Consider the following 55,240-nt stretch of genomic DNA (forward strand, 5'->3'; position numbering starts at 1 on the left):
GCCTCACCTTGTGTAATCTGACTTTGGCGTCCCGCATCAGACACGAGCTCGATCACGGTCCGGTCGGCACCCGCTTGGATACGCAGCGCAGCTTCATTACCACGTGCGATTTCATCGGCCGCTTCACGTTCCCGCTCCGCCTTCATCCGTTCGTAGGTCGCGTTGAGGTTTTCCGGTGGCAAATCTGTGCGCTTGAGACGCACGTCAATCAGTTCGAGCCCCAGCCCCCGTGCTTCTGGGATCGCATCATTACGGATACGCAACATCAGTGCCGCGCGGTCCGTTGATAGGATGTCGTTGCTCGCAACCGTCCCAAGTACATTGCGGGTTTTGTCTCGCAAAATACCATCAAGACGTTCAGCAGCGCGTGCTTCGGCACCGTCACCAACAGCACGACGGAACTGTTCAACGTCCGAAATCCGATATCTTGCGAACGCATCGACCACGAGGCGGCGATCATCCGAAGGGGTTACTTCAAGTGGATCGAGATCGCGGCTCAGGATACGATCGTCATAGCGAACAACATCTTGGAACACCGGAATTTTCATATAGAGGCCCGGCTCTGTTTTAACGGAAACGATCTGACCAAATTGTAGAACGAGAGCTTTTTGACGCTCATCAACGATGAACAGTGACGACATCACACCGATGATAGCCACTGCTATGGCGGGCAGAATAAATGCTGACTTCTTCATTAGTTCGAGCCTCCAGTTTTGTTACTGCGCAGTTCATTCAACGGTAGGTACGGAACGACCCCCGACCCTCCCTGGGCACCCTCATCCAATAAAATGATATCAGTCCCCCCCAAAACACGTTCCATTGTTTCAAGGTATAGGCGCTTACGCGTCACTTCCGGTGCGCGTTCATATTCCGCTAAGACAGCGGAGAAACGGCTGGCTTCACCTTCCGCCTCATTAACCACTCGGGCCCGGTAACCTTCAGCTTGCTCAAGAATTTGAGCCGCTTCACCACGAGCTTCGGCGACCACCCGGTTCGCATATGCGTCAGCTACGTTTTGAACCCTATCCCGTTCCTGCTCTGCGTCCTGCACCTTACGAAAAGACGCGATCACGGGTTCAGGCGGATCAGCTTTGTTAAAGTTCACACGCACGATTTTGACACCTGAGTTATATGAATCCAGTGTCAGTTGAATCTCATCAGTCAAGCGTTCGGCAATAGACCCACGGTCACGGTTCAAGATTGGTGCAAGCTGGCTCTGCGCAATAATTTCACGCATTGCGGACTCTGCGACAGCTGCAATAGTTTGCGGCGGATCAGCGAGGTTAAAGAGATAAAGTTCGAGATCTGAAATATTCCAAACCACTTGGAAGTCGATATCGACAATATTTTCATCGCCAGTCAACATCAGACCAGCATCAAGACCAGATCGGCTGGTACCGATATCGATACTGCGTTCAGTTGTGACAGCTTGAATTTCATGGCTCACCAGCGGCCATGGCGCAAAGTTCAAACCTTCTCCATTGGTTTCAAGGTGTTTGCCGAACAGAAGCTCAACCGCTTGTTCTTCGGGCTTCACAGTATAGACAGAGGCAAGTACCCATAACGCAACGGCTCCAAACACGCCCAGACCAACCATGCCACGTGTGATTTCGGGTCCTCCATCGCTTCCGCCACCGCTTGTGGGACGATTACCACGATTGTCATTGCGACCGCCCATCAGAACGCGCAGTTGTTCGCGGCCTTTGTTTACCAGCTCATCGATTTCGGGGATGCCAGCACCGTCGTTACTTGGCTTGCGTCCGCCACCACGGTTGCGATCATCATCACCGCCCCCGCCATTGTTACCGCCGCCGCCCCACGGGCCACCTGAATTTCCTGCCATGTTCTGTCTCAGCTTCCCTTATTCTTCACCCATCACGATGGGTTTTCATAATGCCATGTGTGCCCCAAACCTGCAAAATCAAGCAGTCCGGACAGGTTCCTTCATCGTAACAAGCTCTTCTGCCATCGTTGGATGGACCGCTACTGTACGATCAAAATCTTCTTTCGTCGCCCCCATCTTTACGGCAATGCCGACAAGTTGGATCAATTCGCCAGCGTGATCTGACACGATGTGACAGCCAAGCACCTTACGGGTGTCGGCGCAGACGATCAGTTTCATCAATACGCGATCTTCACGCCCTGCGAACGAATGGTTCATCGGTTTAAACGACGAACAGTATACTTCGATCGGGCCTTGCTCGGCTGCTTGTTCTTCGGTTAGGCCAACTGTGCCCAATTCAGGCTGCGTGAAGACAGCAGATGGGATCAAGTCATGATCAACTGGTGTCGGATTACCTTTAAACACGGTTTCGACAAAGGCCATGCCTTCGCGAATAGCGACTGGTGTCAGTTGAACCCGATCAGTCACATCACCGATTGCGTAAATCGACGGCACCTTGGTCTGGCTATATTCATCGACGATGATCTCGCCTTTACGACCAAGCGCCACGCCAAGGTTTTCCAAACCCATACCATCAGTATTTGGCGCGCGGCCGGTCGCAAACATCACCTGATCATAGACTTGTTCGTTACCATTTGTGGCCTTCACCCAAATCCCATGACCAGCGGCCTTGCCCGGCATCGGCGCAGGTTTGCCTCCATCCATCAGCGTACCACCGTCAATACCTTTCAGGTCGTTTTCGGTCGCTGCCCGCATTTCGACAACATTTGTGCCCAGATGCAAATCAACGCCCTTGGCGCGCATCCCTTCCGCGACTAGCCCACGGGCCTCATCATCGAAACCGCGAAGGATCTGTGCACCGCGGTAGAACTGCGTTACCTTAACGCCCAAGCCGTTCAAAATACCCGCAAATTCAGATGCGATATAACCACCGCCCACGATCAAGATCGATTTTGGCAGCTCTTCAAGATTGAAAATCTCGTTCGAGGTAATGCCAAGTTCGGCGCCGGGCATGTCAGGCACAACCGGACGTCCACCTGTCGCAACCAAGATTTGCTTTGCTGTGATTTCCTGACCTGTGGAGAGGGTCACGGTATGTGCATCTTTAACCGTTGCACGGGCGTCGAAAATTTCGACATTCGATCCCTTCAACAGCTTGCGGTAAATGCCCTCAAGCCGTTCAAGTTCCGCATCCAATTTGCCACGGAAGCGGGACCAATCAAAATCACCGTCATCCAAGTCCCAGCCGTATGAACGCGCGTCTTCAAACATCTCGGAATAACCGGATGCGAAGACCATCAATTTCTTGGGAACACAGCCACGGATGACACAAGTGCCCCCCATGCGGAATTCCTCTGCCAGTGCGACTTTGGCACCGTTTGCTGCGGCCACGCGGCCTGCGCGCACCCCGCCCGAGCCACCACCAATGACAAAAAGGTCATAGTCAAAAGTCATCTATAGGCTCCATCCGTGTCAGCGCTGATCAAAGACTTACTCGTCCAAGTCAGTGAAAATATTGTCATCGTCGCGCAGATCAAACCGCACGACCTCGTCAGTGTCATTGCTAATGTCACGCACATCAACGCGCCCGTCACCGTGTCCAACAATCACAACGTCACAGATATCTATGAACAGCCCGTTTTCAACCAAGCCCGGAATTTGATTAAGCGCGAGGCTAAGCTGATACGGGTTACCGATGCGTTTCAGGTGCAGGTCAAAGATAAAATTACCCTCGTCCGAGATGAACGGTTTGTCGCCATCCATCCGTTGGGTCACTTCGCGGCCCAGCACATCCATACCGATCAAAGTCTCTTCAATCAGTTTTTTGGTGATCTTCGCACCAAAGGGGATCACCTCGACGGGCAGAGGGAACGCGCCCAATGTGTCGACTTTTTTGCTGGCATCAGCGATAACAATCATCCGGTCACTTGCTGTTGCAACCACTTTTTCTTGAAGATGCGCACCACCGCCGCCTTTGATCAGGGTAAGATCTTTGTCGTATTCGTCAGTGCCATCGATGGTTAGATCCAACCATTTGGCATCATCCAAAGTGATGACTTCGATCCCAACCTTACGGGCAAGGTTCGCTGTGCGGGTCGATGTCGGAACACCTTTGATCCGGAGCCCTTCCTCACGGACCATTTCACCCAAGCACTGTACCAACCAAGCAGCAGTAGATCCGGTTCCCAAACCGACCTTCATGCCGGATTCGACGTATTCCGTCGCTTGCTTTGCCGCAAGAAATTTCGCCCTGTCGATCGGTGACAATTCACTAGCCATCTAAACATTCCCCCAAAAGTCCTGCGAACTTATAGGCAAGATATGAACAGGGTGCGAGACCCCAATTGCTGTTATTATTCTTGGGCTTGATACGTTTTTCGAAAGAAGACGTCGTATTTGGGCAGTCCAGAACAATGTCATCAGCTAAGCTTTGGACATGGAAAACGCATTACGCCTTCACTACGCCCCCGACAACGCATCACTCTGTGTTCGCCTTGTTTTGGAAGAAATGGCCCTGCCGTTCGAAACGGTATTGGTTGACCGTAGCACATCAGCACAAAAGTCTGCGCAATATTTGGCAATGAATCCAAATGGTTTGATCCCGGTTCTTGAAACGCCGCATGGCCCGATGTTTGAAACTGCGGCAATTTTGCTCTGGCTTGCCGACCGCGAAAAAATGATGGTCCCCGCGCCGGACACCCCTGAACGCTCGCATGCATTGCAATGGCTATTCTGGCTCTCAAACACATTTCATGCGTCGCTGCGGATGTTGTTCTATCCGGACAAATACACGCGCAAAGCTTCTGACACACTGCGCGAAATGACGCGTGAACGGCTTGTCGCGCAGCTTGATATGCTTGAAGCCGCGCAATCCGTGCCGTGGCGCGACAGCCAAGACGTAACGATTCACGCCTGTTATCTTGCGCCGCTTTTGAGGTGGTGCGCACTTTATGGTGGATCAACCGAATGGTTCGATCTTAGCCGCTGGCCCAAACTCCATGCCTTCGCCCAACGGTTTGAGACCCGCCCAGCCGTTGTTCGCGCAGCAAAGGCCGAAGGTCTAGGACCAACGCCAATCTCGGCCCCATCACCTTGCTGCCCACCCGAAGGGACCGCGCTGTAATGTTTTTGTCCGTGTTTGATATGTTCAAAGTGGGTGTTGGCCCTTCATCATCACATACAATTGGCCCCATGGTTGCCGCAGCGCGGTTTCTGGACCACCTGCGCGCACAGCCGTTCAAAGTGGTGGGCCTGCGGGCGTCACTACACGGCAGTTTGGCTTTTACCGGGGTCGGCCATGCAACGGATCGCGCGGTAATCCTTGGGCTCGCGGGGCTCCGCTCTGACGACTACGACGCGGACAAGGCCGAGGCTGAGCTTAGTCGGATCAAAGCCGAAAGAACCGTTACACCAGAAGGTCTTGGCAGCCTGCGTTTTAGTCCCCCGGAAGATTTGCTGTTTGACTATGGCCCGGCGCTGCCTGGGCATTCCAACGGCCTCATTTTGGCAGGAACAGATGCGCAGGGCGATATACTTACCCAAGTGACTTACTATTCGATTGGCGGTGGTTTTGTCTTGACCGAGGCAGAGCTAAACGCGGGCAAGGACACCGATGACGGCCCGACCGTCCCCTTTCCGTTCCACAGCGCGGACGAAATGATGCGCATGGCGGCGACATCGGGAAAATCAATCGCGGCAATGAAGCGCGCGAACGAACTATCGCGGATGCCGAACGCTGACCTTGATCGTGGTCTTGCGCGGATATGGGAGGTGATGAACACCTGCATTGATCGCGGACTGACCACCGACGGCACGCTGCCCGGCGGGTTAAACGTACGGCGTCGCGCCAAAGGTATCTATGATGCCTTGATGGCCGAACGCGGCATGAACCTAACCGCGCCACATACGATCAACGACTACATGTCGACCTACGCCATGGCCGTGAACGAAGAAAACGCAGCCGGAGGTCAGGTCGTGACTGCCCCAACAAATGGGGCAGCAGGCGTTGTACCTGCGACAATCCGCTATTGGCTAGATCACGTGCCCGGCGCAACCAGCGCTCGCGTGCCCGAATTTCTGCTGACCGCTGCAGCTGTTGGTGGTCTGATCAAATTCAACGCCTCTATTTCCGGTGCCGAATGCGGATGCCAAGCCGAAGTCGGCAGTGCGGCCGCAATGGCTGCCGCAGGTCTGGCTGCTGTTTTGGGTGGCACACCTGAACAAGTCGAAAACGCTGCCGAAATCGCGTTAGAGCACCATCTTGGAATGACCTGCGACCCGGTCAAAGGGTTGGTCCAAGTCCCATGCATCGAACGTAATGGATTGGGCGCGATCAAGGCAGTGTCAGCCGCGTCCCTTGCCTTGCGTGGGGACGGACAACACCTTGTGTCACTAGATGTGGCTGTGGAAACGATGCGCCAAACCGGTGTTGATATGTCAGAGAAATACAAGGAAACCGCGCTTGGCGGTTTGGCGGTGAATGTCCCTAACTGCTGATCGACCATTTCTTGGCATCATGCTGATGCTTGCGTTTTGCGTCTTGGCCCCCTTAGGCGATAGCCTCGCCAAACTATTAGGTGGGACTGTGTCGCTAGGCGTGCTGGTTTTTGCGCGATTTGCGGTGCAAGCCATAATACTGTTGCCGCTGGTTTGGCATAGCAAATCAGGGTTAGCACTGCCCAAAGGCACAATAGGCTGGACATTACTGCGCACCCTTTTGCACATCGCTGGCATCGGACTAATGTTTAGCGCACTTCGATACCTGCCTCTTGCCGATGCGCTGGCCATTGCGTTCGTGATGCCGTTCATCATGCTTTTGCTAGGTTATTTCGTGATGGGCGAAGATGTAGGCGCGCATCGCATGGCGGCCTGTGCGGTGGGTTTCATCGGCACTCTTTTAGTAATCCAACCCAACTTTGTGGCGGTCGGGTTCCCTGCGCTACTCCCCCTCGGCGTCGCGATCATATTTGCGCTTTTCATGATGGTTACGCGACGACTGGCGCAAAGAATCGATCCAATCAAGCTTCAGGCAATTAGCGGCGTACAGGCTTGCATCATGCTCTTGCCTGTTTTGGCGCTATCGGCATTAAACCATAAACTCGCGATGACACCGGGTACTTGGTCGATGCTGTTGTTGTTGGGGATCGTCGGCACATCAGCACATCTATTCATGACTTGGAGCTTACGGTTCGCGCCTGCGTCGACGCTCGCGCCAATGCAGTATCTAGAAATCCCATTTGGCACGATGATCGGCTGGGTGATCTTTGCTGATCTACCCAACGGATTGGCTGGTCTCGGCATATGTATCACCGTGGCAGCAGGGCTTTACATCATCGCGCGCGAACGGCGGCTTTCATTGCAGACGCCAAAAACTCCACCGGCAGTGTAATCAACAGCGGACCATCCGCGTGGATTGTCACATCGCCCGCCACCTCGTTCGAAGAGCTAATGAAACCTGTCGGGTGCATCTGTTTGTCCTCAAATGGCCAACGCAATCCGGTCGCTGTTACCCTGCATTCCGCCAGTGGCATCAATGACATACGCGTTCCAATTGGCGAACTTAGCCTCGTCATCCCTTGCGTTGCGACAAAGCAAATGTCGGTATCGTCCAGCAAGACGACCGCGCGGTCCGAATAACGGGCAAGCACATTCAAAACTGCCAAGGTATGATCCATGCGTCCGCCCGTAAAACCAACGGCCAGTACGACTGGGGCCTCAACACGACTAAGCGCCTTTTCAAAGTCCGTCGTATCCTGTTCCGGTATGTGATGGGTCAGATCAGCAAATGTGGCACGCGCGGTCAAAGAGATACTATCAAGATCACCAATGACTGCAGCAGGTGAAATACCCGCTGCTAACAAATGATTAGCCCCGCCATCCACGGCCACAAATTGATCAACCAACGGTAAAATGGACGTAATCGTATCGTCATGCACCCTTGCACCACCGACCAAGCAGATCGTATGGTTACTCGAAACAATCCTATTCAGAGACAATGATTCAACCCTCATTCACAAACATTCCCCCAAAAGGTCACAAAATGATCCTGAATGTAACCTCATCCTCATCGTGAATAGGTACAATCGTCAATCGAGCAGACGGCCACGAAAAACCGAAGAAAGCGCATCATCTATGACCAAGAGCAACCAGATTTTAGATGTCTCCTATGGAACCTTTTCCTGCCGACTAGAAGGGTTCGAGGATTCGGTTGAAACGATGAAGACCGTCGTATCCTACTTCCACGAACTCGCCGGCCATGATCGCTTCATGGATGTTGAGCCGCAAGCACCAGACATGGAAACGCTTGCGCTGCTAACCGCAGAGCAGGCTGGAACGGACGTCGAAATCGCTGGCGAAGGTCAGAACGTAAGCCTGCGCGCAGCGCCCGAAGAGGACGAACTTGCAGCTGATGACGAAGTAGAGGCTTTTGCAGAAGACGAAGAATTTGTCGCTGAAGACGAAATCCTTAGCGACGACGACGCTGACCTAGACGCTGAAAACATCGTAGCTGCCGATGACGAAGCCGATATCGAGGATGACGAAGACCCCATTTCGCTGACTGCCGAAGATGACGACAGCGACGATGAGGCATTTGACGACGATGATTTCACCAACATCACCGACGAAGAAGAATACGTTGAAGACCTAGAAGACGAAGAAGAACCACTTCAGGCTGAAACACTGGCTGAATCTGATGACATCGACGAAGTAGACGAAGAAGAAAGCATTGCCGCCAAACTGCAGCGCATTCGCGCAGTTGTTGGTCGTGGCCATGTTCAGGCACCAGCTGCTGAGCCTTCCGCCGAAGCTGACGATGCAGATGGCGCCATCGAAGAAGATGACGAAGAAGTACCTGTAAACCCGCTCGCCCAGCGATTGGCCGACCTTGCAAAACGCAACGTAGAACTGGCCGCCGCTGACGCCGCGGCTGAAGAGGCAGCAGCGGCCGAAGCTGAAGAAGCTGCAGAGGAAGAACTCGGCGACGACTTTGAAGAATTCGAAGATGAGGTTGTCGCAGACGAAGACGAGATTGAGGCGGTAGCCGAAGCCGAGCCTGAAGAAGATGACGCTGGTCCGCTTGTGTTGACTGCCGCTCCTGCAGCCGATGAAGACGACGAAGAAGAAGATCACTTCGAGCTTCAAGGCGAAGAAGTTGCTGAAGAGGCTGAAGACCACGAAGAACATCGCTCAAAGCGCGACGACCTTGCTGGCACGCCTGAGTCTGCGATGAGCCGCATTCTGATGCAGACTGATGAGCGCCTGAACGAACCGGAAGGCCGCCGTCACCGCGATGCGTTTGCACAGCTCAAGGCAGCAGTTGCCGCAACCGAAGCAGCCCGCCAACTGGGTGACGAAGGTCCAACCGATGAAAAAGGCGATGCATTCCGCGAAGACTTAGGGGCGCATGAAGCAGAAATCCAAAGCGAAGCACGTGAATCCGCGCCACTGCGCCTTGTTCCTTCGCAACGTGCTGCGGAAGAGGATAAGCCTGTCGACGCAGCGGCCGAACGCCTGCGCCGGATCGCATCTAAAAAGGACTCTGGTGGTGGATCATCCGCTGGTGGCTTTGCCGAGTTCGCACAGCAACAAGGTGCGACTGAGTTGGGTGACCTGCTAGAAGCAGCAGCAGCCTATATCGCATTTGTCGAAGGTGACGACGATTTCTCGCGCCCACAGGTCATGAAGAAGGTCCAAAGCGCAACAGCACAGGAGATCAGCCGCGAAGACGGGCTGCGTTCATTTGGTCGCCTGCTACGCCAAAGCAAGATCGTGAAGCTGAACAACGGCCGTTTCCAAGTTGCCGAAAACACTCGGTTCCGGCCAAACGGTACTTCGGCATAAGCTGACAGCATAACGAAAAAAGGCGAGGATTAATCCTCGCCTTTTTTGTTTTAGACACTTGGGGTTAGTCGTTTTGATCGGGGTCGGCTTGGCCTATCCCCTTGAACACCCATTTCAGCGGAAAAATCCAACCAACGCCAAGCAGTACGTAGATCAACAGCTCAACGGGTTTCGCAAAGCCCGGCGCGATGTTCATCATGGTGACAGCCAGCACGATGTAAGCCGGCAAGCCAATCACCAGAATGAAAAGCGCAAGACGCTTGCGGGCTTTGTATCCCATTGCCATCAGTCCGAGAATGGATCGGTAACGAGGATCGTATCTTCGCGCTCAGGCGAGGTTGATACCAGAGCCACTGGGCATTCGATCAGCTCCTCGATCCGACGAACGTATTTGATCGCCTGCGCTGGCAGATCAGCCCAAGACCGTGCGCCTTCGGTAGATTCGGACCAGCCTTCGATTTCTTCATAGACCGGTGTGCAGCGCGCCTGTTCGTCAGCAGCTGTCGGAAGGTAATCAAGTGATTTGCCGTCCAGTTCATAGCCCACACAGATTTTCAGTGTTTCAAAACCATCAAGAACGTCCAGTTTGGTCAATGAAATACCTGACACGCCAGATGTCGCACAGGTTTGACGTACAAGGCAGGCATCAAACCAACCACAACGGCGCTTGCGGCCTGTTGTAGTACCAAATTCATGGCCGCGTTCACCAAGACGCTGACCATCAGCGTCGTCCAGTTCAGTTGGGAACGGGCCTTCGCCGACGCGTGTGGTGTAGGCCTTTACGATACCCAGCACATAGTCAATCGCGTTCGGGCCAACACCGACACCTGTCGCGGCTTGCCCTGCAATAACGTTTGAAGACGTCACGAATGGGTAAGTGCCAAAGTCGATGTCAAGCAAAGCACCTTGTGCGCCTTCAAATAGGATTCGCTTGCCAGCTTTGCGCTTTTCATTCAGCACTTTCCACACAGGTGCTGCATAAGGCAGAATGTGTTGAGCAACCTCTTTGAGATCTGCGATCAAACTGTCGCGGTCGACTGGTGCAATGCCTAGCCCCTTGCGCAGTGGGTCATGGTGCTGCAACGCACGATCAACGCGCGCCTCAAGCGTCGCCATATCGGCTAGATCAGCGACGCGGACAGAGCGGCGACCAACCTTATCTTCGTATGCAGGGCCAATACCACGGCCAGTCGTGCCGATTTTGGTTCCCTTCGAAGATGCCTCTTCGCGGGCACGGTCCAATTCACCGTGGATCGGAAGGATAAGTGGTGTATTTTCCGCAATCATCAGTGTTTCAGGTGTAATCGACACACCTTGCGCACGGATGGTTTCGATTTCTTTCAGCAGGTGCCAAGGATCCAGCACAACGCCGTTACCGATGACAGACAGCTTACCACCCCGCACAACACCGGACGGAAGCGCGTGCAGTTTGTAAACTTCACCGTCTACAACCAGCGTATGGCCTGCGTTGTGTCCGCCTTGAAAACGCGCAATGACGTCCGCACGTTCTGAAAGCCAATCAACGATTTTGCCTTTGCCTTCGTCGCCCCATTGGGCACCAACGACCACCACATTTGCCATAAGAATACTGTCCTTTTTGAACTTCGTGCCCCCTATATCGTTGCGCGGCTGCTGGGGGAACCGCAAATTTGCGCCCATTGGCTGGACAGCCCCTATTCAGGTCGGCATTGTCAGCGTCGAAATACAAAAAGAGGCACCTATGGGTTTCATTATACGCTGGATATTCGCATTTGGCCTGCTTGCAGCAACCTATAACCCATCCGAATGGAACTTTGTTCGCTGGAGCATGGCGAACTATGAAACAAGCCTTTCGCTGACTGTTCTGTTCGGTCTCGTGCTGTTTGTTGGCTACATTATCTATTTACGCGCGACTCTGCGGTCGATTGGCATATTCGGCATGATACTGATTCTTGCTGTGGTCGCGACTTTGCTTTGGGTGATGTATGACCAAGGTCTGATCAATTTGGACAATCCGACCATCAATACTTGGATCGCAATTGTCGCACTTTCTATCGTTTTATCGGTAGGGCTTAGCTGGTCGATTGTCCGCAGACGCCTTACTGGGCAGACTGATGTGGATGATCTTGACGATTAACCCGATTTTCAGGGGTTGCAGCAATCGCTCGCAGCTTTTAGATACCGCGTGTTCACGCACGCCCGAAAGGCACCTCGATGGAAAATGTTGTCCTAGTCATTCACCTCATTCTGGCTCTGAGCCTGATTGGCACCGTTCTACTGCAACGGTCTGAAGGTGGCGGTCTTGGAATGGGCGGCGGTGCCGGCGGAGCAACAGGCGGGCGCCCTGCCCCCACAGCAATGAGCAAGTTCACTTGGATCCTTGCTGTTGCGTTTATCTGCACCTCGATTGCACTGACATTGATTGCTGCCAGCAAATCATCGAATTCATCAGTCGTTGATCGCGTGGACATCACGAACGAAGCGTCCGATGACGTCACTCTCCCAGACCTTGGCGAAAGCTTGCTGCCGCCGTCTAGCGATGACGCACCATTGGTTCCATCTGCCGACTAACCACTACTGATTGCCGAACGGCAACGTTCGGCAACACCATATTGCGTCAGCGGTTGCGCAACTCATCCGAATCCGGTATGAGTTAAATCCCGTGATGGTGCGAATTTCGGCGTTCGTTTTCCAACAATATCTGTAAGTTTTCACGGGGGATCCCTGCTCATGGCGCGTTTCATTTTCATTACAGGTGGCGTGGTTTCGTCACTTGGCAAAGGGCTCGCATCGGCAGCGCTGGGATCGCTGCTGCAAGCACGCGGATTTTCCGTGCGTTTGCGCAAACTTGACCCCTATCTCAACGTTGATCCGGGCACGATGTCCCCGTTTGAACACGGTGAGGTATTTGTCACAGACGACGGTGCCGAAACTGACCTAGACCTTGGCCACTACGAACGTTTCACGGGTGTCCCCGCCCGCAAAACAGATTCGGTTAGCTCTGGCCGAATCTATTCCAACGTTCTCGAGAAAGAACGTCGTGGTGATTACCTAGGCAAAACCATTCAGGTGGTCCCTCACGTCACCAACGAGATCAAAGATTTCATCAGCATTGGCGAAGACGAAGTCGACTTTATGCTTTGTGAAATCGGCGGCACAGTCGGCGACATCGAAGGCCTACCCTTCTTTGAAGCGATCCGTCAGTTTAGCCACGACAAACCGCGCGGCCAGTGCATCTTTATGCACCTGACCCTTCTGCCCTACTTGGCGGCAAGTGGTGAGCTGAAAACAAAGCCGACACAGCACAGTGTAAAAGAACTTCAGTCCATCGGTATCGCGCCTGATGTTCTGGTTTGCCGTTCCGAACAGCCAATCCCAGAAAAAGAGCGCGAGAAAATCGCCCTTTTCTGTAACGTGCGCAAAGAATGCGTAGTTGCAGCCTATGACCTGAAATCGATCTATGAAGCGCCGCTTGCCTATCACAAGCAGGGTCTTGATCAGGCTGTGCTGGATGCGTTCGACATTTCACCGGCTCCATCTCCGAAACTGGACGTATGGCACGATGTGTATGACCGCATTCACAACCCCGAAGGCGAAGTCAAAGTTGCCATCGTTGGTAAGTACACCCAGCTAGAAGACGCATATAAATCCATTGCCGAGGCCCTGACCCACGGTGGCATGGCGAACCGCGTGAAGGTCAAAATCGAATGGGTCGACGCAGAACTGTTCGACGACAAAGATGCGACCCCATATCTAGAAGGTTTCCACGCGATCCTTGTTCCTGGTGGATTTGGCGAACGCGGCACCGAAGGTAAGATCAAAGCGGCCCAATTCGCCCGTGAAAAGAAGATCCCATACCTCGGGATTTGCCTAGGCATGCAGATGGCCGTCATCGAGGCCGCGCGCAATGTCGCAGGCATGGAAAAAGCTGGTTCCGAAGAATTCGACCACGAAGCAGGCAAGAAACGTTTCGAACCTGTTGTCTACCACCTGAAAGAATGGGTCCAAGGCAACCACAAGGTCGCCCGTAAGGCCGATGACGACAAAGGTGGCACAATGCGTCTAGGTGCCTACAGCGCGACATTGACTGAAGGGTCTAAAGTTGCGGAAATCTACGGTAGTACCTCTATCGAAGAACGCCACCGCCACCGTTACGAAGTCGACACGAAATACCGTGACGCGTTGGAAAAAGTCGGGCTGAACTTCTCAGGCATGTCACCAGATGGCAAACTGCCTGAAATCGTCGAATGGAAGGACCACCCTTGGTTCATCGGCGTGCAGTTCCACCCAGAACTGAAATCCAAGCCATTCGCACCGCATCCGCTGTTCGCTGACTTTGTCCGCGCCGCAGTCGAAACATCGCGTCTTGTTTGAGCTCAATGAGCGGGCATTGCCCGCACATTATTCTGATCGAAAGAGCGCCTGATGCTATCGTATCAACATGGTTACCACGCCGGAAACATGGCAGACGTGCACAAGCACGCGCTGCTGGCGTGGTCGCTGGCGTATATGATCCGTAAGGATAAACCGCTTAGTTATCTGGAAACCCATGCCGGACGCGGTCTGTATGACATGACGGACGAAGCAGCGGTCAAGACTGGTGAAGCTGCCAAAGGCATCGCACTTGCTGCAGACTGGTTCGCCTCTGATCACCCTTATGTGCAGGTCTTGGATCGCATTCGTGCAAAACACGGGGCTACCGCTTATCCCGGGTCGCCACTAGTCGCTGCCGAAAGCCTGCGCCCGATGGACAATATCCATCTTTCTGAGCTTCATCCACAAGAATTCGCCGCTCTTCAGGCCAATATGGCCCCATATGGCGGTATCTATCGTCAGCGTGACGGTTGGGAAATGGCGATGTCGCTGTGCCCGCCAGAGCCGCGCCGCGGGCTGTTGCTGATTGACCCTTCGTTTGAAGTCAAATCAGATTACGACACTATCCCCGACACGATTGCCAAGCTTCACCGCAAATGGGGCGTTGGCGTTATCATGCTGTGGTACCCGATCCTAACCGATGCCCCGCACAAGCCAATGATTGACGCCCTGCGCACAGCCATTCCTGATGGCGTTGTGTCAGAGGTATCATTTCCGCCAGCCCGTCCGGGTCACCGTATGGTGGGATCTGGGCTTTTCGTCGTGAACGCACCATACGGTTTTGAACAAGAGTCCGCGCGCCTTGCAAAGCTGTTTCACAATAACCTGAAGCCTGTTTGACTTTGCAGGCCCCATTCACGGAACTATGTAACCAATATGTTTAGTGATTTCCTTCGGCGTTTGACCGCCCCCGCTCCTGCCCCTCTTTCTGATCCTGATGCCCGCCTTGCGATTGGTGCGCTGCTGGTGCGCCTTGCGCGGGCAGACGGGGATTATGCCGAAGAAGAGATTGTGCAAATCGACCAAGCGCTGTCCAAACGCTACGGCCTCAGCGACGCCGAAACCGCGGCACTGCGCCAAGATTGCGAAGCACTTGAAGCAGAAGCCCCAGACACTGTGCGCTTTACACGTGCCATCAAAGACGCTGTTGATCACGATCACCGCGTCTCGGTGATCGAGGCGATGTGGGCAGTGGTTATGGCCGATGGTGTGCGTGACGAAGCCGAAGACAGCAACATGCGTATGATATCGTCTTTGTTGGGTGTTTCGGACCAAGACAGCAATGCAGCGCGTCTAAGGGTCAGCACAGTATCATAGGCCTGCCGCAAAGCGCCCACGATCCGCCGCATCCGCCCAAGCCATAATCGTTTGCCCCTGTAATCACCCGTTGACGCGATGCTATCGTTGCAAAAGCTGAAAAAATAAGCCCTAATCGCCAGCACAAACAAAAAAAGCGACCAAACGTGACAGACCAAGCCCCCGTTATCGAAATCCGCAACCTTCACAAAGCCTATGGCGAATTGGAGGTGTTGAAAGGCGTCGACATTACGGCCCCCGCTGGTCATGTCGTATCTTTGATTGGGTCGTCAGGGTCTGGAAAATCAACGCTTTTACGCTGTGCGAACCTGTTAGAAGACAGCCAGCAAGGTGATGTCTTGTTTTGTGGCGAACCCGTAATTTGGAAAGGGACCGGTGCAAACCGCCGCCCCGGTGACCGCGATCAACTGATCCGCATACGTACGAACCTGTCGATGGTGTTTCAGCAGTTTAACCTTTGGGCCCATATGACGATTCTGCAAAATGTCATGGAGGCACCGGTAACCGTGCTTAAACGTGACAAGGCCGAAGTCGAGGAAGCCGCACGCAAGTATCTTGCTAAGGTCGGCATCGGCGATAAATGTGATGCATATCCTGCCCAACTGTCTGGCGGACAACAACAGCGTGCCGCAATCGCGCGTGCCCTGTGCATGGAGCCAAAGGCCCTGTTGTTTGACGAACCGACAAGTGCGCTTGATCCTGAACTGGAACAAGAAGTGGTCAAAGTGATCAAAGATCTGGCAAACGAAGGCCGGACAATGCTGATTGTGACGCACGACATGCGGATGGCCGCTGACGTCAGCGACCATGTGGTGTTCTTGCACCAAGGTAAGATCGAAGAAGAGGGCGCACCAGACGTTCTATTCGGACAACCAAAAACCGACCGACTTCGCGGGTTTCTATCCGCGACGGTTTCATAATCATCAATTGGGAGAAAACTGATGAAAAACCTGATCCTAAGCACTGCAGTGCTAGCCCTTACCGGCAGCATGGCGATGGCCGAAAGCCACTCTGTTGTCCGTCTGGGCACCGAGGGCGCCTACCCTCCATATAACTTCATCAACGACGCTGGCGAAGTTGATGGTTTTGAGCGCGAACTGGGCGACGAACTGTGCGCACGTGCTGAACTGACTTGTGAGTGGGTCACCAACGAATGGGACAGCATCATTCCGAACCTTGTGTCCGGCAACTACGATGCGATCATCGCTGGCATGTCCATCACGGACGAGCGCAAAGAAGTCATCGACTTCTCTGAAAACTATACACAGCCTGATCCATCTGCATTCCTTGCAATGGGTGACGTTGACGTGACGACTGCTGTTGTTGCAGCACAAGCAAGCACAATCCAAGCTGCATATGTTGCTGGCATGGAAGGCGCGACCCTTCTTGAGTTCGCGACACCTGACGAAACTGTTGCTGCTGTCAAAAACGGCGAAGCAGACGCAGTTCTTGCTGACAAAGCATTCTTGCTGCCAATCGCAGAATCCGACGCTGAAGTGTCTATCATCGGTGAAGACGTTCTGATCGGTGGCGGTATCGGCCTTGGCGTGCGCCAAAGCGACACCGAACTGCGTGACAAATTCACTGCTGCTATTCAGTCTATGAAAGCTGACGGCACATTGAACGAACTGATCGTTAAGTGGCTGCCAGACTCCGCTACTTTCTAAGACACTTGAGGGGGCGTCATGCCCCCTCATCCCACCCGACTGGTGAACTTCATTTTTAGTTACTGTACAGACCCCGCCAGCCTTGAAGGTCTTCAATGGCTTAGCTGCTACCTGACCACAGGCAAGCACATGTCGATGTATTATGCATTCGGCACTGTTCTGCTTTTGTTGGCGATCACCGCGCCTGTCGCCTTGGCCTTTGGCTTTGGTGGCGCTTCTGCCGCCCGTAGCCACTTTGCCCCGCTTCGCTGGTTCGGCAAAGCCTATATCGCAATCGTCCGTGGCATCCCCGACATCGCGTTCTTCTTGTTCTTTGTGATTGCACTGGATCAAGGTTTCGAATTCATCCGACACAAGATCAAATGCCCCGACTGGCAAGAACCAGTCCGGCAAGGCAATGATTTTGTTGTCTGTACCGCTGCCAAACTGCCCTTGGGCAACGCCCCGCAATGGGTGCATGAAACCTATGGGTTTGCTTTGGCTGTTCTAACATTTGCAATCGTCTTTGGTGCATTCGCCGCCAACGTTCTGTTTGGTGCGATGCGCGCAGTGCCCCATGGCCAACTAGAAACAGCCGAAGCCTACGGCATGTCGCGCCGCCAGACGTTCTGGCGTATCCTTGTTCCGCAAATGTGGGTCTATGCCCTGCCCGGCCTGTCTAACCTGTGGATGGTCCTAATCAAAGCAACGCCACTACTGTTCCTGCTGGGTGTCGAAGACATCGTTTATTGGGCGCGTGAACTTGGCGGGTCTAAGCAACCCCAGTTCACGGACTACCCGCACCCCGACTGGCGGATGTGGTATTTCCTAGCGCTGTTGGTGTTCTACCTCGCGTTCACCAAAGTATCTGAAGTCGTTCTTGACCGCATCATGGCGCGTCTCACACACGGCCAAGCGACCGCCGCAGGCGAAGCACAGCGAAAGGCGGCGGCATGAGCTGTTGGGAAACGATTATCGATTACGGTCTGCGCAGCCAAGGTATTGGCGAACGGCTATTGCCGCGCAATGATTTCACGCTGTGCCAGCAGTTCACGCTGATCGGCTCAGGGATGATCTGGAATGTGTATTTCGGGCTGATCGCGCTTTGCACCGGATTTTTTATGGCGACGGCGGTCGCATTGGGCAAAGCCGCGCAATCAGCTTGGATACGTAAACCAGCCGAATGGTTCATCTTTATCTTCCGTGGGTCACCGCTGTTTATTCAGTTCTTCTTTGCCTACTTCCTGTTCCTTAGCCTTAAGGCTCAGTATCCGGTGTTCAGCCCCCTGACCTCTGCATGGGCCGGGGCGTTGGTTGTATTGTTCTTGAACACTGCCGCCTATTCCGCTGAGATCTTTTACGGTGCGCTTCAGTCCATCCCGAAGGGAGAGATCGAAGCCGCTGACGCATATGGGCTTTCAGGCTGGTCGCGTTTTCGTCGTGTGATCTGGCCAACGATGCTGCGCCTTGCATGGCCCGCGTATACGAACGAAGCTATCTTTTTATTCCATGCAACAACGCTTGTGTTCTTCTCTGGCTTTCCAGCGCTTCAGCAACGCGGTGACGCACTTTATTACGCAAACTACTTTGCCGATAAGACGTTCAACCCATTCATTCCCTACCCAATACTCGCTGGGTATTTTATTCTGCTGACTTTGGTTGTGATTGGTGTTTTTGGGCTGGTGAATACCCGACTTAATCGCCATCTTCCCCAAGAGCGGCGCAAGCGGCTGAAAATCAAACCGCAGGTCATTAGATGAGTTGGTTGGACGACAACCCGGACGTAAAAAACGTAAGATGTGGTGCGGCCGACCTAAACGGTCAGGCGCGTGGTAAACGCGTTCCGCGCCGTTTTGCGGCTAAGTTAGAACAAGAAGGAACGCGGTTTCCCCTATCCGTTCTGAACCTTGATATCTGGGGCGAAGATATCGATGATAGCCCGCTTGTATTGGAAAGCGGCGACGCCGATGGCGTTTTACTCCCGACCGAGCGCGGGTATGTACCGATGCCTTGGCTTTCGTCTCCCTCTGCTATCCTCCCCCTTTGGGCGTTTCACGAAGACGGAACAGCGTTTGCAGGCGATCCACGCCACGCGCTTGCGGAAGTCGTCGACCGCTATAAGGCGCTAGGGCTAACGCCAGTCGTCGCAACCGAAATGGAATTCTATCTGGTTGATGATTCCGGGCGCGGCATTCGTCAGCCAAAGTCGCCCAAATCAGGAAAACGTCGCGCTGGTGCCGAGGTATTATCCCTTCGTGCGCTGGATGCATTCGATCAGTTCTTCAACGAACTCTACGACGCCTGCGATGCGATGGACATTCCCGCAGAGGCCGCGATTTCCGAAGGTGGTCTTGGCCAATTCGAAGTGAACCTTGAACATGTGCCTGACGCGTTAAAGGCAGCAGACGACGCTTGGCTGTTTAAGATGCTGGTACGTGGCTTGGCCCGAAACCACGGGATGGCCGCCAGCTTTATGGCCAAACCATATGAAGATTACGCAGGCAACGGGCTTCATACGCATTTCTCGGTGATTGATGCCGAGGGTAACAACGTCTTTGCCAATGACACACACGAAGGTACGCCATTGCTGCAGCACGCGATTGCGGGTTGCCTGAAAGGCATCCCTGATCTTGCGCTGATATTTGCGCCACATGGCAACAGCTATGAACGGCTTGTTCCGGGCAACCACGCTCCGACAAGTATTTGTTGGGCCTACGACAACCGGACCGCATCCATTCGCGTACCCGGTGGAAGCCTCAAAGCGCGCCGTATCGAGCATCGTGTCGCGGGTGGCGATGTGAACCCCTATTTGTTCTTGGCAGCGGTCCTAGGCTCCGCCTTGGTTGGTATCGAAGACAAGCTCGTCCCGCCTGCTCCGATCACTGGGAATGCCTATATCCAAAAACTGCCCCAAGTACCGGGCGATTGGAAAGAAGCGATCGACGCCTTTGAAAAAAGTGCGCTCGCGCGCCGCGTGTTTGACGGGCAGTTGGTCGACAACCTACTGCGCACCAAACGACAAGAAATGCGCCACTTCCAAGAACTCAGCCCCGAAGAACAACTCGACCTTTATCTCGATACGGTTTGAAGGCGGTAAATTTCTAGAAATTTACCGTGTAGAAGGATTTTAGCTAAAATCCTTCGCGCTTGCGGCAGCGCCCGCGCCGATGTAGTTTGGGACGAAACCCAAACTACGGTGACCTCATGAAAATCGGCATTTTGCAAACGGGCCACGCGCCGGATGAATTGCGACCTCAGGTTGGCGATTTTGCCGATCTATTTAAACGTCTGCTCGACGGCAATGATTTCGAGTTTCATACTTACAGCGTAGTGGACATGGAGTTCCCGACCTCTATCAGCGATTGCGATGGATGGCTGATCACAGGATCCAAACATGGCGCCTACGAGGATCACCCATTCATTCCACCGCTCGAAAACCTTATCCGCGAAATCTATGACGCTGAAATTCCATTGGTCGGCATTTGTTTTGGGCATCAGATCATTGCGCAGGCATTGGGTGGCAAAGTGGCGAAATTCGATGGTGGCTGGGCCGTGGGCCGCCAAACTTACGATCTGAACGGTGAACAGATCGCGCTTAATGCGTGGCACCAAGATCAGGTCATCAGCGCCCCCGCCGACGCCACGGTGATTGGCAGTAACGACTTTTGCACAAATGCCGCGTTACTTTATGGCAAACGCGCCTTTACCGTTCAGCCACATCCGGAATTCGATACTGCTGTCATTGATGGCCTTGCGACTTATCGTGGTCCGGGCAATGTGCCGGATCAGCAGCTTGCCGAGGTCCGAGATAACTTGAACAAACCGGTCGATAGCGACCGTCTTGCTGCGCAGATCGCGCAGTTTTTTAAAGAAAGACAACTGGCATGAGCTGGACCGACAAAATCCCAGAGGCCGCCCGTACATATCTAGAAAACAATCGCTTGGACGAGGTCGAGTGCGTTATCGCTGACCTACCCGGTATCGCCCGCGGTAAGGCCGTTCCAGCAGGAAAATGGGAAAAGCAGGCGCATTTCCATCTTCCCAACTCAATCTTCTTTCAAACGATTACCGGCGATTGGGGTGAAGCATCGGGTCCGGATGGTTTTCTAGAACCCGACATGATCCTAAAGCCAGACATGTCCACAGCGACCGCCGCCCCTTGGGCTGAAGACGGCACGCTTCAAGTCATTCATGACGCGTTTGACCAAAAGGGAAAACCAGTTCCGTTTTCACCGCGCAACGTCTTGCGCCGTGTCGTCGATCTTTACAAAGCTGAAGGTTGGACACCAGTCGTCGCACCGGAAATGGAATTCTATCTCGTTGCCCGCAACATCGACCCAGCAAAACCGATTGAGCCAATGATGGGGCGTACCGGCCGCCCTGCTGCTGGCCGTCAGGCCTATTCAATGACTGCGGTAGATGACTATGGCCCGGTGATTGACGACATCTATGAATACGCTGAAATCCAAGGATTTGAAATCGACGGTATCGCGCAAGAAGGCGGCGCTGGTCAGCTTGAGATCAACCTACGCCACGGCAACCCGATCAAACTCGCCGATGAGGTATTCTATTTCAAACGCCTGATCCGCGAAGCAGCGCTTAAACATGATTGCTTTGCCACCTTCATGGCGAAGCCGATCGAAGGCGAACCGGGCAGCGCGATGCATATCCACCACTCCGTGATCGATGCAGACGGCCGGAATATATTTACCGGCCCACAGGGCGGCGAAACCGATGCGTTCTTCCACTTTATCGGTGGTCTTCAGGAATATATGCCCAGCGCAATCGCGTTGATCGCGCCCTATGTGAACAGCTACCGTCGCTATGTGCCGGACAGCGCCGCGCCTGTTAACCTTGAATGGGGGCGCGACAACCGGACGACTGGAATTCGTATCCCAATCAGCGATCCATCCGCGCGCCGGATCGAAAACCGCCTGCCCGGTATGGACTGCAACCCCTACCTTTGCATCGCGGCATCACTTGCTTGTGGGTATCTGGGCCTGAAGAACGAAATCCGCCCTGACAAGCGCTGGCGCGGTGAAGCATATGAATCAGAGGCTGAAATCTCTGGTTCGCTCAGTGAAGCGCTGGATCTTTTTGAGGAATGCAAAGACCTGCACAACGTCCTTGGCCCTGATTTTGCGCGGGTCTACTCCATCGTGAAACGGCTAGAGTACAAAGAGTTCCTCCAGGTCATCAGCCCATGGGAACGCGAACACCTACTGCTGAACGTCTAAGCCTTAATAAACCGCAGCACCCCGGCGACAGTTGGCGCGCTAGGGTCATCGTTGGGATGTTGCACACCGTTGTTCACAATGACCTCGGCGAAATCAAACGGGCTGATCCCTTCGAGACATGCGGCGTTCACGCCAAATTCATTCGGGTTTGAGCGCCGTTTATGGTGTGTGTAAATCCCGCAGGTCGGGCAAAAATAATGTTCAGCAGATTTTGTGTTGAATTGATACAGCGTCAGCAGGTCCTTGCCTTTCGTAAAGTTCAGGCCATCCAACGCAGCTGTCACCGCCACTGCCCCGCGCATTGAGCAATATGAACAGGTACAGCGCCGCGCGCTTTCTAACCCGCCTTTTAGTGTGACTTTGAACTGGACCGCGCCGCAATGGCAGGCGCCGTTGTAGGTATCGCTTGATGGCATTCCGTATCCCTTTCGGTTTAGATTGCGGGTTTTCACCAGCATGCATATCAATAACTCAATAACGCAAGCTTTGGACCCGCCCTATGAACCCGCTTTATCGCAACGACGAACCCGGAAAATTCCCAAACAGCTGGTATGTGGCCAGTACGGATTTACCAACGGAACGCCCATCTTTGGATGGTGATCTGTCGGTTGATGTTTGCATTATCGGTGCGGGGTTCACAGGGCTGTCCGCCGCACGGCATCTCGCTGCAAAGGGGCTTGATGTGGTCGTGCTTGATGCCCATCGTGCGGGCTTTGGCGCGTCAGGACGCAACGGAGGTCAGGTTGGTAGTGGCTACAATAGCGACCAAGCAACCTTGACTAAAAAGCTGGGCGCTGACGCTGCCACCGCGCTTTGGGCTTTAGCCGAAGAAGCCAAACAAGACGTCCGCGACCTGTGTAAAAGCGACATCCCAGAGGCCCGTTATCGCCCCGGTGTGGCACATGGGTTCTATAATGCGAAAGAGGCAGACAGCTATGCCGCTGATGCCGCCTATCTCGCCGATAACTATGGCTATGACCAGATTGAGGTGCTTGGCCCTGACGCCATGCGCGACGTGGTCAAATCGCCGCTATATCAAGGCGGCCTGTTAGATATGGGCGCGGGTCACATCCACCCGCTGCGCTATGTACTTGGGCTTGCCCGACTGGCCGAGGCCGCAGGCGCGCGTATCTTTGAACGAACCGAAGTCACTCAGATCGAGCATGGCGACCCGGCCACGTTGCACACCCCCAAGGGAACCGTCAAAGCCCGCCACGTGATTATCGCTGGCAACGGCTACCTGCCCAACATCGACCGCAAGACATCGGCCAAGGTCATGCCGATCAACAGCTTCATCTGCGCGACAGAGCCTTTGGGGGATCGTGCCGCATCCGTATTGGCCCGCGATATCGCAGTAGCAGATAGCAAATTCGTCGTGAACTATTATCGCATGTCCGAAGATAATCGGTTCTTGTTTGGCGGGCGCGAAAGCTACTCCATTGGTTTTCCCAAGGACATCAACACCGCCCTCATCCAACGTATGACCAACCTCTTTCCCCAACTATCAGACGTGAAGGTCGATTACGTTTGGGGCGGCACATTGGGCATCACTATGACCCGCCTGCCCGCCGTTCAGCGCGTTGCGCCGAATATCCTTTCTGGTGCTGGTTTCTCTGGGCATGGCGTTGCGCTGTCGGGGCTGGCAGGCAAGGTCATGGCCGAAGCAATCGCTGGACAAGCAAGCCGGTTTGATACGCTTTCGAGCCTAAAAGTTCCCAACTTTCCTGGCGGCCCAACATTCCGTGCCCCTTTACTGACACTGGCGATGACATGGTACGCTTTGCGCGACAGGCTGGGCGTCTAACTGTCATAGATTTGTGACCTCGCTTATGTTAGGTTTTGCCGAAATCTAGTTTCGGGAATGCTGAAAATATGACTCAAGTCCCCAATGTTTACGATGCAGAGCCTATTCCAGAATCTGCCATGGCCGAGGTCACGCGCATTTTGCAGTCAGGCGATCTATTCCGCTACACATCTGACAGCTCGCCTGTCGCGTTGCTTGAAGCAGAGTTCGCCGCAGCGCTGGGAAGCAAATACGCGCTAGCGGTGTCATCATGTTCGGCGGCGCTATTCTTGTCACTGAAGGCACTTGGTCTGCCACGTGACGCGCGCGTTATGATCCCTGCGTTTACGTTTGGCGCGGTTCCTTCGGCAGTCGTGCATGCGGATTACCTGCCTGTGCTTTGCGAATGTGGTGACAACTACCGCATCGACTTGGATGACTTTGCCGCCAAGCTGCCGACAGTTGATGCGGTTATTATCAGTCACATGCGCGGGCATACCTCTGATATGGATGCCATCATGCAGCTATGCGACGCTGCCGGCATCCCAGTGATCGAAGACGCTGCCCATTCGTTGGGGACCATCTGGGGCGGCAGCAAGATCGGGACTATTGGCAAGATCGGGTGCTTTAGCTTTCAATCTTATAAGCTGCTAAACGCGGGCGAAGGCGGCATTATGATCACCGACGATGCAGACTTGATTGCACGTGCTGTCATTATGTCCGGCGCCTATGAACACAACTGGAAAAAGCATCCAGTTCTTCTGGATGGCTTTGCAAAGTGGCAAAACAAGCTGCCACTTTATAACCAGCGTCTGAACAACCTCTCAGCTGCCCTAATCCGGCCTCAGCTCAACGAACTACCACGTCGTGTGGCCGATGGACGTCGTAACCATGATCACGTTGCCGCACAGTTGAATGAATCGCCTTGGTTGACGGTCCCAGATTGCCTGCCACCTGAAGAGCGTGCTCCAGATTCAATTCAGTTCAATCTTGTTGATATGTCTGAAACGGATACCGCAAGCTTTGTTGATGCGGCTGCAGCCGCTGGCGTCAAAATTCAGGTCTTTGGAAAAAGCGAAGACAACGCGCGGGCATTCTGGAATTGGCAGTTCATTGGAGCAATTCCAGACCTACCCAAAACGCGTGCGATGCTGATGAAGGCATGCGATGTGCGCCTGCCTGCACGGCTGACGCTGGACGAATGCGATGTGATTGCACAGATCATCACAGACGCAGCCGCTGCAACAATGGCCCCTGCCCGCGCCTACGGTTAAAGCAAGTGTAATTGGTCATGCAGCCAAGGGTAGCGCGTTACTGCGGGCTGCACGATCATGTCTAACAACAGCGGTTTCAGCCGCGTGGCTATCGTCGCTGGCATGTCGCCCAAAATGTCCCGGCGCGCGGTCAGTGATATCGTCCGCGACAATGGCGCGAAAGGCAGCGGTAAAAGGTCGACGTCATCGCCAAAGCGCTGAGCACGCAAACACCCCAATGGCGTCAGGATCGTCCATCCTGACCCGGCCGCAACCATCGCCATAATCGCGTGGTAGCTATCCAATTCGAACTTATGCGTTATCCGTAGGTTCTGCCGCGCAAGATGCGCAGCAATCACCCGCCCCATATGATGCCGGGTCGTGTATTGGATCAACTGCATCCGGCGAAGCTGCTTGGCGACATCACCGTCTTTGATTGCGCCTTTGGGCACCGCAACAACAAAGGGTTCTTCTAACAGCGGGTGAACCTCCATCCCGGCGCTGGCCTGCCCCATATCGCCCGCGACGATCACGTCCAAAGCACGACTATCAAGAAGGTCAAACAGACGATGCGACGCCCCGGTTTCCAGCAGGAACTGGCAGTTCTTCAAATCGTCGCTCATCTCCGTCAAAAGACCAGGGGTCACGTCTGCATCGAAATCTTCGATCATGCCCAGACGAAACCGGGTAAGACGACTGAAATCGGCCATCGCGAGCTCGGCCTTGGCCTGATCAGCCTCGTTCAGGATCGTATTGGCACGACGCAGAAACATCTCTCCGGCCGGGGTGAGGGTTACGGGCCGTTCGCTACGATTTAGTAGTGTCGCACCAATTGCACCTTCGAGGTTGGTCAGTTGCTGGCTCACTGTCGCAGCTGAACTGCCTAGGCGGCGTGCGGCGCCTGAAATCGACGCTTCCTCTGCCGTGGCGACAAAGACCTCTACGCCCCAAAGCGTGATTTTTCCTGTTGTCGCCATCTGACCCTCTTGCGCGTTGCTGCCAAGCTAGGGTGAAATGCGCGGCGCATCAATCAGGTCATTGTAAGGTCTGCCGGACAGGAATATCGTCTTGTTAGTATATTCATGAGGTTCAAAATGTCTGACGAAGCCCCCAACAGCTGGGAAGCCCGTGCTGATGAAAACTCGTTCTACGGGTTCACCGATTTGCCTACTGTCAAAGAGCGCGGCACCGTCGTGCTTACGCACGGCAAAGGGCCCTATGTCTATGACGTGCATGGGCGCGAATACCTAGACGCGAACTCGGGCCTTTGGAACATGGTCGCGGGCTTCGACCACGCTGGTCTAATCGCTGCGGCAAAAGCCCAGTATGACCGTTTTCCAGGCTACCACGCATTCTTTGGCCGCATGTCCGATCAAACTGTCATGCTGTCCGAAAAGCTGGTCGAGGTATCACCCTTTGCGCGCGGCAAAGTGTTTTACACGAACTCGGGTTCCGAAGCGAACGACACAATGGTCAAGATGCTTTGGTTTCTTGCGGGGGCCGAAGGCAAACCACAGCGCCGGAAAATCCTGACCCGCATTAACGGCTATCATGGCGTGACGGCGGTATCCGCCTCGATGACAGGCAAGCCTTATAACAGCGTCTTTGGGTTGCCGTTGGAAGGGTTCATCCACCTGTCCTGCCCACACTACTGGCGCTTTGGCAAAGAAGGTGAAACCGAGGCCCAATTTACGGCCCGGATGGCTGCGGAACTGGAAGAAACTATTTTGCGCGAAGGTCCAGATACAATTGCAGGCTTTTTCGCTGAACCTGTTATGGGTGCCGGTGGTGTAATCCCACCGTCCGCAGGGTATTTCCAAGCCGTTCAACCGATCCTTAAGAAATACGGGATTCCATTGATCGCAGATGAGGTGATTACTGGTTTTGGCCGGACTGGGAACACTTGGGGTTGCCAGACCTATGATTTCGTTCCAGATGCGATCATCTCATCCAAGAACCTAACAGCTGGGTTCTTTCCGATGGGCGCTGTAATTCTTGGGCCTGATCTGACAGATCGCTTGCAGGCGGCATCGGAAGCGATTGAAGAATTCCCGCATGGGTTTACTGCGTCCGGCCACCCCGTTGGCTGTGCTATCGCCCTGAAAGCGATCGACGTCGTGATGAACGAAGGCCTGGAAGAAAACGTGCGGACCGTGACCCCGCTGTTCGAAGAAGGCATGGCGCGACTAGCCGAAAAGAAGAACATTGGCGAATGGCGCGGCAAGGGGCTGATGGGCGCGCTTGAGGCAGTAGCCGACAAAGACACTAAGCGCCCGTTTGACGGGTCTCTATCCGTCAGCGAACGGATTGCAAACGCCTGTACCGATCAGGGCCTAATTTGCCGTCCATTGGGTCAGGCTGTTGTGCTGTGCCCACCGTTTATCTTTACACCCGGCCATATGGACGAAATGTTCAGCAAACTTGAGAAAGCGCTTGATGGCGTGTTTGCTGACGTCGCTTAAGTCCTGATTAACCATCGCCGCGACATACTGCGGCGATGGAAATAATGCGATATCAGCGACGCGATAGCCAAGAATGGCTAATGCAAGTATTTCAGTGCCGAGCGACCAAAATCGGCGGCGTGATCCGCCGCCAGATCATTGATGTAGAACGCGAAGTCGGCGCTGATGCCTTTGTTGGCGAAGTAAGAAGGCGCGGATTTCGTTTGATCCGCACCAACCATTACTACGTCATTATTTGTGATGATGGGCCAATCCGGCTGATCTGCTAGCCGCGATCAAATTTCTAGAAATTTGATCTATCAGAAGGAATTTCTAGAAATTCCTTCACTACTACTTCCCCAACTTCGCTAGTTTTTCTTGCAGTGCCGCGAGCTGGTCTTTGATCTCTCCCAGATCATCGCTTTCTTTTTCGGGAACGCTACTGGTCGGCATGATGCCACCCGTCATTGCCTTAAAGAATGCTGCCTGCTGGGCTTGCATCGCCTCAAACCCGGGCATTGCGACCATTGGGTTTGCCTTGCCCATGTTATCCAAGGCTTTGGACTGCCCTTCGCGCAGCATTTCAAAGCTGGCCTGAAGAAAATCAGGTACCACTGATGCAGCCTGACTGGTGTAGCTTCGAACGAGATCGGTCAATACGTCAACGGGTAGAACGCTTTCGCCGCGGCTTTCATGCTCGGCGATGATTTGCAGCAGGTATTGCCGCGTTAGGTCGTCGCCTGATTTCAAATCAACGATCTGAACTTCGCGTCCCTCACGAATGAACAAAGCGATATCCTCAAGCGTCACATAGTCGCTTGTTTCGGTATTATACAGACGTCGGCTCGCGTAGCGCTTGATGAGAAGCGGTTTATTTGTGTCGGCCACAGCGATCCCTCCCAAGATATATTGCAGTGCAGAGAAGCCTATGCCGCGTCTGCGCAAAAAGAAAGCGTTTTAGATACGCAGGCATAGCTAAGATTTCATCGATACGAAAAATCACGTTCAAAAAAGAAACGGCCCGCATAATGCGAGCCGTTAGGAGAGATCAGATCCGCAGGGAGGCAAGGATCGATTTCACCGGGGGTTACTTTGCTGCAGTTGCTTTCTTTGCAGCCGCAGTAACTTCGTTTGTTGCCTTCTTCGCAGCGGCAGTCATGTCTTCTGACATGTCTTTGCCAGCAGCAAGAACCAGTTCCATTGTCTGTGTCTGAACTTTTTTCGCGATTTCAGCGAAAGCAGACATGTGCTCTGCAGCAGATTCAGCAGTCGCAGAAGCGAAATCTGTCATTGCTTTTGCGTAATCAGCAGGCTCTGGCTTGGCTTTAGACATCGCTTCCAATTTTGCGATTGTGTCTTGTGTCCACTTCGCAGACTGATCAGCCGATTTGCCAGCCGCGTCCAATGCAACTGCGGACATTTTCTCTGCGAGAGCAGTTTGGTTTTTGAATTGCTCTTCCATCGCTTTTGTATCGACAGGGAAAGCGTCTGCCATATCTTTAAAGATCGCAGTGAAATCTTGTGTCTTAGTAGCCATAGTATCAGCCTTTCGGGTAAAGCGTGGTTTTTGCCGCGCTGTGAATTCGTGACACCAATATGCATGCTGCAGCGCAGCATTTCAAGTCTTTTCTGCATTGCAGCATGATTTATTTTGCGGTTGCAAAATAAATCAATAGGCACCGCTACTTAGACAATACATATGTTCCGGGGGCAGCGGCCAAAACGGGATGCGTATCATCCCCTGGTTGTCGCGCATCCACTTTTTTACCAGATTTTCCTGACAACCACGAATCCCATCGCGGCCACCAAGACCCGTCATGCTTGTCTGCCGAGTCCTGCCAATCTTCGGCACTTAGCCCTAATTCTGGGTTCGTATAATGCCCGTATTTGCGCTTTGCGGGTGGGTTAATAATCCCAGCGATATGGCCTGACTCAGACAGAATAAATGTTTTGTCCTTTGATCCCATTTTCTGGATGCCCGCATAGCTGCTTTTCCATGCAGCGATGTGATCCGTCTCGCAGGCGATTGCACAAAGTGGGACGTTCACGTCCTTTAGCTTCACCTTGGTTCCGCAAACTTCGAACCCGTCGGTGGCGAATAGATCTTTTTGGCAAAGGCCACGCAGGTATTCCACGGACATCTTTGCGGGCAGGTTTGTGCCATCCCCATTCCAATACAGCAGATCGAACGCTGGGGGTGCTTTGCCCATCATGTAGCTTTTGATTGCAGGACCATAAATTAAGTCATTTGAGCGCAAAAACGAGAACGTCCGCGACATAAAGAATGAATCGAGCATCCCGCTTTGTGCGACTTCCTGTTCGATCCCATCGACAAAATCATCGTTCAGAAACACACCTACTTCGCCCTGATCCGAGAAATCAGTGAGGGTCGTAAAGAACGTCGCACTATTAATTGAGGTGTCCTTGCGCTGCTTCAGCAACGCAAGCGTCAACGAAAGCGTCGTGCCCGCGATGCAATAGCCGACAGCATTCACCTTTTTCACGTTACATATTCTTTTGACCTCGTTGATCGCGGTCAGATATCCGTCCTCGATGTAATTTGTCATCGAAGTATTTTTGTAGCTTTCGTCTGGGTTCACCCAAGATACGACGAAGACAGTGTACCCCTGCTCAACAGCCCATTTGATAAGACTGTTTTGAGGTTTCAGGTCGAGAATGTAGAATTTGTTGATCCAAGGCGGGAAAATGATCAGTGGGGTTTCATACACTTTTTCGGTTGTTGGCGCATATTGGATGAGCTCGAACATATGATTGCGAAAGACCACAGATCCCGGCGTTGTCGCAAGGTTCTCACCGAGCCTGAAAGCAGACTTATCCGCTAAGGTGACAACCAGATCGCCATTGTTCGCCTCTAAATCTGCGATCAAGTTCTCAAGACCCGCGATCAAGCTTTCGCCTTCGGTTTCGGCGGCCAATGCCAAAGCTTCTGGGTTGGTTGCCAGAAAGTTGGTTGGGCAAGCCATATCGACGATCTGCCGGCTGAAATAGCGCAAGCGCTTCTTTTCTTCCGAATCAAGGTTGTCGATATGATCAACGGCCTGCTGCACCGCAGCAGCATTCATCAAGTATTGTTGCTTTATGTAATTGAAGTACGGATTCGTGTCCCAAAGCTCGTGTGAGAACCGTCGATCCTTGGGCGTTTCGTCTGAAGTCGCCGAAAGTTTCCCCTGCGCAAGTAAATGCTGTGCTTCGACAAAATGCTTAACGGATTTGCCCCAGAATTCGACCTGATGCTCGATTAACTTGGCCGGATTATTCATCATTTCCGCCATATAGCCGCTTGCGGCCTTCATATAGAGCTCGTGACTTGGCCCCTGCAACGCGCTCGGAATCTTCCGAGTTCCGCTCATAACCTTTAGGAGACGTTGCGTCAGTTCCTCAATATGGACAAGATTTGCCTCTAAGGTAGTAACATTCTGATCAGACGCGGCGTTTGTTCCTAAATCGTTTGTTGTCATGTTCACGTTCCTATGCCTATGCTGCAGGTGCAGCATGATATGCGCGCCTTAACTCGGAGATGCTCTTATGAAGTATATGATGACCTATGACCTGATGGAAAGCGCGCGGAACACGAACCAATGGCTCGGAGCTACCGCGCGTGCCTTCGCTTCTTACCCAATGATGTCCATGGGGGCGAACCCCGCGATGGATTGGCTGATGGCATGGGGCGAAGTGACCGAACGCACATTTGCCCGCATGATCGTAAAACCGGATTGGAATATTCCTCCGGTCACATGCGAAAAGGGCAAAGATCACCCTGTCGTCATTGAAACCGTTGTGGAACGCCCATTTGGCGATCTGATCCACTTTACAATGCCCGGCCGTAAGCCAAGCAAACGGCGGGTTCTGGTTGTTGCGCCGATGTCCGGTCACTACGCCACCTTATTGCGCAAGACTGTGATCAGCCTACTGCCAGATTGTGACGTCTATATTACAGACTGGCATAACGCCCGCGACATCCCTGTCAGCGAAGGCAAATTCGATGTCGAAGACTATACTCTGTATCTGGTCGACTTCATGCGTGAACTGGGTTCCGACATCCACGTTCTTGCCGTCTGTCAGCCTGTTCCATTGACCCTAGCCGCCACTGCATACCTCGCCGAGGAAGACCCTAAGGCGCAGCCACGGTCCCTGACACTTATCGGCGGCCCCGTCGATCCAGAGGCAAACCACACAGAAGTCACAGACTTTGGTCGCTCGGTCACCATGGGTCAGCTTGAACAAACGATGATCCAACGCGTCGGCTTTAAGTATGCTGGCGTCGGCCGCACGGTCTATCCCGGCCTATTGCAGCTAGCATCATTCATTTCGATGAATGGTGAAACCCACGCAAACGCGTTCCGCGATCAAATTATCCGAACCGCCAAAGGCGAAGCACGCGAGCACGACAAGCATAATGCGTTCTACGACGAATACCTTGCTGTGATGGATATGACCGCCGAATTCTACCTATCCACGGTCGAGCGTGTCTTTAAAAACCGCGACATCGCGCGCAACGACTTTACCGTTGCAGGCCGCAAAGTTGATATCGGCAAGATCACCACCGTTGCCGTAAAAATTGTCGAAGGTGAAGAAGATGATATCTCTGCACCAGGTCAGTGCCTTGCTGCCCTAGACCTGCTGACCAACCTGCCAGAAAGCAAAAAAGCGTCACACCTTGAGCCAGGCGCTGGTCACTATGGTATCTTTGCGGGCAGCAGCTGGCGGAACAATATTCGCCCGCTTGTATTGGATTTCATCGACGCGAACTCTGACACACCAAAGAACATGAAAGCTGCGAACAAGAACGCCGCTGCTTAATTCAGCTACGCAGGATCAGCGGCGCTTTCATCCAAGTCCGAAGCGCCGCGGTCACCTCGTCAGGTGACTCGACTGTGGGCAGGTATCCTGCATCTTCAATAACCTCGAGTGTTGCATATGGGATCAGCTCGGCCATAAATTCGTGTCGTTTGACCGGGTAATGCCCGTCGTGGCGCCCACAAATCACCAGTGCCGGCTGCGTAATCTTTCGTAATACAGGCTGTTGGTCTTTACGGCGCTGCATCGCGCGCGCCTGCTTTACATAGACTTCTGGCCCTAGCGTATTCCCCATCATCGTGAGCAATCGAACAAGTGCCACCTTATCAATGCTTGGCGACATCCATGTTGAATGGATCTCATGCTGAAGAACATCAGCCCAGCGCCCTGCCCGTGCCGCGATAATTTGCGGTTCGCGTGCAGAAGCCGTTTCGGGCGTATCCGGCTGCGGACTGGAGCTGATCAAGGCGATCCGGGTCACACGCTCTGGGGCCCGGCGCAGCACTTCCATTGCAACCATGCCGCCCATGCCCATACCAGCCAGCGCAAACTTTGATGGCGCCCATGAAAGGATTTGCGAGGCAATTTCCTCCATCCGCTCACCTTTGGTGGTCGGAGCAAACATAACCGCATGGTCATTGCCAAGATCACTGATTTGCGGCTCAAATATGCGTGCATCGCACAGCATGGGGGGGATCATCACCAGTGTTTCACATGGCATTTAATTAGACCTGTCTAGATGTCGCACCAAAGGCGCGTTGTTCGCACAACCTTGACGCGGTCTGCCGCGCCACGCAACCACATGAAAGTGCTAAACGCCTTTCAACCAAGCCGAAATCCGCCGAGCCAGCGGTTCAGTCTGATTGGGGCTAAACACATCGCCAGCCATCACGTGCCCATTTTCATCGTCCCCCGGCCCCGGCTCAACGACGTCTTCGGTCACCGGACCACCCCAACGCGCCATGACTTTGCGCGCGGCGCCCGGATGCACGACAGTGTCCGCCTCATTCAGCACAAATAGCGCCGGCGCTTTGACACCAGACAGATCAGCCCGCCGAACAGCGCGCACCGCATCGGCCATCGGATAAAGCGCCTCGGTTGGATAGCGAGTCGTCCAATAGGCCGCGTGGCCATCGTTGATCGGCGGAAACGATCGGGTTTTGCCAGCAACATAGCGCCCCCAATAGCGTACGCCGGGCATGTCCAAAAGCTTCTGTGCAAACCAGCTACGCAGTGCAAAATTGGGAGAGATAAGCACCGCCGCCTTAGCCTGAACCCCGCCAACCAGCGCAAGCGTGGCCAGCGTGCAGCCGGTTGAACACCCCATTAGAATGATCTCATCACCAATGGTTTGCGCGATTTCAACAGCCTCCGCCACGTCGCGGGTCCAATCGTCAAAGGTGGCGGCAGCCATTGCTGCACCGTCCTGCCCATGCCCTGTGAGCCGCGTATAGAAGATATTGGCACCAAAATCTTTGGCAACCAAATCAGGCAGCGGCCGAAGCTCAGCGGGCGACGCAGAAAACCCGTGGATATAAAGAACAACGACTTGCGTCTTGGTGCTGGGTTCACCTGCCCAGACCACTGTTTTCTCGCAGCCAGCGCGAAGATTGGGCACATTGGCTTCTGACGCAGCCAAGTCTTGTTCAAGCGTCGTAATATCCATCGGGTGCGCTACCGTATTTTTTCAAATTCACAACACCTTAGCCAAGCTCGCGCCCCTCGGCTAGCCGCTAACTGGCCGCGGTTAGAACTTCTTCGACGGACTGCTCAATCAGCTTGAGGCAGGCATCATCCGAAAACCGATGATCAGCGCCATCCACCAATGTCAGACGCATATCTGGCCCGGTCGCATGATCTAACAGTCGCAGCGCCACCGACATATCCACGTCAGCATCTGCAGTACCTTGCAAGAACCGCACTGGGAACGGCAACGCAAGCGGATCACGCAGTACCAACCGGTTACGCCCTTCTTCGATTAGGCGCTTTGTGATGATGTAAGGTTCGCCGTAATCGGACGGTAATGCCACCTGCCCTTGCGCCAATTCTGCCTTTTGTACATCGGTAAAACTGCCCCACATGCTGTCTTCGGTAAAATCAGGGGCCGCTGCGATAGTCACCATCCCAGCAATGCGTTCTGGCATCGCGCGGGCGATCTGTAGCGAAATCCATCCCCCCATCGACGATCCGACAAGAACGACCTTTCCAGCGATCAGGCCCAGCGCCGCGCAGGCATCCTCAAACCAGTCACCAATCGCGCCATCGGTAAACGCGCCGTCGCTTTCACCATGACCAGAATAGTCAAACCGTAGAAATGCGTGGCCCTCTTTGCGCGCCCAGTCTTCCAAATACACGGCCTTCGTGCCGCCCATGTCAGATTTGAACCCGCCAAGAAATACGACTGCGGGGCCAGTGCCATCCGTCAGATGGTATGCAATTTTGCGCCCTTGTGGCGTGGTGAATGTCGGGGTGTCAGAGGTCTTTGTCATAGAGTGAGACCATCACAAGCGACGCCATCCTGCAAGCTTCATTAGGTTACCCTATTGTCACGTTACTATAAAGTAACCTATAAGCGATTCTATGGACAAGATATTCAAAGCCCTAAACGACCCCGCTCGCCGTGCGCTGTTAGACAGTTTGCGCAAGCAAGACGGCCAAAGCCTAAGTGATCTTGAACAGGTGCTAAGTCTGAGCCGTTTTGGCGTAATGAAACACCTAAAGTCACTTGAAGATGCAGGGCTGATCGTCACGCGCAAACAAGGGCGGTTCAAATATCACTATCTGAATGCACTCCCGCTACAGGAACTGATGGATCGCTGGGTTGCACCATTTTTGCAGCCACAGGCCCGTGCTTTGACTGAATTAAAACAGAAACTTGAAAGAGATACGAAAATGGGAAAACCCGATTTCATGATGCAGACATTTATCCGCTGCACCCAAGATGCGCTTTGGTCTGCCCTGACAGAGGCTGACCAAATGGCGGCCTATCACTTTGCCTGTAACGTGGTGCAAGGAAATGCTGCTGTCGATCAACCGACCGCGTTTATCCTGCCGAATGGCGAGGCAATGTTGCGACAAGTGACGACAGCATTAGATCCCAAAACCCGCATTGCGATGACGTTTGAACCGCTTTTCATGGGTCCCAATGCGCCGTCTAGCCACATGGTCTATCTGATCGAAGATCAGGGAGGTCAATGCAAACTGACCATTGAACATTACGATATCGCACCGGGCCAAGAAGGCTTTGCCGAAGGCTGGGCGCGATTAGCAGCCTCTCTCAAATCATACCTCGAAACTGGTGCGGCGCTTAAGGCAGCGATGTAACAAAGGAAACGATGATGACTGATAAACCAAAATTTATGATGCAAACCTACATTAACTGCACCCAAGACGCATTGTGGGACGCATTGATAAATGCCGATGTTTTCCAGCACTATGACTTTCTTCAGCAAACCGCGACACGCGATAACGACAAAGTCACTTATATGATGCCCGACGGTACCGTCACGCTTTATGCCCGCGACCTAGAGGTGACGCCCAAGACCAAGCTTGTCACGACCTTTGAACCAACTTGGGAACCCGATGCCCCACCATCCAAGATTACTTATGAAATCGCTGTCGAAGGCGATTTTTGCTGCCTGACCGTGTTGCACGAAAATCTGAACAACGATCCATCAGACGGCACCGCAGATGGCTGGGTACGCAGCATCGCAGGGCTGAAGACTTGGCTGGAAACCGGCAAACCTGCGCACTTTGGCGGCGCATATTTGATGGAAGGTATGTAGATGCAAACCCTTCCTACGGAATTAGGTATCCTTGCATGCCTTTCCATATTGGCCGCATTGCTATGGATACCCTACATTGTCGGCATCTCAAAAACGACAGCGCCAGACGGCGCACCCGACCCATTTGACCGGCCATACGATTTATACGCGCTACCTGCATGGGTGCACCGCGCGCACCGGGCGCATCTGAATTTGCTAGAACAGCTTCTTCCTTTTGCGGTCTTGGTGTTGATCGTTGACCGTCTCGATGGGTTCAGCGCACTGACCTATTGGACCGCTATCGCGTTTTTCTGGATCAGGATTATCCATGCCGTTGGGATGATCTCGGGGCGATTGAAAATGCCGCTACGTCCGTTGATCTTTAATCTTGGCGTGCTTTGCGTTCTGGTCATGGGATTTGCTGTCATTACAGCACCCTGAACCATTTCGGCTGTCAGGCATTGCTTGACAGCCGTTTTTATTGGCTCCATTTAGCAGCTCACACATAACCCGCAACCGGGCGTTCCGTGGGCGCCAAACTGACGAGGAGCCGAACATATGGCCCAAATCTCTCTTACTTTTCCTGATGGCAATAGCCGTTCTTATGACGCAGGTGTAACTGCCGCCGAAGTCGCTGCTGACATTTCATCGTCGCTGCGTAAAAAAGCGATCTCTGCGACTGTAAACGACCAACATTGGGATCTTCAGTGGCCGATTGATGCGGACAGCAGCATCGCGATCAACACAATGAAAGACGAAGAGCCCGCGCTTGAACTGGTTCGCCACGATCTTGCGCACATCATGGCACGCGCGGTTCAAGAACTGTGGCCTGACGTACAGGTCACCATTGGGCCGGTAATCAAAGACGGCTGGTACTACGACTTCGACCGCAAAGAACCGTTTACCCCCGAAGACCTGACCGTCATCGAAAAGAAGATGAAGGAAATCATCAACAAGCGTGATGAAGTCCGGACCGAGATTTGGGAACGTGAAAAGGCGATCGCATATTACCAAGATCGCGGCGAACCTTATAAGGTTGAGCTAATCGAAAGCATCCCGGGGGACGAGCCTCTGCGCATGTACTGGCACGGTGACTGGCAGGATCTGTGCCGCGGCCCACACCTGCAGCACACCGGCCAAGTTCCGGCTGATGGTTTCAAACTGATGTCTATCGCGGGTGCATATTGGCGCGGTGACAGCGACCGCCCGATGCTGCAACGCATCTACGGCGCGGCCTTTACCAACAAAGAAGGTCTAAAAGCCCACCTGCATATGCTGGAAGAAGCAGCCAAGCGCGACCACCGCAAGCTGGGCCGCGAGATGAACCTGTTCCACATGCAAGAAGAAGCCCCGGGTCAGGTGTTCTGGCACCCTAACGGCTGGACTGTTTACACTGAACTGCAAGACTATATGCGCCGCCAACAGCGTAAGGGCGGCTATGTAGAGGTAAACACCCCGCAAGTCGTTGATCGCAAGCTTTGGGAAGCCTCAGGCCACTGGGAAAAGTACCAAGAGAACATGTTCATCGTCGAAGTCGACGAAGAGCACGCACGTGAAAAAGCCGTGAACGCGCTGAAGCCAATGAACTGCCCGTGCCACGTGCAGATTTTCAATCAGGGTCTGAAATCCTATCGTGACCTGCCATTACGCATGGCGGAATTCGGGTCTTGTGCGCGCTATGAACCGTCAGGTGCGCTACATGGGATCATGCGTGTGCGTGGCTTTACCCAAGATGATGGGCATATTTTCTGTACCGATGATCAGATCGAAGCAGAAACTGCGCGCTTCATCGAATTCCTGTCGAAGATTTATGCTGACCTTGGGTTCCACGATTGGACCATCAAGCTATCCACCCGTCCTGAAAAGCGGATCGGTTCGGATGAAACATGGGATCACATGGAAAAGGCGCTTGGCGATGCCTGCCGTGCGGCTGGGTATGAGTACGAAGTGCTTGAAGGTGAAGGCGCGTTCTACGGTCCAAAGCTTGAGTTCACCCTAACTGACGCGATTGGCCGAAACTGGCAATGTGGTACGCTGCAAGTCGATGCCAACTTGCCCGAACGTCTGGACGCTAACTTTGTTGGTGAAGACGGTGCAAAGCATCGCCCCGTCATGCTGCACCGCGCGACACTTGGGTCGTTCGAACGCTTTATCGGTATCTTGATCGAAGAACATGCAGGCAAGCTGCCGTTCTGGCTGGCCCCGCGTCAGGTGGTTGTTGCGACCATCGTTTCTGACGCAGATGATTATGCCAACGAAGTCGTCGAAGCGCTGCGCGCCGTTGGCGTCCGCGCCGAGGCCGACACCCGAAATGAGAAGATCAACTACAAGGTTCGTGAACACTCTGTCGGTAAAGTTCCGGTCATTCTGGCGCTGGGGGCGCGCGAAGTGACAGAGAAAACTGTGACTGTCCGCCGCCTTGGCGAAAACAAAACATCTGTAACATCTCTTGCTGAGATCGTTGCAGAGTTAAGAAAAAGCGCCACACCACCCGATCTTTTGTAACATTCCAGCGCTGGAAGCTGTAACAAACCCGCCGCGCATTACGCCCGGCGGGTTCTTTTTTTGTCAAAATCTGCGGTGCGACAGGGCGTCGCGGCAGAATAACGGTGTTCACACGACCTCACGGAAACGCGATGCACGCGGCTGTGAATAGAAAACCAGCAATTGGACCGATTAACATTTAGGCATCGCCGCTGATAGGCGACGCAAAAATTTGATCCAATTGAAGGAAGCCTTCCATGTCCAACACAAAAAAATCACTTGTTCTTGCTACTGCTGTTGCGTCTGCTGTTGCTGGTCTAGCAACGACTGCACACGCTGCTGACGAAAAATGCTATGGCGTTTCACTTGCCGGCGAAAACGACTGTGCGGCTGGCCCAGGTACAAGCTGTGCGGGCACATCTTCTGTTGATTATCAGGGCAACGCTTGGTCACTGGTTCCAGAAGGCACATGCACAACTATGGAACTGCCAGCGATGGCTGACGGCACAGAGCGCATGGGTTCACTAGAAGCGCTAGAGCGCGACATCCCTGCATAAGCCCAAAATATGGTAAGGTGGGTTTGCGCCCACCTTACACCCGTCCTGACAGGAGCCTGCCATGTTTGATGTGTCCCGCGATGCCCCGTTACCCCCACTTCCCGGTGTTGGCTACAAGCCACAGCATTACGCTGACATAATCAAAAACCCTGACCCTATTGGCTGGCTCGAAATTCACGCTGAAAACTATATGGGTGGCGGCGGACGCCCCATCGCCCAGTTGCGCCACCTTGCCGAACGCTTTCCGATTTCGGTTCATGGTGTCGGCCTATCTATCGGCTCTGAGGGTGATCTTGATCCCGAACACCTTGCCCGGCTCAAGCATCTTGTTGATTGGCTGAACCCTGCCAGCTTTTCTGAGCACCTCGCGTGGTCTACCCACGACAGTCATTTCCTGAACGACCTGTTACCCCTGCCTTATACCGAAACAACGCTTGCGCAGGTGGCAAGCCACATTACCCAAGTCCAAGAAACACTTGGCCGTCAGATGCTATTAGAAAACCCATCCAGCTATCTGGCCTTTGCGGAATCCACGTTGTCCGAAACCGAATTCCTACGCGAGATCGTCGCGCGCACCGGCTGTGGCCTGCTGCTTGACGTGAACAACGTCTTCGTCAGCGCGACAAACCTGAAAACATCCCCCCAAGCCTATATCGACGCCTTCCCATTAGAGGCCGTCGGCGAATTGCACCTTGGCGGCCATGACGAGGACGAAGATGAAACTGGCGCGCCACTACTGATCGACAGTCACGGCAAGCCAATCGTCGATCCGGTTTGGGCGCTGCTGGATTACACGCTTGAACGGTCTGGCCCAAAGCCGCTGTTGATCGAATGGGATAACGACGTGCCCGATTGGGCCACCTTGGCAGAAGAAGCCACCCGCGCTGTAACTGCGCTGACAAAGGTCGCGGCATGAAAGTGAACCAAGCCGCGTTTCAGGCCGGGCTGTTTGATCCTGCAGCGCCTGCCCCGACTGGGCTGCAAAACCCCGACGGCGCACCCACAACAAAACGTTTCGATGTCTATCGCAACAATGTCGCCGTCAGCCTGTCTGACGCGTTAGAGACCGCATTCCCCGTTATTCACAAATTAGTCGGCGATCAGTTCTTTCGTGCGATGGCTGGCGTCTATCTGCGCAAACACCCACCGAGCTCTCCGTTGATGATGTTCTACGGGGAAAAGATGCCGCAGTTCCTGCGCCGTTTTCCACCTGCACAAAGCCTGCCGTATCTACCTGACATCGCGAAGCTGGAACTGGCTATGCGCCGGGCATATCACGCCGCAGATACGAAAGCGGTCGACCCTCAGGCGCTCGCCGCGCTCGCACCCGATACGTTGCTTGCATCGCGCTTACGCCTTGCGCCTTCGATACAAGTGCTAACCTCTGACTATCCAATCCACGGTATATACCGTGCGAATACAACCAATGACGCGCCCAAACCCGTGATGCAGCCCGAGGCTGTTCTGATTACCCGGCCCGGCTTTGACCCGCAGATCAATCTTATCGACGGGAGCAGTGCGAACTGTATCAAAGCGTTGATGGATAACACACCACTGGGCGAAACACTGACCGACGACCGATTGGATCTGGGTGCGACGCTATCAGTCTTACTAGGCCAATCCGCCATTACCGAAATTCACTGAAAGGCGCAGACATGCAACTCCCCCCATTTATTACCCGGAGCGCCGATCAGTTGAACCGTTTAGGTGATCAGGGCCTTCCCCTGCTTGCGCGATTTGTCTTTGCCGCAGTTCTGCTGATGTACTTTTGGAATTCGGGCCTGACCAAATTAGGTGACGGGATACTTGGCTTCTTATCGCCTTCGTCGGGCGCATACGTACAAATTTTCCCCCGCGCGATGGAGGCGGCAGGCTATGACACGTCGCAGCTGTCATTGTTTCATTGGGCGGTTGTCACAGCGGGAACGTTGGCCGAGTTCATCTTGCCCCTTCTCATCGTCATTGGGCTTTTGACGCGGCTTGCAGCACTGGGGATGATCGGGTTTGTCGTGGTGCAATCGCTGACGGACCTATTCGGTCACGGGGGGATCGCACATGAGGGCACATTAGGCGCTTGGTTCGATCGGATGCCAGATGGATTAATCCTAGATCAACGCGCGTTTTGGGTGCTGTGTCTGGCGACACTTGTGTTCAAAGGGGCCGGCGCATTATCCGCCGACCGCTTACTATTCAAAAATGCGCCGTAGGCTCATCCGGTTTACCGGCTGCGATAGCCAACACACCACCTAGCCCTGCAAATCCAATTGGGAACATGGTCGCAACATTGAACCCAAAGGCCGCATAAATACACATCGCGGATAGGATCATTAGCCCACCACCCCAGAGGGCTCGCGCCTTGGCCATCGCGCCACCGGCGATTGCCAGCAACGGTGCCATGAAGCTCGCGAAGCGGATGAAGCTAGGGTTATCGAAAAAGCCTAACAGCTCGCCCACTTGTGAATGGCGTTCGGTCAATTCGGCATAGCCATAGCCAAACAGGCCAACGAAAATACCCATGATGCCTGCAATCAGACCAAGGGTGAGTGCGGCATTGCGCATCTGTGTCTCCTTACTGCTCGGACGTCACATAAACACCCGTTGGCTATTCGCCAAGGTGTACGGCCTGTGCGTCGGCCTTCCAGCCGATCGTCCATTGACCATCGGCCTCGATCACGGGGCGCTTCATCAATGTTGGATGCGCCGCCAATAACGCAGCAGGATCACCGGCCTTTTCCTCATCAGACAAACCACGCCAAGTTGTCGAAGCGCGGTTGATCGCTTTGTCACCAAACTGGGCAATAATCTGGGCGCGATCCGCGTCTGATACGCCATCAGCGCGGACATCGATCACCTCTGGGCTATGCCCTGCTGCCTGTAGTGCTTTTAATGCTTTGCGACACGTATCGCATGATTTTAGACCGAAAAAGCGCATTTCGCCTCCTGATTGAGCATCTTGCAGCGTTCCGTACATGCGGTAAGCTGTCACTTGCATTTTGCATAGAACACATAACTCTAGACATACAAGGCTTGGGTGAACGGCACCCAACAAGACACGACGGAGGAAGACCAATGCCAAGCGGCACTGTAAAGTGGTTTAATACAACAAAAGGTTTCGGATTTATTGCACCTGACGAAGGCGGATCGGACGTATTTGTCCATGTGACTGCCGTGGAACAGGCGGGGCTTACCGGACTAGCCGATAATGAAAAAGTGACCTTTGACTTGGTCGAAGGGCGAGATGGCCGGAAGATGGCCGGCAATCTCGCCAAAGCCTAAAGCAAGAGCGTTACGCTGCGATCTTTAGCTTGGCCCGCTCAATGTGGGCTTGGCCACCGGCCAGACGCTCACAAGTGCGGGTTAGGCGGTCGACCAAATCCATGCGGATCGGAGAGAAAGTATCGCGTGGAGTAGTGTCTGCGTTAGACTGGGAATTAACTTGGTCACTCATTACATTACCTGGCTTAATTACTGTTAGCTGGGACGTATTTGCTAAACTATATATATCGCGAATTTGCCGTTCAGTGATGGGGAAATTCGGATAGGTTACATCATCTGACGTAGGGTCACGCCGCCTTTAGCGTGTAATTTTTCAAAAAATACAACCGATCAAGTGATCCAACCTATCCTTTAGGTAAGGGTGGTAAAAATACCGCCATAGACCAACAGAATCGGTCAGAAATCGAGTCGCGCGTCACAGACATGTAACCAGCGCATGACAATACGCGCCCGCTTGGCCAAAGACCGAGGCGTCTAATTCCTGCATGAATTCAAAAGAGTGCTAGAGGCTGTGGGTCAGAGCCACGCATCGCGGGCGTCGTCGTCCCAACCTAAGGTCCAGTTAATGCCATCGGTGATGACAGGACGGGCCATAAGGGCAGGTTGTGCCTCTAGCTGCGCATCTGCCTCGCTCTCGCGGAGCCATGCGTTGAGATTCCGGTAGCTCTGTGACTTACGGTCGACGAGGTTGTCGCCGAACTGCGCAATCAGCGGTGCCCACTCTGCCTCAGACAATGGATTGGCCCGGACATCGCGGAAATCCACATCCCGCCCCGCAGCTTCAAGCGCCTTGATTGCGGCTTTGCAGTCGGAACAGGTGGGAAGGCCATAAAGGATCATGTGCTTGGGTCCGGGTTAGTTGCTGGCCAAGCTTAGCCGCGCAAGAAGTCATGCACAACATTATGGGAGCGTCCGGCCCGAACAGGCGGAGCGCTTGCAATTGCGCGCAACATCAGGGGAGCGTCTGGACCTCGGGGTGGGTGCGGAGCGCCCTCCCCATGGGGGAGGTCCGGGCGCTGCCCGGCGATGCCGGGCGAAAAGTAGCTAGGATGTTGTCCGTCAATTAGCAGCCTGCTAATTATTAATGACAACAGTCTGATTTATAGACGCACCACCGCTGCTGCATGCCACGTCACGATTTTCCAATTCTCTGTGAATATCGATTTGTTCTTGAGGTGTTGTTATATACTGATTGGGATCGAGAAGCTGACAGAGAAATCCATCAGGATAGTCCTTTAGAGCATCTGGCTGCGCCGAGACACATGCCGCAAGCGGGATCAGAGCTGCAAACATTACCTTTTTCATTGTTCTTATTTCTCTAATCACTACGTTTCTCTTGGGGCCAATAGGAATATTGGCGAAGCGAATAACCCTCACCCAATAATCCCCTCAAACTCTCGCCATTCACCTTTGCTCATCCCAGAGGTTTCCTGCGTGACCTTTTCACCCTTAAGCATACGGCGCACGCAGTCAATCGCCTTGCCCGATAGGTTGGCGCCGCCCATGCGGTAGTCTTCGAATGCGGAATAGGCGGCAGGCACCCAGTCGGCGACGACGTTGCAGATCGCGTCGGCATAGACTCGGATTTCGTATTGCGCGTGTGCGTCGGCACGTAGGCGCAGGAAGTGGAACAGGTTGTGCAGGTCGACCTTCCAGTACCACTGCGTATAGATATTCGCAGGCAGGTTCATCCGCGCCAATTCGCGGGCCAGCCCCTGCTGCCCTTCTTGGTCGATCATTTCTGCATAGTGGTCATAGCAACGCGCCGCGTCGCCCTTGAGGTATTCCAGCACGCGTGCGGCTTCTTCGCCGGTGAGTGCTTCGCCCCTGCCCTGATTGTTGATCACAGATTGCGCGGCCAGCTTGTCGGGCTCAGGGATATAGAATTCGCGGTCTAGGATCGAATAACGCGCGGAGTATTCGTTTACGTTTGCCGTCCGGTGCCGGATCCACTGACGCGCAACAAAGACTGGCAGTTTGACGTGCAGTTTGATTTCGCACATCTCAAACGGGGTCGAATGCCAGTGGCGCATCAAGTAGCGGATCAGCCCTTCGTCGTTTTGCACGGATTTCGTGCCCTTACCGTAAGACACCCGTGCCGCCTGACAGATCGCCGCATCGTCGCCCATATAATCGATCACCCGGATAAACCCGTGGTCCAGCACGTCATGCGCCTTGTACAGGTGGTTCTCCATACCTTCGGCAACAGCCCGCAAGGTCGGTTTCGCGTTTGCACGTAGTTCGTCGATTTCGGCCTGTTGTTCGGCGGTGATGGGCATATTTTTCTCCGGCTGCTAGATTCGCGTCAGGGTCACTATAGGGTGTCTGCGCCTCACAGGCACCCAAGATGTTGCTGGCAGCGTCGTTCTACCTGTGGCAGTGTGCCCTAAAATCAATTTCTCGGAGATGCCGCTGATGTATGCGCGCACAATTGCATTTGCTGCCTGCCTTTTGGGCCAAAGCGTTTCAGCCCAGTCCACAGTCAATGTTCCAATTGATCAGGCCCGTGCCATTGCCACCAACGCAATTCTTTCCGGAGACATTCCTCTTGCGCAAGAAATCGCTCGTAAGCTGTTGGCGCAAAACCCCGATGACCGCGTTGCGCTGCTGGTCCTAGCTGCGGCTGCCCCTCAATCGGGTGATCCTGCCGAAGGTCGCGCCGCAGGTGCCCGCGCATGGCGATTGTCCGAAACCGATGCCCAGAAATACGAAGCCGCTCGCCTGACCGCACTGGCCGCCGCGAGTGAAAAGCGGTTCACTCTGTCGACCCTATGGTTACGCCGCGCATTGACCGTCGCGCCGAATGATGCCGAATACAACCGGACCATCGCTGACGCCCGAACAGTCAAGCAGCTTAACCCATGGTCGACATATCTTGGGTTTTCGGTTGTACCATCCGACAACGTGAATGGTGGTGCCGTAAATTCAGAACTGACCGCGCCGGGCCTAGAGGATAACCCGTTCGGTTCAGGAGCAACATTGTCAGAAGACGCCCTCGCGCTAGAAGGCATCCGCGCCTCTTTCAGCTTCAGCACACAATACCGTTTGTATTCAGATGAAAAGCGCCGCCTATCGGTTGGTCTTCGATACCAGGGCGCGAGAGTAAAACTGACCGATGCCGAGGAAACGCCAGACGCGTCATTCGATACGAATTCTTTCGAATTAAACGCACGCTATGATGAATCGTTAAGCACAGGCGCTTATGGGCTAAGCCTTGCTGCGGGAACCACGGATTACCGTGATCTGGATTCAACAGACTTGTCTGTCGACAAACGAAAATATGACAACATACGTCTCGGCGCGGACTACCGGTATCCGATCTCTGCACAATCAGAATTAGGGCTATCAGCACAAATTGAGAGATTGACCTACCAAGAGACCTCCATTGGGGAAGTTAATCGCAAGATTGTGCGCGCGTCTTATGGGCAACGGCTCGACAACGGGGATCGGTGGAACACATCTCTGTCTTATACAGACAGCACGGGAGACAGCGCCAATTACACCTCAAACGCCTGGACAATACAGTTTGGTTACAATTGGAACGAAAACGTGGGGCCAATTACATTGGGAGCAAGCGCTGGACGCACTTGGACCGAATACCCAGACTATACGCTATTCGGATCGCCCATCACTGGCGGGCGCCAAGACACCACCAACTTCTACACGATCAATGTGGGGTTTCCGGCAGCGACTTACGCTGGCTTCACTCCTGGCCTGACTTGGCACCATAGCCTCTCGGACAGCAATGTCAGTCGATTTACGCGCGAAACGCGGTCACTTGGTATGACGATCAATTCTGCCTTCTAAGGTCACAGCAAGTCAGACCGATGTGAAGAAATTGTATAGAATATACCACATGGCGAAATCCTTGCTTTAAATAGTTCAGGCTATGTGAGTCGCGCTGATCGACCTTTCTAGCTGTTCGTTTAAATGTTTGACCTTCCGCCAGCTGGAAGGTGTAGCAGCAGCTCAGTCAAGGAATCGAGGACTGTCATGAGACGACGAATTATTGCTGCAGGTGCTGCCATTATCGTGGGTGCCATTGGATTTGCCACTTGGCCGACACAAGAGTCAAATGTGGCGCTGACCTCCGATACAGTGACTGCCGGTAGCGCCTTGGCTAATGTAATAGTCCCAGAAACCCTTTCTTCGAATGCTCAGATCGGCAAAGTAGCGTTTGAGGCGGCCTGCGTGTCCTGCCATGGTGAAAACGCTGCTGGTCAGAATGGCGTGGCCCCGCCATTGGTTCACATCATTTATGAACCAAACCACCACGGCGACGAAAGCTTTCAAAGGGCCGCGGCGCTGGGTGTGCGTGCCCATCATTGGCCATTTGGTAATATGCCGCCCGTCGAAGAGGTGACACGCGCAGATGTAGCGATGATTGTCGCATACGTACGAGAGCTTCAACGAGCCAACGGGATCAACTGAATATGGCAAAGAACACAACAATGAAAATACTGATGGTCGGGGCGGCTATGCTTTGGGCAACAGGCGTAGTGGCCCACTCCCCACTTAGCGGAATCACGCCAGCCCATGAGGCGATCATTGCGGAAGTGCCAACAGAAGTCTTGTTGGAGTTTAAGGGCGATATACGCCTAACTCGGGTGACGATGACACATAAAGACCATCCAAGCGTCGATATGGATTTGACTGGTCATTCTGGCTTCATCTCAAGTTATGCAATCCCCGTGCAGCCCATGGGAACGGGTGAATACGTGATCGAATGGCGCGGCCTTGGTACCGATGGTCACGCGCTGACTGGTTCGTTTCACTTTACGGTCGAATAGACATGCCAGATGTCTGGGGACTGGCTGCGATTGGTGCAAAGTTTGCGCTTTATCTTAGCATACTAACATCTGCAGGGACTGTCATGACCGCCCTGTTATTTCGGCTTGATCACCATAAAGACTTTGCGCTGAAGTTCGCTTTGCTTGGGTTGGTTGCGACGATCCTTACCTTTGCTTTGCGCGGCGCAGTCCTGACGGGCGATGTTAGCGGCATGTCTGACCCAGAGATACTCGGCCTATTATGGAGTACCCCGGTCGGGACAGCACTCGCGTTGCGTATAGGGGGATTGGCCCTACTTATCCTTGGTCTGTTCATAGCGCGTTCTGGGCTGTGGTTATCTGCGTTTGGTGGCATCCTTGCGATTTGGTCGTTTGATCACGTCGGACACGTCTCGGGGCGCGATACAACTTTGCTCGACATTGCACTGACCTTCCATTTGATCGCTCTGGCGGTTTGGATTGGCATTCTCACGCCACTCAAACGCCTTGCGTCAACGCAGGAAACGTGGCCCAAGGCTGCCGATGTCGGGCATCGGTTTGGTGTTATCGCGTCATTCACCGTTCCACTGCTCATAGTCGCTGGCGGGTATATGGGCGTTATCTTAACCGGATCCACCGCTGCGTTTTTCGGGACAGGATACGGCCAAGCGCTCATCCTGAAAATCATTCTCGTCGCGGGACTTCTTATGCTAGCCGCCGCAAATAAGTTGCGTTTCATCCCTAACCTTCGCGCTGGTGATCCGCGTGCTGCAAAGCATCTTTCTCACTCGATTAACATGGAGTGGCTGGTCGTGTTAGCGGTGCTTGGCACCACAGCGACACTCACGTCAGTGCTTACTTTACCAACGTGAATATGACTTGTCGGGCACCGGTCTCTGTGCTTCAAAATGGGTAAGGTGTCGCCGCAGCTTTGGTCGTGACCCACATGTATTGAGTGAATTCCTCCCATATGGCTGGACCGGAAATCCGCCCACCGTTACCCGATTGCCCGCGCCCACCAAAGGGGGCGAGCGGCGACGTAATGATCGGTTGATCGTTGATATGCAGGTGACCAACGCGCAGTTGGTTTCCGACGGCGCGAGCGCGTTCTACATCGGCGCCGATTACAGAACCGGCAAGACCAAAATCAGTCATATTGGCTAACGCTACCGCGTGATCATCGTCATCAAAAGCAGCGATCACAGCCACGGGCCCAAAGATTTCTTCGTCAAACGCGCGCATACCGGGCTTAACTCCGGATAACACTGTCGCTGGAAACATTGTCCCCTTAGCTTTGCCACCGGCATGAAGCTTTGCGCCTTTTTGAACAGCATCTTCAATGATCGCCTCGATGCGTTTGCATTCTGCCTCGACGATAAGAGGTCCAAGCGCGCACTGTTCAGTCGCAGGATCACCAACGGGCAAATGACGGGCTTTATTAGAGAGTATCTCGGCCAGCTTTTCAGCATGCGACACGGGCGCGAGGATTAGACCTGCAGCGATGCAGACTTGCCCTTGATGCAACCAAGCCCCCCAAGCGCAATTCGATGCGGCAATGTCCATGTCTGCGTCATCTAACACGATGATCGCGTTCTTGCCGCCAAGTTCGAGCTGGACTTTCTTAAGGTTCCTCCCGCAAGCCTCGGCGACCTTGGCCCCTACTTTGGGTGAACCCGTAAAGGACACCATCGCGATGTTTCTATCTTCGCACATTGCAGCGCCAACATCGGCGCCTCCCGACACGATATGCAGCAAACCATCAGGAAGACCTGCCTCTTCGAATGCGCGTGCAATGATTATGCCGCCTGAGATCGGTGTTCGTGGGTCTGGCTTGTGAACGACAGCGTTGCCAGTGGCGAGCGCAGCCGCAATCGCGCGGATCGACAAGAACAATGGAAAGTTGAATGCAGAGATTACACCGACGACGCCGTGAGCTACCCGGATCAATTCTTCATGCGCGTTGCGACCATCGACCGATTTCAAAGTCGTGTTATGGTTTTCAAGCGCAGCTGCTGCAGCGGCCCGCATGATCGCGACACTTAGCTCGATCTCGGCTGCTGCCTTGGGCGCAGTGGAGCCACTTTCGCGAACAATCCAAGGTACGAGTTTGTCAGCGTTTTGCCTTAGGATATCGGCCGCGCGGTTCAATATAGCTGCGCGTTCAGAACCCGGTGTTGCTTCCCATGCGGGCTGAGCGGATCTTGCAGCGGCGGCCGCTTTCTTCAGGTCTTTATCAGTTGCTCGACCAACGTCGGCTAGATGTGCATTGTCGGCAGGTGCAGTGACTTTGTCGGTGCCGCCTGCGGCATCGATCCAGCCGTTTGAGTAGATCTTACCGCTCCATGTACCCTGCGCCAAAAAATCTTCGTTGATCTTATTCATTTCATTTTTTTCCCAAAATAAACCGTGCACCGCGTTCAGCGATCATCATTGTTGGCGCGTTGGTGTTGCCGCTGATCAATGCGGGCATTGCTGAGGCGTCGCAAACCCGAAGCCCTTGGACACCGCGCACCCGCAATTCGCTATCAAGGCATGCCATGCGGTCGGAGTCTGCGCCCATTTTGACCGTGCAGGACGGATGAAACAGCGTTTTCGCAGTTTTGCGCACGTATTCTTCAAGCGCGGCATCATCCTTTTCCACATCGGGCGCAGGCATATGCCGACGTTTGATGTATTTGGCTAAGGCGGGCGCATCCAAAATTTCGATTGATTTGCGTACACCGCGCATGAGCACGTCAACATCGTGCCGGTCGGTTAGTGCGCCACTGACAAAAATTGGCTTCTCTGCCGGATCAGCAGACCTGATCTTGTATGATCCCCGCGACTTTGGCCGCAAGAAACATTGCCCGATAGAGACCCCATGCGCCTCGATTGCTGGGCGGTCCAGACCTGCGACCATCGACGGCAATACGTGGAACTGAAGATCAGGAATGCCAGCATCTGATACATCAATGAAACCGCCAGTTTCACAGACATTCGATGTCAGCAATCCTTTGCGCGTGGTCAGATACTGCAGCATATGCATCGCCGCACGCACACCTTTGTCATGACGATAGTTCGAAATCGGGTCGATGGTTTCGCCCTGCACTGTTGATTCAAGGTGGTCTTGGTAATTCTCGCCCACACCGGGTAGATCGCTAATGACCTCGATACCCAGATCTCGCAGTTCTTGGGAATTCCCAATGCCAGACAGCTGCAGCAATCGTGGCGTTTCGAAGGCCCCGGCGCACATCACCACCTCGGATCTTGCTTTGATCTGCTGACCACTTTCCAACATCACACCCGTCGCCCGCGTCCCATCAAACGTCAGCTTAGTGACGCTGGTGTTTTTCATGATCTTTAGGTTTGGTCGTTTTTCGGCCTTGCGCAGAAATGCCTGAGCTGCGCTCCAGCGCCGACCATTATGCGTGGTGGTTTGATAAAACCCGACGCCTTCTTGTACTGCGCCGTTAAAGTCCGGGTTGAATGGGATGCCGGTTTCTTGGGCCGCCGCAACAAACGCTTCACTTAGCGGGTGTTTGAACTTTGGTTCAGAAACGTGCAGGTCGCCCTTACTGCCGTGATAGTCGTTGCTGTATACCTCGTTATTCTCAAGATCACGGAACACTGGCAGGCAATCACTATAGGACCAGCCCTTTGCGCCCAACTGCGCCCAATTGTCGTAATCTTCGCTTTGTCCGCGCACATAAAGCATCGCGTTCACAGAACTACCGCCGCCGATCACCTTGCCTGTTGGGACGATGGTTGGCCGACCGGCCATCGCTTCGGACGGGGCCGCGACATAGTTTTTAATATCCCGCCCGCTTTTCAGAATTTTGAAAAACGCGGCAGGAATATGAATCCACGGGTGAAAGTCATTGCGACCACGTTCGATCATCAAGACCTTCGTCATTGGATTTTCGGATAACCTTTCGGCCATAACGCAGCCCGATGATCCGCCTCCGACGATGATGTAGTCAAACTCTTCCATGGTTTTTGTTCCCTCTCAAATTGGGATTTCTTGTGCTGAATGGCTGGCGCTAGGCGGCGTGCATCACTTTGTGAAGTTGGATCATCGCATCGCCCAACTGATGGTCGATCATGGTCAGACGTTTGGCATAATGTGCGCCCGGATATTCCCACGTCATGCCGATACCACCGTGCAGCTGGATCACTTCCTCAGAGAACTTCACGGACGTGCGTCCGATTAGGTTCTTTGCCATCGCCACGTATTTCGCGCGCTGATCCGAGGCGAGGTGCGACGCCGCCAAAACAGTGATGGAACGGCATTGTTCGATCTCAATCGCCATATCGACGACGCGGTGTTGCAGCGCCTGAAAGACGGCGATCGGGCGGCCGAACTGCTGACGCTGCTTCATGAAGTCGACCGTCATCGCAAGCAGAACGTCCATTGCGCCCACGGCCTCGGCGCATAACGCCAAGCGACCCGCGTCTAACGCCGCTTCCAAGTCCCCTTCCGCGTCCTCTGCCAGACAAATGGCGGCGGTGTTATCAAGAATGACTTCGGCAGCCCCGCCACCATCGATCATTGCATAATCAATGGTTTCGGCGGTTTCAGTCAGATAAAGGCCGATTTTGCCATCAGCCTTGGCCGCGACAAGAATAACATCAGCATTTGGCGCACCATATACGACCGATTTGCGACCAGTCAGCTTACCATTGGCAAAGGATGCGGTGATGTCAGCCAGACGTTCACCTGCCTCGGGTTCAAACACGGCAAGCGCCGGGCGTTTGCTGCCACCGATGATATCTTCGACCAGCGCGTCCTGCCCCAAATCAGCAACCAAACGCACAGACATCAAGGATGCCAGCATGGGTTCAGGGCAGATGGCCCGGCCCAATTCTTCGAACACCGTAGTGATATCGAACCCTTGGCCACCAAACCCGCCTTGGTCTTCGGTTACGAACGCACCGATGACGCCCAGGTCGGCCATCTCGATGTATTTTTCCGGCGAATAGAACGGTGCCTCGTAGGCGGCTTTGTTGCGTGTTTCGATATCGTATTGCTCTGTCAAATAGCGGCGCAGCGTGTCCGAGAGCATCCGGCGGTCTTCACTCAGTTTGAAATCCATTGGGTTATCCTCTGAACAGGTCTTTGGCGATGATGTTGCGCTGGATCTCGTTTGATCCACCGAAGATCGACAGTTTGCGGTTGTTGAAATAGGCGGCAGCGGCAGCGGCGGCATCTTCGGGTACAGTCAGGGCATTGGCTGGCAATTTTTCGGCCGGGAAAGGCGCGGCAGCGGCTCCTAACGCCTGACGTGTTAGGCTATTCAAGCGCTGCACGATGACAGTGCCCTTGATTTTCAGCATCGAGCTTTCGTACCCGCTCGCCGCCCCCGTTTCGCTCTCAGACAGAACGCGCAGATTGGTGATACGGATCGCCTCAAGGTCGATCTCGATCTCAGCGATTTCTTTTGCGAACAGTGGATCTTCGATCAGTGGTTTACCGTTACGAATGGTCTTAGCTGCCAGTTCTTTTAACGCCGCCAAATCGCGGATCGCGAAACCAGTGCCCGCAATATTGGTCCGTTCGTGGGTTAGAAGGTATTTCGCGATGGTCCAGCCTTCGTTTTCTTTTCCAACCAAATTGGACGCAGGCACGCGCACATCGGTAAAGAAGACCTCGTTCACCTCGTGACCGCCTTCAATCAGTTTAATGGGACGCATTTCAATGCCGGGCGTATCGAGATCAACCAAGATAAAGCTGATACCTTCTTGGGCCTTTGCAGCGGCGTCGGTCCGCACAAGGCAGAAAATCTTGTTGGCGTGTTGGCCAAGAGTGGTCCAAGTCTTTTGACCGTTGATGATATAGTGATCCCCGTCACGCACAGCCCGGGTTTTCAAGCTCGCCAGATCAGAACCAGCGCCCGGTTCCGAATAGCCCTGACACCACCAATCCGTGCCATCCAATATTCGGGGTAGAATTTCGGCTTTCTGCTCTTCGGTGCCAAACTTAAGCAACACTGGCCCCAACATAGCGACACCAAATGCAACCAAACGCGGCGCATAGGCCAGGGCGGTTTCTTCGCCAACGATATGCCGTTGATAGTTATTCCAACCGGGTCCGCCGTGTTCCACTGGCCATGTGGTGCCCAGCCAATTCCGGCTTTGCATGATGGCGTGCCATTTTTCATAATCGGCCTTATCCAATGGCGTATTGTTACGCACCTTACGCTGGATATCTTTTGGCAGATTTTCCCGAATGAATGCTCTGACCTCGTCACGGAAGTCTTCTTCTTCCTTGGTGAATTGCAGATCCATGATCAGCGCTCCTTGTTCAAATCAGCGAATGTGGTGCCGTCATCGGCCATCTTTTGCAGCAGTGCGGGCACGCGCCAGTAATACGCGTCGTCTTTGGCATAGCTGTTGATCCGATCGACCAGCGCTTGCGCACCGATCTTGTCCGCATAACAAAGCGGTCCACCGCGATGGCGTGGAAAGCCGTACCCAAACAAAAACACCGCATCGACATCGATTGGGCGCAGCGCGATCCCCTCTTCGACGACGCGCGCGCATTCAACGATCATCGCAGTGATGTAACGATCAACGATTTCTTCATCGGTAAAGCTGCGCGGTGTGATGCCTTTTTCGGCCTGCTCATCCGCGATGAACTGGGCGACATCTGGGTTCTTGGTTTTCGAACCATCGGGCCAATACACATAGTACCCCTTGCCAGTCTTCCGGCCAAAATCGCCCGCTTCACAAATCTTATCGGCAACTCCGATATAGCGCTCCTCTGGCGGACGCAGCGGCGCACGGCGTTTTCGTTCTGCCCAACCGATATCAAGACCAGACAGGTCGCCCACGGTGAACGGCCCCATGGCCGCGCCAAACCCGACTAACGCATTATCGATCTGTTCATAATCTGCGCCGTCCATCATCATGTAACCAGTGGACCGCGCATAGTGCGCCAATATCCGATTACCGATAAAGCCGTCACAGACCCCTGCCCGCACTGCGACTTTGCGTAAGCGTTTTGCCAAGGCAAATCCCGTCGCAACTACATCCGGCGCTGTTTTATCCGCGACGACAACCTCTAATAGCCGCATCACATGCGCGGGCGAAAAGAAGTGCAAGCCGATCACGTCTTGCGGACGTGTCACCGCCTTCGCAATTTCGTCAATGTTCAGGTATGATGTGTTCGAGGCAAGAACCGCACCAGTTTTGCAAATGGCGTCGAGCTTGGCGAATACCTCGTGCTTAACTTCCATGCTTTCAAACACCGCCTCGATCACCAAATCGACATCGCAAAGGCTGCTCATATCCGTGGTCACAGTCAGCTTGGCGACCGTGGCGTCAAAGGCTTCATGGGACAGCTTACCGCGTTTGACCGCACCTTGCAGATTGCCCGTGATGGTTTTGACGGCGAATGCGACGCGGTCTTCGGCCATTTCAATGACCGTGACAGGAATTCCGGCCAGCAACATAGATGTCGCGATACCTGATCCCATCGTCCCGCCACCAATTACACCAGCGGTCTTGATCTCGCGCGGGGTTTCTTTGGCTTCGGGGATGTTCGCCACCGCGCGTTCCGCAAAGAACGCGTGTTTCAGGCCATGGTGTTCGTCGCTGGCCAATGCTTCGATGAACAATGCACGCTCGGCGGCCAACCCTTCGTCTATCGGTTTTGCGGCACCTTCGATGGCGCGCAAGGCGCGCAGAGCAACTGCACCTTTTGAACCTAGCGCCTCGAATTTCGACCGGGCGGCTGACATTTTGTCACCGTTCAGATTGACTGGAAGATCACGTGTGACGCGTGCCTTCAATTTCCAATCACGCAATTCTTTGGCAATG

60 protein-coding genes (2 of these 60 running past the window's edge) are annotated in these 55,240 nt (G+C 53.9%); 34 read left to right on the top strand and 26 right to left on the bottom strand.

The features are described 5' to 3' along the window. The 4 genes from hflC to rpiA form a co-directional block, all read right to left on the bottom strand. Positions 1-695, bottom strand: partial view of a protease modulator HflC gene (gene hflC / locus ACHUEV_RS02600; protein WP_394177503.1) — the 5' portion only. 187 nt of this gene lie to the left of the window's left edge; only the first 695 of its 882 coding nucleotides appear in the window; the start codon lies at positions 693-695; its stop codon lies off the left edge, out of view. Then, a complete protein-coding gene (gene hflK / locus ACHUEV_RS02605) occupies positions 695-1,843 on the bottom strand; it encodes an FtsH protease activity modulator HflK (RefSeq protein WP_394177504.1) in 1,149 nt (382 codons plus the stop codon). Before hflK ends, hflC begins: the two co-directional genes overlap by 1 nt. Positions 1,844-1,921: 78 nt before the next feature. Beyond that, complete coding sequence (locus tag ACHUEV_RS02610) at positions 1,922-3,358, bottom strand: FAD-dependent oxidoreductase (RefSeq protein WP_394177505.1); 1,437 nt, start codon at positions 3,356-3,358, stop codon at positions 1,922-1,924. A gap of 36 nt (positions 3,359-3,394) precedes the next feature. After that, the gene (gene rpiA / locus ACHUEV_RS02615) at positions 3,395-4,183 is read right to left on the bottom strand and encodes a ribose-5-phosphate isomerase RpiA (protein WP_394177506.1); all 789 of its coding nucleotides are present in this window, start codon (positions 4,181-4,183) and stop codon (positions 3,395-3,397) included. Positions 4,184-4,340: 157 nt separating this feature from the next. Between rpiA and ACHUEV_RS02620 the strand changes: the two genes are divergently transcribed. Genes ACHUEV_RS02620 through ACHUEV_RS02630 form a run of 3 tightly spaced genes read left to right on the top strand, consistent with a single transcriptional unit; the run spans position 4,341 to position 7,292 of the window. Then, positions 4,341-5,027, top strand: a complete 687-nt coding sequence (locus ACHUEV_RS02620) for a glutathione S-transferase family protein (protein WP_394177507.1) — start codon at positions 4,341-4,343, stop codon at positions 5,025-5,027. Next, on the top strand, positions 5,027-6,400 hold the full coding sequence (locus ACHUEV_RS02625) for an L-serine ammonia-lyase (protein WP_394177508.1): 1,374 nt from the start codon (positions 5,027-5,029) through the stop codon (positions 6,398-6,400). The genes ACHUEV_RS02620 and ACHUEV_RS02625 overlap by 1 nt, the downstream gene beginning before the upstream one ends. After that, positions 6,384-7,292 (top strand): DMT family transporter, encoded by a 909-nt coding sequence (locus tag ACHUEV_RS02630; protein WP_394177509.1) that lies wholly within the window; start codon positions 6,384-6,386, stop codon positions 7,290-7,292. The genes ACHUEV_RS02625 and ACHUEV_RS02630 overlap by 17 nt, the downstream gene beginning before the upstream one ends. Here ACHUEV_RS02630 and ACHUEV_RS02635 read toward each other — a convergent pair. Continuing rightward, positions 7,234-7,914: a thiamine diphosphokinase gene (locus ACHUEV_RS02635; RefSeq protein ID WP_394177510.1), complete on the bottom strand. Its 681-nt coding sequence runs from the start codon at positions 7,912-7,914 to the stop codon at positions 7,234-7,236. The genes ACHUEV_RS02630 and ACHUEV_RS02635 overlap by 59 nt on opposite strands. 205 nt (positions 7,915-8,119) lie before the next feature. Here ACHUEV_RS02635 and ACHUEV_RS02640 point away from each other — a divergent pair, with 205 nt between their 5' ends. Then, positions 8,120-9,745: a hypothetical protein gene (locus ACHUEV_RS02640; protein WP_394177511.1), complete on the top strand. Its 1,626-nt coding sequence runs from the start codon at positions 8,120-8,122 to the stop codon at positions 9,743-9,745. A gap of 64 nt (positions 9,746-9,809) precedes the next feature. Here ACHUEV_RS02640 and ACHUEV_RS02645 read toward each other — a convergent pair whose 3' ends face one another. Together ACHUEV_RS02645 and ACHUEV_RS02650 are read right to left on the bottom strand one after the other, a co-directional pair. Further along, the gene (locus ACHUEV_RS02645; protein ID WP_394177512.1) at positions 9,810-10,025 is read right to left on the bottom strand and encodes a DUF2842 domain-containing protein; all 216 of its coding nucleotides are present in this window, start codon (positions 10,023-10,025) and stop codon (positions 9,810-9,812) included. A gap of 5 nt (positions 10,026-10,030) precedes the next feature. After that, positions 10,031-11,326, bottom strand: a complete 1,296-nt coding sequence (locus ACHUEV_RS02650; RefSeq protein ID WP_394177514.1) for an adenylosuccinate synthase — start codon at positions 11,324-11,326, stop codon at positions 10,031-10,033. Between the two features lie 139 nt (positions 11,327-11,465). On the opposite strand from ACHUEV_RS02650, the gene ACHUEV_RS02655 reads away from it, so the two are divergent. From ACHUEV_RS02655 to ACHUEV_RS02710, 12 genes are all read left to right on the top strand, one after another. Further along, the gene (locus tag ACHUEV_RS02655; RefSeq protein WP_394177515.1) at positions 11,466-11,861 is read left to right on the top strand and encodes a DUF6524 family protein; all 396 of its coding nucleotides are present in this window, start codon (positions 11,466-11,468) and stop codon (positions 11,859-11,861) included. Between the two features lie 77 nt (positions 11,862-11,938). Further along, a complete protein-coding gene (secG, locus tag ACHUEV_RS02660) occupies positions 11,939-12,295 on the top strand; it encodes a preprotein translocase subunit SecG (protein WP_394177516.1) in 357 nt (118 codons plus the stop codon). A 159-nt stretch (positions 12,296-12,454) separates the two neighbouring features. Next, on the top strand, positions 12,455-14,098 hold the full coding sequence (locus tag ACHUEV_RS02665; RefSeq protein WP_106356701.1) for a CTP synthase: 1,644 nt from the start codon (positions 12,455-12,457) through the stop codon (positions 14,096-14,098). Between the two features lie 51 nt (positions 14,099-14,149). Further along, positions 14,150-14,938: a 23S rRNA (adenine(2030)-N(6))-methyltransferase RlmJ gene (locus ACHUEV_RS02670; protein WP_394177517.1), complete on the top strand. Its 789-nt coding sequence runs from the start codon at positions 14,150-14,152 to the stop codon at positions 14,936-14,938. A 36-nt stretch (positions 14,939-14,974) separates the two neighbouring features. Then, positions 14,975-15,415, top strand: a complete 441-nt coding sequence (locus ACHUEV_RS02675; RefSeq protein ID WP_394177518.1) for a tellurite resistance TerB family protein — start codon at positions 14,975-14,977, stop codon at positions 15,413-15,415. Positions 15,416-15,561: 146 nt separating this feature from the next. Then, complete coding sequence (locus ACHUEV_RS02680; protein WP_394177519.1) at positions 15,562-16,335, top strand: ABC transporter ATP-binding protein; 774 nt, start codon at positions 15,562-15,564, stop codon at positions 16,333-16,335. Between the two features lie 21 nt (positions 16,336-16,356). Then, the gene (locus ACHUEV_RS02685; protein ID WP_106356692.1) at positions 16,357-17,082 is read left to right on the top strand and encodes a transporter substrate-binding domain-containing protein; all 726 of its coding nucleotides are present in this window, start codon (positions 16,357-16,359) and stop codon (positions 17,080-17,082) included. A gap of 51 nt (positions 17,083-17,133) precedes the next feature. Further along, positions 17,134-18,018, top strand: coding sequence for an ABC transporter permease (locus ACHUEV_RS02690; RefSeq protein ID WP_394177690.1), 885 nt, complete (start codon positions 17,134-17,136; stop codon positions 18,016-18,018). Then, on the top strand, positions 18,015-18,821 hold the full coding sequence (locus ACHUEV_RS02695) for an ABC transporter permease (protein WP_394177520.1): 807 nt from the start codon (positions 18,015-18,017) through the stop codon (positions 18,819-18,821). The genes ACHUEV_RS02690 and ACHUEV_RS02695 overlap by 4 nt, the downstream gene beginning before the upstream one ends. Beyond that, complete coding sequence (locus ACHUEV_RS02700) at positions 18,818-20,149, top strand: glutamine synthetase family protein (RefSeq protein ID WP_394177521.1); 1,332 nt, start codon at positions 18,818-18,820, stop codon at positions 20,147-20,149. The genes ACHUEV_RS02695 and ACHUEV_RS02700 overlap by 4 nt, the downstream gene beginning before the upstream one ends. Positions 20,150-20,265: 116 nt before the next feature. Then, a complete protein-coding gene (locus ACHUEV_RS02705) occupies positions 20,266-20,949 on the top strand; it encodes a type 1 glutamine amidotransferase (RefSeq protein WP_394177522.1) in 684 nt (227 codons plus the stop codon). After that, complete coding sequence (locus ACHUEV_RS02710; RefSeq protein ID WP_106356682.1) at positions 20,946-22,298, top strand: glutamine synthetase family protein; 1,353 nt, start codon at positions 20,946-20,948, stop codon at positions 22,296-22,298. The genes ACHUEV_RS02705 and ACHUEV_RS02710 overlap by 4 nt, the downstream gene beginning before the upstream one ends. On the opposite strand, the gene ACHUEV_RS02715 is transcribed toward ACHUEV_RS02710, so the two are convergent. Further along, positions 22,295-22,714 (bottom strand): GFA family protein, encoded by a 420-nt coding sequence (locus tag ACHUEV_RS02715; protein WP_394177523.1) that lies wholly within the window; start codon positions 22,712-22,714, stop codon positions 22,295-22,297. The two genes, ACHUEV_RS02710 and ACHUEV_RS02715, sit on opposite strands and share 4 nt — an antisense overlap. A gap of 83 nt (positions 22,715-22,797) precedes the next feature. Here ACHUEV_RS02715 and ACHUEV_RS02720 point away from each other — a divergent pair, with 83 nt between their 5' ends. Together ACHUEV_RS02720 and ACHUEV_RS02725 are read left to right on the top strand one after the other, a co-directional pair. Next, a complete protein-coding gene (locus ACHUEV_RS02720) occupies positions 22,798-24,102 on the top strand; it encodes an NAD(P)/FAD-dependent oxidoreductase (protein ID WP_394177524.1) in 1,305 nt (434 codons plus the stop codon). A 68-nt stretch (positions 24,103-24,170) separates the two neighbouring features. Then, the gene (locus ACHUEV_RS02725; RefSeq protein ID WP_394177525.1) at positions 24,171-25,355 is read left to right on the top strand and encodes a DegT/DnrJ/EryC1/StrS family aminotransferase; all 1,185 of its coding nucleotides are present in this window, start codon (positions 24,171-24,173) and stop codon (positions 25,353-25,355) included. Here the strand turns inward: ACHUEV_RS02725 and ACHUEV_RS02730 are convergent. Further along, complete coding sequence (locus ACHUEV_RS02730) at positions 25,352-26,311, bottom strand: LysR family transcriptional regulator (protein ID WP_394177526.1); 960 nt, start codon at positions 26,309-26,311, stop codon at positions 25,352-25,354. The genes ACHUEV_RS02725 and ACHUEV_RS02730 overlap by 4 nt on opposite strands. Positions 26,312-26,428: 117 nt before the next feature. On the opposite strand from ACHUEV_RS02730, the gene ACHUEV_RS02735 reads away from it, so the two are divergent. Together ACHUEV_RS02735 and ACHUEV_RS02740 are read left to right on the top strand one after the other, a co-directional pair. Next, complete coding sequence (locus ACHUEV_RS02735) at positions 26,429-27,796, top strand: aminotransferase (protein ID WP_394177527.1); 1,368 nt, start codon at positions 26,429-26,431, stop codon at positions 27,794-27,796. Between the two features lie 44 nt (positions 27,797-27,840). Further along, complete coding sequence (locus ACHUEV_RS02740) at positions 27,841-28,065, top strand: N-(5'-phosphoribosyl)anthranilate isomerase (protein ID WP_394177528.1); 225 nt, start codon at positions 27,841-27,843, stop codon at positions 28,063-28,065. Positions 28,066-28,126: 61 nt separating this feature from the next. Here the strand turns inward: ACHUEV_RS02740 and phaR are convergent, their stop codons facing one another. The 3 genes from phaR to ACHUEV_RS02755 all read right to left on the bottom strand — a co-directional run bounded on the left by phaR (position 28,127) and on the right by ACHUEV_RS02755 (position 31,254). After that, entirely contained in the window at positions 28,127-28,663 is a 537-nt protein-coding gene (gene phaR, locus ACHUEV_RS02745) for a polyhydroxyalkanoate synthesis repressor PhaR (RefSeq protein WP_394177529.1), read from the bottom strand. Between the two features lie 199 nt (positions 28,664-28,862). After that, the gene (locus ACHUEV_RS02750; protein ID WP_394177530.1) at positions 28,863-29,312 is read right to left on the bottom strand and encodes a phasin family protein; all 450 of its coding nucleotides are present in this window, start codon (positions 29,310-29,312) and stop codon (positions 28,863-28,865) included. 145 nt (positions 29,313-29,457) lie between these two features. Further along, positions 29,458-31,254, bottom strand: a complete 1,797-nt coding sequence (locus tag ACHUEV_RS02755) for a PHA/PHB synthase family protein (protein ID WP_394177531.1) — start codon at positions 31,252-31,254, stop codon at positions 29,458-29,460. A gap of 67 nt (positions 31,255-31,321) precedes the next feature. Here ACHUEV_RS02755 and phaZ point away from each other — a divergent pair, with 67 nt between their 5' ends. After that, complete coding sequence (gene phaZ / locus ACHUEV_RS02760) at positions 31,322-32,596, top strand: polyhydroxyalkanoate depolymerase (RefSeq protein ID WP_394177532.1); 1,275 nt, start codon at positions 31,322-31,324, stop codon at positions 32,594-32,596. 1 nt (position 32,597) lies between these two features. On the opposite strand, the gene ACHUEV_RS02765 is transcribed toward phaZ, so the two are convergent. The 3 genes from ACHUEV_RS02765 to ACHUEV_RS02775 form a co-directional block, all read right to left on the bottom strand. After that, positions 32,598-33,314, bottom strand: coding sequence for an alpha/beta fold hydrolase (locus ACHUEV_RS02765; protein ID WP_394177533.1), 717 nt, complete (start codon positions 33,312-33,314; stop codon positions 32,598-32,600). Between the two features lie 90 nt (positions 33,315-33,404). Beyond that, positions 33,405-34,259, bottom strand: coding sequence for an alpha/beta hydrolase (locus tag ACHUEV_RS02770; protein WP_394177534.1), 855 nt, complete (start codon positions 34,257-34,259; stop codon positions 33,405-33,407). Between the two features lie 67 nt (positions 34,260-34,326). Continuing rightward, complete coding sequence (locus ACHUEV_RS02775) at positions 34,327-35,082, bottom strand: alpha/beta fold hydrolase (protein ID WP_394177535.1); 756 nt, start codon at positions 35,080-35,082, stop codon at positions 34,327-34,329. A gap of 91 nt (positions 35,083-35,173) precedes the next feature. On the opposite strand from ACHUEV_RS02775, the gene ACHUEV_RS02780 reads away from it, so the two are divergent. The 8 genes from ACHUEV_RS02780 (at position 35,174) to ACHUEV_RS02815 (ending at position 41,605) form a co-directional block, all read left to right on the top strand. Continuing rightward, positions 35,174-35,917 carry an ArsR/SmtB family transcription factor gene (locus tag ACHUEV_RS02780; RefSeq protein ID WP_394177536.1) on the top strand — a complete coding sequence of 248 codons (744 nt, stop codon included), beginning with the start codon at positions 35,174-35,176 and terminating at the stop codon, positions 35,915-35,917. Between the two features lie 14 nt (positions 35,918-35,931). Beyond that, a complete protein-coding gene (locus ACHUEV_RS02785; protein ID WP_394177537.1) occupies positions 35,932-36,378 on the top strand; it encodes an SRPBCC domain-containing protein in 447 nt (148 codons plus the stop codon). Then, complete coding sequence (locus tag ACHUEV_RS02790) at positions 36,379-36,798, top strand: MAPEG family protein (RefSeq protein WP_394177538.1); 420 nt, start codon at positions 36,379-36,381, stop codon at positions 36,796-36,798. 117 nt (positions 36,799-36,915) lie between these two features. Further along, complete coding sequence (gene thrS, locus ACHUEV_RS02795) at positions 36,916-38,862, top strand: threonine--tRNA ligase (RefSeq protein ID WP_394177539.1); 1,947 nt, start codon at positions 36,916-36,918, stop codon at positions 38,860-38,862. A 236-nt stretch (positions 38,863-39,098) separates the two neighbouring features. Further along, positions 39,099-39,398 (top strand): BufA1 family periplasmic bufferin-type metallophore, encoded by a 300-nt coding sequence (locus ACHUEV_RS02800; RefSeq protein WP_106356644.1) that lies wholly within the window; start codon positions 39,099-39,101, stop codon positions 39,396-39,398. A gap of 61 nt (positions 39,399-39,459) precedes the next feature. Then, the gene (gene bufB / locus ACHUEV_RS02805; protein WP_106356642.1) at positions 39,460-40,314 is read left to right on the top strand and encodes an MNIO family bufferin maturase; all 855 of its coding nucleotides are present in this window, start codon (positions 39,460-39,462) and stop codon (positions 40,312-40,314) included. Beyond that, the gene (locus tag ACHUEV_RS02810) at positions 40,311-41,042 is read left to right on the top strand and encodes an HvfC/BufC N-terminal domain-containing protein (RefSeq protein WP_394177540.1); all 732 of its coding nucleotides are present in this window, start codon (positions 40,311-40,313) and stop codon (positions 41,040-41,042) included. Before bufB ends, ACHUEV_RS02810 begins: the two co-directional genes overlap by 4 nt. A gap of 11 nt (positions 41,043-41,053) precedes the next feature. Next, entirely contained in the window at positions 41,054-41,605 is a 552-nt protein-coding gene (locus ACHUEV_RS02815; protein WP_394177541.1) for a DoxX family protein, read from the top strand. Here the strand turns inward: ACHUEV_RS02815 and ACHUEV_RS02820 are convergent. Both ACHUEV_RS02820 and ACHUEV_RS02825 read right to left on the bottom strand, forming a co-directional pair. Beyond that, on the bottom strand, positions 41,589-41,957 hold the full coding sequence (locus tag ACHUEV_RS02820) for a hypothetical protein (protein ID WP_394177542.1): 369 nt from the start codon (positions 41,955-41,957) through the stop codon (positions 41,589-41,591). The genes ACHUEV_RS02815 and ACHUEV_RS02820 overlap by 17 nt on opposite strands. Positions 41,958-42,000: 43 nt before the next feature. Then, on the bottom strand, positions 42,001-42,330 hold the full coding sequence (locus ACHUEV_RS02825) for an arsenate reductase family protein (protein ID WP_106356634.1): 330 nt from the start codon (positions 42,328-42,330) through the stop codon (positions 42,001-42,003). Positions 42,331-42,467: 137 nt separating this feature from the next. On the opposite strand from ACHUEV_RS02825, the gene ACHUEV_RS02830 reads away from it, so the two are divergent. Then, positions 42,468-42,674 (top strand): cold-shock protein, encoded by a 207-nt coding sequence (locus tag ACHUEV_RS02830; protein WP_394177543.1) that lies wholly within the window; start codon positions 42,468-42,470, stop codon positions 42,672-42,674. A 10-nt stretch (positions 42,675-42,684) separates the two neighbouring features. Here ACHUEV_RS02830 and ACHUEV_RS02835 read toward each other — a convergent pair whose 3' ends face one another. The 4 genes from ACHUEV_RS02835 to thyX all read right to left on the bottom strand — a co-directional run bounded on the left by ACHUEV_RS02835 (position 42,685) and on the right by thyX (position 44,953). Beyond that, a complete protein-coding gene (locus ACHUEV_RS02835; RefSeq protein ID WP_394177544.1) occupies positions 42,685-42,846 on the bottom strand; it encodes a hypothetical protein in 162 nt (53 codons plus the stop codon). Positions 42,847-43,190: 344 nt separating this feature from the next. Then, positions 43,191-43,514: an arsenate reductase family protein gene (locus ACHUEV_RS02840; protein WP_394177545.1), complete on the bottom strand. Its 324-nt coding sequence runs from the start codon at positions 43,512-43,514 to the stop codon at positions 43,191-43,193. 234 nt (positions 43,515-43,748) lie between these two features. Beyond that, positions 43,749-43,967, bottom strand: a complete 219-nt coding sequence (locus ACHUEV_RS02845; RefSeq protein WP_394177546.1) for a hypothetical protein — start codon at positions 43,965-43,967, stop codon at positions 43,749-43,751. 80 nt (positions 43,968-44,047) lie between these two features. Beyond that, positions 44,048-44,953 (bottom strand): FAD-dependent thymidylate synthase, encoded by a 906-nt coding sequence (gene thyX / locus ACHUEV_RS02850; protein WP_394177547.1) that lies wholly within the window; start codon positions 44,951-44,953, stop codon positions 44,048-44,050. 136 nt (positions 44,954-45,089) lie between these two features. On the opposite strand from thyX, the gene ACHUEV_RS02855 reads away from it, so the two are divergent. The 4 genes from ACHUEV_RS02855 (at position 45,090) to ACHUEV_RS02870 (ending at position 48,315) form a co-directional block, all read left to right on the top strand. Next, complete coding sequence (locus tag ACHUEV_RS02855; RefSeq protein ID WP_394177548.1) at positions 45,090-46,481, top strand: surface lipoprotein assembly modifier; 1,392 nt, start codon at positions 45,090-45,092, stop codon at positions 46,479-46,481. A 186-nt stretch (positions 46,482-46,667) separates the two neighbouring features. Then, on the top strand, positions 46,668-47,105 hold the full coding sequence (locus ACHUEV_RS02860) for a c-type cytochrome (RefSeq protein WP_394177549.1): 438 nt from the start codon (positions 46,668-46,670) through the stop codon (positions 47,103-47,105). A gap of 20 nt (positions 47,106-47,125) precedes the next feature. Further along, positions 47,126-47,464, top strand: coding sequence for a copper resistance CopC family protein (locus tag ACHUEV_RS02865; RefSeq protein ID WP_394177550.1), 339 nt, complete (start codon positions 47,126-47,128; stop codon positions 47,462-47,464). Positions 47,465-47,466: 2 nt separating this feature from the next. After that, entirely contained in the window at positions 47,467-48,315 is an 849-nt protein-coding gene (locus ACHUEV_RS02870; protein WP_394177551.1) for a copper resistance D family protein, read from the top strand. Positions 48,316-48,346: 31 nt separating this feature from the next. Here ACHUEV_RS02870 and ACHUEV_RS02875 read toward each other — a convergent pair whose 3' ends face one another. The 5 genes in view from ACHUEV_RS02875 to ACHUEV_RS02895 are tightly spaced (at most 49 nt apart) and all read right to left on the bottom strand, a layout consistent with a single transcriptional unit that may run on beyond the window. After that, positions 48,347-49,825, bottom strand: a complete 1,479-nt coding sequence (locus tag ACHUEV_RS02875; RefSeq protein WP_394177552.1) for an aldehyde dehydrogenase family protein — start codon at positions 49,823-49,825, stop codon at positions 48,347-48,349. A 1-nt stretch (position 49,826) separates the two neighbouring features. Continuing rightward, positions 49,827-51,413: a GMC family oxidoreductase gene (locus ACHUEV_RS02880; protein ID WP_394177553.1), complete on the bottom strand. Its 1,587-nt coding sequence runs from the start codon at positions 51,411-51,413 to the stop codon at positions 49,827-49,829. A 49-nt stretch (positions 51,414-51,462) separates the two neighbouring features. Next, entirely contained in the window at positions 51,463-52,515 is a 1,053-nt protein-coding gene (locus tag ACHUEV_RS02885) for an acyl-CoA dehydrogenase family protein (protein WP_394177554.1), read from the bottom strand. 4 nt (positions 52,516-52,519) lie between these two features. Further along, positions 52,520-53,707 (bottom strand): acyl-CoA dehydrogenase family protein, encoded by a 1,188-nt coding sequence (locus ACHUEV_RS02890; RefSeq protein ID WP_394177555.1) that lies wholly within the window; start codon positions 53,705-53,707, stop codon positions 52,520-52,522. Between the two features lie 2 nt (positions 53,708-53,709). Further along, positions 53,710-55,240, bottom strand: the 3' portion of a protein-coding gene (locus tag ACHUEV_RS02895; RefSeq protein ID WP_394177556.1) for a 3-hydroxyacyl-CoA dehydrogenase NAD-binding domain-containing protein. 551 nt of this gene lie beyond the right edge of the window; only the last 1,531 of its 2,082 coding nucleotides appear in the window; the start codon falls outside the window, past its right edge; the stop codon is at positions 53,710-53,712.

The organism is Yoonia maritima (assembly GCF_043641945.1).
GTDB classification, from domain to species: domain Bacteria; phylum Pseudomonadota; class Alphaproteobacteria; order Rhodobacterales; family Rhodobacteraceae; genus Yoonia; species Yoonia maritima_B.

What these genes read in the sequence shown, in the direction of transcription:
- hflK (WP_394177504.1), bottom strand. Translation starts at nt 1,843, where the DNA reads ATGGCAGGAAATTCAGGTGGCCCGTGGGGCGGCGGCGGTAACAATGGC.
- ACHUEV_RS02610 (WP_394177505.1), bottom strand. Translation starts at nt 3,358, where the DNA reads ATGACTTTTGACTATGACCTTTTTGTCATTGGTGGTGGCTCGGGCGGG.
- rpiA (WP_394177506.1), bottom strand. Translation starts at nt 4,183, where the DNA reads ATGGCTAGTGAATTGTCACCGATCGACAGGGCGAAATTTCTTGCGGCA.
- ACHUEV_RS02620 (WP_394177507.1), top strand. Translation starts at nt 4,341, where the DNA reads ATGGAAAACGCATTACGCCTTCACTACGCCCCCGACAACGCATCACTC.
- ACHUEV_RS02625 (WP_394177508.1), top strand. Translation starts at nt 5,027, where the DNA reads ATGTTTTTGTCCGTGTTTGATATGTTCAAAGTGGGTGTTGGCCCTTCA.
- ACHUEV_RS02630 (WP_394177509.1), top strand. Translation starts at nt 6,384, where the DNA reads ATGTCCCTAACTGCTGATCGACCATTTCTTGGCATCATGCTGATGCTT.
- ACHUEV_RS02635 (WP_394177510.1), bottom strand. Translation starts at nt 7,914, where the DNA reads ATGAGGGTTGAATCATTGTCTCTGAATAGGATTGTTTCGAGTAACCAT.
- ACHUEV_RS02640 (WP_394177511.1), top strand. Translation starts at nt 8,120, where the DNA reads ATGAAGACCGTCGTATCCTACTTCCACGAACTCGCCGGCCATGATCGC.
- ACHUEV_RS02645 (WP_394177512.1), bottom strand. Translation starts at nt 10,025, where the DNA reads ATGGGATACAAAGCCCGCAAGCGTCTTGCGCTTTTCATTCTGGTGATT.
- ACHUEV_RS02650 (WP_394177514.1), bottom strand. Translation starts at nt 11,326, where the DNA reads ATGGCAAATGTGGTGGTCGTTGGTGCCCAATGGGGCGACGAAGGCAAA.
- ACHUEV_RS02655 (WP_394177515.1), top strand. Translation starts at nt 11,466, where the DNA reads ATGGGTTTCATTATACGCTGGATATTCGCATTTGGCCTGCTTGCAGCA.
- secG (WP_394177516.1), top strand. Translation starts at nt 11,939, where the DNA reads ATGGAAAATGTTGTCCTAGTCATTCACCTCATTCTGGCTCTGAGCCTG.
- ACHUEV_RS02665 (WP_106356701.1), top strand. Translation starts at nt 12,455, where the DNA reads ATGGCGCGTTTCATTTTCATTACAGGTGGCGTGGTTTCGTCACTTGGC.
- ACHUEV_RS02670 (WP_394177517.1), top strand. Translation starts at nt 14,150, where the DNA reads ATGCTATCGTATCAACATGGTTACCACGCCGGAAACATGGCAGACGTG.
- ACHUEV_RS02675 (WP_394177518.1), top strand. Translation starts at nt 14,975, where the DNA reads ATGTTTAGTGATTTCCTTCGGCGTTTGACCGCCCCCGCTCCTGCCCCT.
- ACHUEV_RS02685 (WP_106356692.1), top strand. Translation starts at nt 16,357, where the DNA reads ATGAAAAACCTGATCCTAAGCACTGCAGTGCTAGCCCTTACCGGCAGC.
- ACHUEV_RS02695 (WP_394177520.1), top strand. Translation starts at nt 18,015, where the DNA reads ATGAGCTGTTGGGAAACGATTATCGATTACGGTCTGCGCAGCCAAGGT.
- ACHUEV_RS02700 (WP_394177521.1), top strand. Translation starts at nt 18,818, where the DNA reads ATGAGTTGGTTGGACGACAACCCGGACGTAAAAAACGTAAGATGTGGT.
- ACHUEV_RS02705 (WP_394177522.1), top strand. Translation starts at nt 20,266, where the DNA reads ATGAAAATCGGCATTTTGCAAACGGGCCACGCGCCGGATGAATTGCGA.
- ACHUEV_RS02710 (WP_106356682.1), top strand. Translation starts at nt 20,946, where the DNA reads ATGAGCTGGACCGACAAAATCCCAGAGGCCGCCCGTACATATCTAGAA.
- ACHUEV_RS02715 (WP_394177523.1), bottom strand. Translation starts at nt 22,714, where the DNA reads ATGCCATCAAGCGATACCTACAACGGCGCCTGCCATTGCGGCGCGGTC.
- ACHUEV_RS02720 (WP_394177524.1), top strand. Translation starts at nt 22,798, where the DNA reads ATGAACCCGCTTTATCGCAACGACGAACCCGGAAAATTCCCAAACAGC.
- ACHUEV_RS02725 (WP_394177525.1), top strand. Translation starts at nt 24,171, where the DNA reads ATGACTCAAGTCCCCAATGTTTACGATGCAGAGCCTATTCCAGAATCT.
- ACHUEV_RS02730 (WP_394177526.1), bottom strand. Translation starts at nt 26,311, where the DNA reads ATGGCGACAACAGGAAAAATCACGCTTTGGGGCGTAGAGGTCTTTGTC.
- ACHUEV_RS02735 (WP_394177527.1), top strand. Translation starts at nt 26,429, where the DNA reads ATGTCTGACGAAGCCCCCAACAGCTGGGAAGCCCGTGCTGATGAAAAC.
- ACHUEV_RS02740 (WP_394177528.1), top strand. Translation starts at nt 27,841, where the DNA reads ATGCGATATCAGCGACGCGATAGCCAAGAATGGCTAATGCAAGTATTT.
- ACHUEV_RS02750 (WP_394177530.1), bottom strand. Translation starts at nt 29,312, where the DNA reads ATGGCTACTAAGACACAAGATTTCACTGCGATCTTTAAAGATATGGCA.
- ACHUEV_RS02755 (WP_394177531.1), bottom strand. Translation starts at nt 31,254, where the DNA reads ATGACAACAAACGATTTAGGAACAAACGCCGCGTCTGATCAGAATGTT.
- phaZ (WP_394177532.1), top strand. Translation starts at nt 31,322, where the DNA reads ATGAAGTATATGATGACCTATGACCTGATGGAAAGCGCGCGGAACACG.
- ACHUEV_RS02765 (WP_394177533.1), bottom strand. Translation starts at nt 33,314, where the DNA reads ATGCCATGTGAAACACTGGTGATGATCCCCCCCATGCTGTGCGATGCA.
- ACHUEV_RS02770 (WP_394177534.1), bottom strand. Translation starts at nt 34,259, where the DNA reads ATGGATATTACGACGCTTGAACAAGACTTGGCTGCGTCAGAAGCCAAT.
- ACHUEV_RS02775 (WP_394177535.1), bottom strand. Translation starts at nt 35,082, where the DNA reads ATGACAAAGACCTCTGACACCCCGACATTCACCACGCCACAAGGGCGC.
- ACHUEV_RS02780 (WP_394177536.1), top strand. Translation starts at nt 35,174, where the DNA reads ATGGACAAGATATTCAAAGCCCTAAACGACCCCGCTCGCCGTGCGCTG.
- ACHUEV_RS02785 (WP_394177537.1), top strand. Translation starts at nt 35,932, where the DNA reads ATGACTGATAAACCAAAATTTATGATGCAAACCTACATTAACTGCACC.
- ACHUEV_RS02790 (WP_394177538.1), top strand. Translation starts at nt 36,379, where the DNA reads ATGCAAACCCTTCCTACGGAATTAGGTATCCTTGCATGCCTTTCCATA.
- thrS (WP_394177539.1), top strand. Translation starts at nt 36,916, where the DNA reads ATGGCCCAAATCTCTCTTACTTTTCCTGATGGCAATAGCCGTTCTTAT.
- ACHUEV_RS02800 (WP_106356644.1), top strand. Translation starts at nt 39,099, where the DNA reads ATGTCCAACACAAAAAAATCACTTGTTCTTGCTACTGCTGTTGCGTCT.
- bufB (WP_106356642.1), top strand. Translation starts at nt 39,460, where the DNA reads ATGTTTGATGTGTCCCGCGATGCCCCGTTACCCCCACTTCCCGGTGTT.
- ACHUEV_RS02810 (WP_394177540.1), top strand. Translation starts at nt 40,311, where the DNA reads ATGAAAGTGAACCAAGCCGCGTTTCAGGCCGGGCTGTTTGATCCTGCA.
- ACHUEV_RS02815 (WP_394177541.1), top strand. Translation starts at nt 41,054, where the DNA reads ATGCAACTCCCCCCATTTATTACCCGGAGCGCCGATCAGTTGAACCGT.
- ACHUEV_RS02820 (WP_394177542.1), bottom strand. Translation starts at nt 41,957, where the DNA reads ATGCGCAATGCCGCACTCACCCTTGGTCTGATTGCAGGCATCATGGGT.
- ACHUEV_RS02825 (WP_106356634.1), bottom strand. Translation starts at nt 42,330, where the DNA reads ATGCGCTTTTTCGGTCTAAAATCATGCGATACGTGTCGCAAAGCATTA.
- ACHUEV_RS02830 (WP_394177543.1), top strand. Translation starts at nt 42,468, where the DNA reads ATGCCAAGCGGCACTGTAAAGTGGTTTAATACAACAAAAGGTTTCGGA.
- ACHUEV_RS02835 (WP_394177544.1), bottom strand. Translation starts at nt 42,846, where the DNA reads ATGAGTGACCAAGTTAATTCCCAGTCTAACGCAGACACTACTCCACGC.
- ACHUEV_RS02840 (WP_394177545.1), bottom strand. Translation starts at nt 43,514, where the DNA reads ATGATCCTTTATGGCCTTCCCACCTGTTCCGACTGCAAAGCCGCAATC.
- ACHUEV_RS02845 (WP_394177546.1), bottom strand. Translation starts at nt 43,967, where the DNA reads ATGTTTGCAGCTCTGATCCCGCTTGCGGCATGTGTCTCGGCGCAGCCA.
- thyX (WP_394177547.1), bottom strand. Translation starts at nt 44,953, where the DNA reads ATGCCCATCACCGCCGAACAACAGGCCGAAATCGACGAACTACGTGCA.
- ACHUEV_RS02855 (WP_394177548.1), top strand. Translation starts at nt 45,090, where the DNA reads ATGTATGCGCGCACAATTGCATTTGCTGCCTGCCTTTTGGGCCAAAGC.
- ACHUEV_RS02860 (WP_394177549.1), top strand. Translation starts at nt 46,668, where the DNA reads ATGAGACGACGAATTATTGCTGCAGGTGCTGCCATTATCGTGGGTGCC.
- ACHUEV_RS02865 (WP_394177550.1), top strand. Translation starts at nt 47,126, where the DNA reads ATGAAAATACTGATGGTCGGGGCGGCTATGCTTTGGGCAACAGGCGTA.
- ACHUEV_RS02870 (WP_394177551.1), top strand. Translation starts at nt 47,467, where the DNA reads ATGCCAGATGTCTGGGGACTGGCTGCGATTGGTGCAAAGTTTGCGCTT.
- ACHUEV_RS02875 (WP_394177552.1), bottom strand. Translation starts at nt 49,825, where the DNA reads ATGAATAAGATCAACGAAGATTTTTTGGCGCAGGGTACATGGAGCGGT.
- ACHUEV_RS02880 (WP_394177553.1), bottom strand. Translation starts at nt 51,413, where the DNA reads ATGGAAGAGTTTGACTACATCATCGTCGGAGGCGGATCATCGGGCTGC.
- ACHUEV_RS02885 (WP_394177554.1), bottom strand. Translation starts at nt 52,515, where the DNA reads ATGGATTTCAAACTGAGTGAAGACCGCCGGATGCTCTCGGACACGCTG.
- ACHUEV_RS02890 (WP_394177555.1), bottom strand. Translation starts at nt 53,707, where the DNA reads ATGGATCTGCAATTCACCAAGGAAGAAGAAGACTTCCGTGACGAGGTC.